Below are 41208 nucleotides of genomic sequence, written 5' to 3' on the forward strand. Positions count from 1 at the left end.
ATTTATATAATCTACATATTTAATTAGATTATTTTTATTAGTATCTTTTAAAATTGACAATATTAAATTATAATTATCATTATCATGAATTAAAGTTTTTGCATATGAAACAGGCAATAAACTATCATTGTTAAATTTATTTATTAATAAGTTACATAAAATAAGTAAATTTATTATAAGTAAAAAACAAAACAGATTTATAATTTTTTTCAAAATAATCCTCCCTACCTTTGTATAGGATTTATATTAAAATATATTCTGTTACACAAAAATAAATAACTTTAGGAGTATGGTATAAATGGAAAAAAATTTTACAACAAGAACTGGTCTTATAATAGGTGAAGATGGAGTTGATAAGCTTAAAAATTCAAATGTTATAGTATTTGGAGTTGGAGGCGTAGGTAGTTTTGCGGCTGAAGCCATAGCAAGGGCTGGAGTAGGCCATCTTACTATAGTAGATTTTGATGATGTAGATATAACTAATATAAATAGACAACTTCCAGCGCTACATTCTACTGTTGGAAGATATAAAGTAGATGTTATGAAGGACAGAATTTTAGATATTAATCCGAATATAAACATAAAAGCAGTAAAAGAAAAATATAATAAAGATACTAGTGAAAGTATCTTAGTAGAAGATTATGATTATGTAGTAGATGCTATAGATATGGTAACTTCAAAAATACATTTAATAGAAACTTGTAAGTCAAAAGGCTTAGAAATAGTAAGTTCTATGGGAATGGGAAACAAGCTTGATCCTACTAAAATAGTGGTTACAGATATACACAAAACTAGTATGTGTCCTTTAGCAAAAGTAATGAGAAAAGAACTAAAAGATAGAAGAATAAAAAAACTTAAGGTGGTTTACTCTACAGAGCAACCTCAAGAATTAAAGCAAAAAATTATGACTGGTAAAAAAATAACTCCAGGAAGTGTATCTTTTGTACCTTCTGTAGGAGGCCTTATAATAGCCTCAGTAGTAATAAATGATTTACTTAATAAATAATTAGTTATAGCAACTAGGTACAAATATAATTTGTACACTAGTTGCTTTTATAATTTTTATCAGTAAGTATTGTATTTCCATCACAATAAAATACAATATCACCAAGCAAATCTGTTCTATAGGTTAAAACCTTATTTCTAGATAAATTATCTATGACTTTTCTGTGAGGATGACCATATTGATTTTTATAGCCACAAGATATAGCTGCAACATCAGGAGTTGTAGCATTTAAAAAAGCTTCGCTAGTTGAAGAACTACTACCATGATGGCCTACTTTTAAAAAATCTATATCCTCTAAATCAAAAGAATTTATAATATCTGATTCATTAGGAATTTCAGCGTCACCAGTAAATAAAAAAGATTTGTTTATACAATCTAGCTTAAAGACAACTGAATTTAAATTACTATCTTCTTGAATATAAGATGGAGATAAAACTATTAAGCTTGTATTTTTATCAATTTCTAGAGAATCTCCTTTATATAAAAATTTTATAGGGATATTTTTGTTTTCGCAAGATGTAAGGAGATTTTCATAAGATTCACTATTTGAAGTATCCTCAGGAGTATATAAATATTTTACGTTGAAAGTATTGATAATATTGTCAAGGCTTCCAATATGATCAGAATCTAAGTGAGTAGCTATAATTAAATCGAGTGATTTGACTTTATGCTTTTTTAAATAACTTTTTATTATATGGAAGCTATCTTCGTTACCTCCATCCACTAAAATATTTTTTGAACTAGCTGTTTGTATCAGTATACTATCACCTTGTCCAACATCTATAATGTGGATAGATAATAGGTAGTTTTTGCCACAACCGGATAAAAATGATATTATAATAAGTATTAATGAAAATAGTTTTAATTTTTTCAAAATTTCACCTCTTTTATTAGATGTTTATATAAAATATAAGTTGGGTAATATAAGTTAATGAACTATATTATATTTTTGACAAGAAATTTAAACATAATTCAAAATAGAATATAAATTAATTAAAAAAGTGTTGTTAACGAATAGTTATGACGACACAGGAGGATTTTATGATTTTTAAGGATGTAAATATAAATTCAAAAAAAGAATTAGATAAATATTTTGACTTGGTAGATTATGAAGCGTGTGAATATTGTTTTGTAACTTTATATTTATGGCAACATGTATATAAAACTAAGTATTATATAGGAGATGATTTTGCAATAATAATGGCTGAATACGAAGGTAATAGTTTTTCTATACTACCATTAGCAAAAAAAGAAAAACTTCCTGAGGTTATAGATTTCACAATAGAGCACTTTAAAGAATCAAATAAAAAAATATACTTTAGAGGTATAACAAAAGAAGTCGCAGATTTATTACAAGAAGGATATCCTCAAAAATTTGATTACACAGAAGAGAGAGACTTGTTTGATTATATATATGATGGGGAAAGTTTAAGAACTTTAGGTGGTAAGAAAAATCAAAAGAAAAGAAATCACTTAAATTATTTTCTAAAAGAGTATGAAGGTAGATATGAATATAAATTATTAAATGAAGAAAACTTTGATGAATGTCTTAATTTAATGAAAAAATGGGCTGATACTAAAGAAGATAATGATGAATATGATGAAGGTATGGATGATGAGTTAGTTGGTATAAAAAAAATATTTGAAGATTACAAGAACTTGAAAGATAAATTAAAAGTAGCTGGAGTATATATTGATGGAGAGTTAGCTGCATTTACTATGGGTGAATATTTAAATTCCAATATGGCATTAGTTCATATAGAAAAAGCGGATGCTAGCATAAGAGGTTTATATCAGTATATAAATCAACAATTTATAGTTAATGAATTTGAAAATGTAGAATTTGTAAATCGTGAAGAAGACTTAGGAATACCTGGACTTAGAAAGGCTAAACTTTCTTATCACCCAATTAGATTTGTCGAAAAGTATACTGTTAGGGAGGCATAATAATGAAAATAAGATATGCTAAAGAAAATGAGACGGATAGTATAATTGAAATGTGGAATTATTGTTTTAATGATGGTCAATCTTTTGTTGATTATTACTTTAATAATAAGTACAAAAGGGGAAATACAGTTGTTTTAGATGAGGGAGATGAGATTGTATCATCTCTTCAACTGAACCAATATAAAATAAAGCTAAATAATAAAATATATGATACTTCTTATGTAGTTGGAGTTTCGACTTTTCCTCAAGTGAGAGGTAGAGGATATATGAAGAATATAATGAAGTTTTCATTAAAGGAACTATACAAAAAAGGTCAACTAGTATCAATACTTATGCCTATTGATTATAGACTTTATAGAAAATATGGATATGAACACTGCTATGACCAATTAGAATACAACTTAGACATAGAAGACCTTAGAAGATTTAAATTAAAAGGAAAGCTTCATAAAGTAGAAAAAAAACATATAGGCGACTTAGTTGAAATTAATAACTTATTTTTAAAGAATGTTAATGGAAATGTAATAAGGGATGATAGTTATTATGAAAATATAATCAAAGAAATAAAAAGCGAAGATGGACATATGTATATATATGAAGAAGATGGGTACCAAGGATATATAACTTATTTTTTAAATGGTGAGAATATGTTTGTAAGAGATTTGTTTTATAAAAATGTAGATGCTTTGAAATCTATGCTTAAATTCATATATAATCATAATACTCAATGTAAAAAAGTAACTATTTCTGCGCCTATAAATGATAAAATAAGATTTATATTAGATAATCCTAAAACTTGTGACATAAAAATAAAACCATTTATGATGGGAAGAGTTGTAAATTTAAAGGGATATTTAGAGTCTTTATACATAGAAAGTAATAAAAAAATTGATGCTAATCTATATATAGAAGATGAATTTATAAGTGAAAATAGCGGAGTATTTAATATAAGTTTAAAAAATAATAAAATAAAAGTTAATAAAGTAGAAGAAAATCATGATGTAATGTTTAATATAAATACTATTACTCAATTAGCATTCTCTTATATTGATACAGAGGAAGCTCTTATTTTAAATGATATTGATAAAACAAGTACAAAAGAAAATGTAATAGAATTATTTAAAACTATATTCATTAAAAAAGATAACTACATAAATGAATACATATAAAGATACCAACTGGTATCTTTATTTATTATTAAAAAAATCATATTTTAGTCATAACTGTTGATAACTGTTTATGAAATTAATACCGATAAAATTGTCAGCATAAATAATTCAATATACACGAACTATAAATAAAAAATATTGGAAAAAATACGAAAAAAAATATATAATGGTAGTATGGTCTATAAGTTTTTACAAACTCACCGAAGGTATTCTGGATAAGAAGTATTTTATCTGTTGTAAACTTAATGTTAAGCTAATCGCAATAGGGGGAATAATATGAAGCAATTATACATAAAGAATTGTTATTTAATAACAATGAATAAGGAAAGAGAAATATATGAAAATGGAAGTATATTAATAGAAGATAATATAATTAAAGCAGTAGGTAATGTAGATAAAAGTTTAGTGAATAATAATGCAGAGGTATATGATGCTTGTGGTAAAATACTTATGCCTGGTTTTGTAAATACTCATGTTCATCTATCGCAACAACTAGGTCGTGGAATGGCAGATGATGTAACTTTACTTACATGGTTAAGAGATAGAATATGGCCTTATGAAAGTAGTTTTGATTATAAGGATTCATTAATATCTTCTACGGCTTGCTGTGTAGAACTTATAAAATCAGGTGTAACAACATTTCTAGAATCAGGTGGGCAATATGTAGATGCTATGGTAGAAGCAGTGGACAAGACTGGTATAAGAGCTTGTTTAGCTAAATCAGTTATGGATAATGGAGAAGGTCTACCTGAAGCTTGGCAAAAAAGTTGTGAAGAAGAGTTAAATACACAAGTGGAGTTATTTGAGAAATTCAATAATACTTGCAATGAGAGAGTAAAGATATGGTTTGGACTTAGAACTATATTTAATAATTCTGATGAATTAATTGTTAAAACTAAAGAATTAGCAGATAAATATAATACAGGCATACACATGCATATAGCAGAAATTGCAGATGAAATAGATTTTGCTAAAACTCGTAAAGGATTTGGTACAGTTGAACATTTAAATGAATTAGGAGTTTTAGGGCCTAATTTATTGGCTGTTCATACTGTTTGGTTAACAAACAGAGAACTTGATTTATTTAGGTTAAATAATGTAAAAGTTTCTCATAATCCAGCTGCAGCAATGAAGGTTGTATTAGGGTTTGCATCTATACCAGAAATGCTTCACAAGGGAATACCTGTATCTATAGGTACTGATGGAGCACCTTCTAATAATAGAATGGATATGATGAGAGACATGTATTTGACATCCCTAATACACAAAGGAAGAACCTTAAATCCAGAAGTAGTTTATGCAGAGCAAATTTTAGAGATGGCAACTATAAATGGAGCTAAGTGTGCTTTAATGGAGAATGAAATAGGAAGCTTAGAAGTTGGTAAAAAGGCAGATGTGATAATTTTAAATGGAAATGACATACACTCTCTGCCAATGCACAATCCAATAGGGAATATAGTATATTCTATGTCTAGTCAAAATGTAGAATCTACTATATGTGATGGAAAGTGGTTAATGAAGGAGAGAGAAATATTATTTTTAGATGAAAAAGAACTATTAGAGAAGGTTAAGTATCAAGCGGATACAATAAGAGAGAAGGCTGATATAAAATTAACTTCTAAGTTTAAGATAATAAAATAATTTAAAAAAATTACACTAGTGCTACTAAATTTAGCTTACTATTAGTAAATTAATAAGGCTCAGATTACAAAGAAATGATTTTTCTATGTAATTTGAGTTTTTTTAGTTTAAAAAATGTACAATTGAAAATAATCAAAGTAAAAAGTGAATGTTTAGGAGGTAAAATGAGGAGGCCATTATTAGTGCTATTCATTTTTGTGTTATGCGTAGCTTTATTTTACACAAAAAAAGAAAATTTAGATAAAACTTATGATAATAAATCTGTTAAAATAAACGGTATTGTTAAAGAGAAAAGAATAAAAGCTAGATATGATGAATACAAAATAGGAGAATTTTTAGTTAAAGATTATTCTAGAAAAAAAGATTTTACTGTGGGACAAGAATTAAATATAGAAGGTAAATTTAAAAATTTAAATAATATGAAATATGAGGATTTTGATTACGGTACATATTTAAAAAGTAATGGATATAAAGGTCTTATATATATTAATAAGTATAAAAAAATAGGTGAAAATAAATTATATACTAATCTAGGGAAAAGTAAGAATTATATTAGTAATACAACTAGATATTTATATAAGAAAAACTCAGATTTTATAAACTCCTTATACTTAGGTCAGAAAGAAGATTTAAGTACAGATGAATTAGAAATGTTTAGCAGAACTGGAACTAGTCATATTATAGCTATATCAGGAATGAATACAACTATACTTTGTGTATTAATATCTTATATAATAGGAGGAATAAATAAAGTATCTAAATTAATAGTAGTATCTATTATAATGGTATTGTATTGTATGATGGTAGGTACATCTCCTTCTATTGTGAGAGCTATTGCTTTTACAATAATTTTATATTCTGCAATTTTTATTGATAAAAAAAGAGATGGAATATCTACTTTATCTCTAATTGGTATGTTTTTAGTAATAAATAATCCATATATTATATATAATATAAGTTTTCAATTGTCTTTTCTAGCTACATTGTCTATAATATATTTCTATGGTTGTATAAATAATAAATTAAAGGTAAGTTTAATATCATTGACATTAGCTTCAAATATATTAACTTTGCCTATAATATATTATAATTTTAAAGGTATTCCCGTAATATCTATTATTAGCAACATGGTAATTGTACCATTCATAGGGCTTATAATGTATTTAAGTATTATAAGTTTAATTTTATTTAAAATAAATATAGGAATAGCTAAATTAGTAGCTTATTTTAATAAAGGAATAATAAACGTAATATATTTTTTATTAGAAAAACTAAGCAATTTTAAATTTTCATATATTGAAATAGATAAACCGAGTATATATTTGGTGGTAATTTATTATGTTACAGTATTTTCGTATATGGTTTATAAAGAATTGAAGGTTATGAAGGAGCAGGCAAATGAATTACAAGGATATTATAAGTAATATTAAAAATAAAGACTTGAAAAATATGTATCTTTTTTATGGTAGAGAATACTATTTAATAGAAAATACTATAAAGGTATTTAAGTCAACATTAAATGAAGGTATGATAGATTTCAATTTAGATGTTATAGATGGTAAAGAAACTACAATAGATCAAGTTATAAGTTCTATAGAGACTGTACCTTTTATGGATGAAAAAAAGATAGTAATAATAAAAGATTTTGAATTATTAAAAGGAAAGAAAAAAAATCTTACTGATAGCGATGAAAAATATTTAACTGAACATTTAGACAATATACCAGATACTACAGTGTTAGTTTTTGCTGTATATGGAGACGTTGATAAAAGAAAAAGTTTAGTGAAAAAAATAGATAAAAAAGGAATAGTATTTAATTGTGATAAATTATCTGATATGGATTTGTTCAAATGGGTAAAAAAGAAATTTGATATTAATAAAGTTATAATAGATAACCCTCAAGTAATGTATTTTATAGATCAAGAAGGATATAGAGATAAGAGCAGTGAAAAAACATTATCGGATTTAGAAAATGAAATAAATAAAATAAGTTCTTTTGTAGGTAAAGAAAATAAAGTAACAAATAGTGTAATACAAAAATTATCGCAGAAAAAAGTTGAAAATGACATTTTTAAATTAATAGATTATTTGGGAGAAAGAAAATCTTCAAATGCTATGACTATCTTAAATGATATGATTCAAGAAGGAGAGTCTGTGTTAGGTATATTTGCAATGGTAGCTAGGCAGTTTAAAGTTGTTATGCAAGTTAGGCAGTTACAACAGGAAGGGTATACCTCTAAAGTTATATCAGAAAGACTAAAAATACATCCTTTTGTAGCAGGTAAAGCATTAAAACAGGCGAATAATTTTTCTGATGATATAATTATAGATATGTTGAATTATATATTAGAAAGTGATTATAAAATAAAAAACGGTCTTATTAGAGATACATTAGCAATAGAAATATTGATTAGTAAATATTGTAAAAATAAAATAAGTTAAAAATAAAAAAATCTTAGTAAAGTATAAAGAGTTATACTTTACTAAGATTTTTTTGAAAATAGATATGTTTAAAGTAAAAACCCCTTGATAAAATCAAAGGGTTATATCTATTAATATTATAAACGGATAATTAAGCGTTCATTCCGTTTAATTTTTGAGCTAATTTAGCTACTTTTCTAGCAGCAGCGTTCTTGTGTATAGTTCCTTTAGAAGCTACTTGGCATATTCTCTTTTGAGCATATTGGAATCTTGATACAGCTTCATCTCTATTACCTGCAGTAACAGCTTCTTCGAATCTTTTTATTGCAGTTTTAACTTGAGATTTTCTAGCTCTATTTAAAGCAGTTTTCTTTTCGATAACTTTTATTCTCTTTTTAGCTGATTTTATATTTGCCACCGTGTTCACCCCCTCGTGTGTTTTTTTATTATATTTATCGTCAACATATTAGATTTTAACAGAAATCAATCTAAAAATCAAGGATAATTATTTATAAGTTTTTATATAATATCTTTTCTTTTGACTTTTTAAATTATAACCCATATAAAAGTAATTTACAACATACAAATGAAATATTCAAGAATTTACAAAAATATATTTTTTTGTTATAAAATACTAAAATTTGTTAACAATTATTATTAGCATTTAAATTGTACTTGGAGGTTTAATATGATTACTAGAAGAACAGACTTGGCATTAGAAGCAAGGGAAATATATGAAGAAAGTGAACAAGCTTCAGAAATACCAGGTGTAAAGGTAGATACAAAGGAGCTAGAAAATTGTATAGTTACAAAGGTTGAAATTATAGATGAACAAGGTTCTCAAATAATGAATAAAGGAATAGGGAAATATGTAACACTAGAAAGTAATCTTATGAAGTTTGATGATGATGAATCAAGAGAAGAAGTAATAACATACTTAAAAGACGAATTGGTAGAAATACTAGGAGATGATAAGACAAAGAAGACGTTAGTTATAGGTCTTGGTAACTGGAACATAACATCAGATGCACTAGGTCCTAAATCAGTATCTAAAACATTAGTAACTAGACATATATTCAAGAATTATAATAAAGATTATGATGATGACTTTACAGAAGTTAGTGGTTTAAGTCCAGGAGTTATGGGGCTTACAGGAATAGAAACTAGTGAAATAGTAAAATCAATAGTGGATAAAATCAAACCAGATAGGGTAATAGCAATAGATGCTTTAGCTTCAAGAAAAATGGAAAGAGTGAATACTACGATACAAATTTCAACTGCTGGAATATCACCAGGAGGAGGAGTTGGTAACAAAAGAAAAGCATTAAATAAAGACTATTTAGGCGTAGATGTAATTGCTATAGGGGTACCTACAGTAGTAGATGCGGCAACACTTACTATAGATGTACTAGATATGGCTATTGATAATCTAATGTCTCAGTCTAAGGAGACTGAAGGTTTTTATAATATGTTAAAGCAACTTAAAGAAGAAGAGAAATATCATCTTATAAAAGATTCATTAGAACCATACGATAAAAACTTAATAGTAACACCGAAAGATATAGATGAAACGATTGAAAATTTATCGATAATAATAAGCGAAGGTTTAAATAGGTCTCTTCATCCAGGTAGGATCACCAAATAAGGAGGAGAAAAAATGTTAAAAAAACGCATTAAGGCAGTTTGTATAGCCTATGTGTTAGTTTGTATTTTACCAGTATCGTCCTATGCAATGGATAAAGATGATTTTCTTAAATATTTAATAAATTCATCATACCCAGAGTCAAGCACTACTGACAGCACACAAAGTAACAATAATGAGAATAAAAAGGATGTACCTGATCAAAATAAAGATTATATAAAAGTTCATATAGGGGAAGAAAATGTGCCAATTGTAAATAAAGATAATAAAACGGCTACAAGTGACACCCAATACAAAAATGACATAAGAGTTACTAAGGAAAATCCTAGAATATTAATATATCATACTCACTCTTGTGAAACTTATTCTAATTCACCGAGCGGAAACTATCATTCACAAGATAAACCAAACTCTGTAATGGCAGTAGGTAAAGAATTAACTGACCAACTTACTAATCTAGGTTGGGGAGTAGTTCATACTACTAAATATAATGATTATCCATCTTATAATGGAGCTTATGCAAGTAGTTTAAAGACTATAAACCAAATAATGCCACAATATCCTAGTGTAGATATTGCGATTGATTTACATAGAGAAGGAAAGGACTTAACAGATGAAAATACAAAGAAAAAAGAAGAAGCAAAATTTACAACCACTATAAATGGAGAAAAAGTAGCTAAATTCTTTTTAGTTGTAGGACAAAAAAACCCTAATGTAGATCATGTAAGAAAAGTAGCAGAAGGTATAACTTCATTAGCCCAAAAAAAATATCCAGGATTAGTACTTCCAGTAGTAGAAAAACCATATGGTAAATTTAATCAATACATAGCTAAAGACCATATGCTAATAGAAATAGGAAGTAATGCAACTAGCACAGAAGAAGCTAAAGCTACTGCAAAGTATGTAGCAAGTGTATTGGATGAATATTTCAAACAAAATAAATAGTAAAACTTTACTAGGTGATTAAAATGAGTAGGCGAGAAAATATTGAAACAAGAAATTTTAAAATGAGAAAGTTTAGCTTTATAAGTAAAATACTATTTATTTTAACTATGACTGCAAATTTAATTCTTTGTGCATATATAATAGATAGAAATGCTAAAATTATGCTAGGAGAAACGAGTGGAGGCTTAAACATAAACTCAGTAAAGGTACAAGCTATATTAAATGAAAAAATTAAAGAAATAAATGAAATTAGCGTAAATATAATAAAACAATTTAATAAATAATATTAAAATGAGACTTATAAAAATAAGTCTTATTTTAATATTTATAATTAAAGTTTTTTAATTTATGAAACAACAGTTATTTACATAGAAGAGGATATATTATAAAATAAAAGTTATGATAAATAATAAAGGAGGAAACAAGGTGGACAGTAAACAAAGTAGAACTAGAAATTTTAGTATAATAGCGCATATAGATCACGGTAAGTCTACCTTAGCTGATAGATTAATACAAAAGACAGGACTTGTTAGTGACAGAGACATGAAAGCTCAATTATTAGACAACATGGATCTTGAAAGAGAAAGAGGAATCACTATAAAGTTACAGAACATAAGATTAGTATATAAAGCTAAGGATGGAAATGAATATTATTTAAATCTTATAGATACACCAGGACATGTAGACTTTAGTTATGAGGTTTCAAGAAGTTTAGCAGCATGTGAGGGAGCATTATTAGTAGTAGATGCGGCTCAAGGTGTTGAAGCTCAAACTTTAGCTAATGTATATTTAGCATTAGATCAAGATTTAGAAATATTACCAGTTATAAATAAGATAGACTTACCAAGTGCTAGACCAGATGAAATAAAAACAGAAATAGAAGATATAATAGGTATTGACGCAAGTGAAGCTCCTCTTGTATCTGCTAAGAGTGGATTAAATATAGAAGATGTATTAGAAGCTATAGTTAAAAACATACCTGCTCCAGGTGGAGATAAAGAAGAGCCTTTAAAGGCTTTAATATTTGACTCTTATTATGATGCATACAAAGGTGTTGTAGCTTATGTTAGAGTATTTGAAGGTAGCGTTAAAAAAGGTACGATAATAAGAATGATGAATACTAACAAGAAGTTCGAGGTAACTGAAGTTGGAGTTATGGCTCCAGGTCAAACAGAACTTGATGAGCTTTGTGCTGGAGATGTTGGATATATTGCAGCAAGTATAAAAGATATAAGAAGTTGTCATGTAGGGGATACAATAACAGATGCAGATAACCCTACTGATGATCCTATGCCAGGATACAAGAAAGCTACTCCAATGGTTTACTGTGGTATATACCCAGGAGAAGGTGAAAAGTATGAAAATGTAAGAGATGCACTTGAAAAATTACAAGTAAATGATGCAGCTCTTGAGTTTGAAGCTGAAACATCAGCAGCTTTAGGGTTTGGTTTTAGATGTGGTTTCTTAGGGCTTTTACACATGGAAATAATTCAAGAAAGATTAGAAAGAGAATTTAATCTTGATATTATAACAACGGCACCATCTGTTATATATAGAGTAACAAAAACTGATGGAGAGCTTGTAATGATACAAAATCCTGCTAACTTACCAGAGGTATCTGAAATTAGAATGATAGAAGAACCTATAGTTAAAGGTGATATAATAGTTCCTAAGGACTATGTTGGTATAGTGATGGAACTTTGCCAAGAAAGACGTGGAAACATGATAAATATGGAGTACATAGATGAAAAAAGAGTTATGCTTCATTACGATTTACCACTTAACGAAGTTGTTTATGACTTCTTTGATGCTCTTAAATCAAGAACTAGAGGATATGGTTCTTTAGATTATGAAATAAAAGGATATGTTCCTTCTACTCTTGTTAAACTTGATATATTAATAAACAAAGAGCAAGTCGATGCACTTAGCTTTATAGTACATGAAACTAGAGCATACACTAGAGGTAAATCTATGTGTGAAAAGTTAAAAAATGAAATACCAAGACATCAATTCCCAGTGCCAATACAAGCGGCAGTTGGAAATAAAGTAGTAGCAAGAGAGACTATAAGTGCTCTTAGAAAAGACGTTCTTGCTAAGTGTTATGGTGGAGATATATCTCGTAAGAAGAAACTTCTAGAGAAACAAAAAGAAGGTAAGAAGCGTATGAGACAAGTAGGGTCTGTAGAAGTTCCACAAAAGGCATTCATGTCAGTACTAAAGTTAGATGAATAATAATTAAATTGAATATAAACTATAAAAAAATGGGAGATGCATATGCATTCTCCCATTTTTTTATATATAATTTAATTTTTAATAATTAAATAAATAATGGCAATAATAAATGTATAAAAAAGTCATCTTTAAAATTAAAAAGAAAGACTTTTTTTATACATACTCATGAAATAGTAAGGAGGAAAGTTGTGAGCAATGAACTTAAAAAAACATTAGGGTTGTCAGCGGCACTTTCGACAGTTGTAGGTATGGTTATAGGTTCGGGTGTATTCTTTAAACCTCAAGCGATATATACTTCAACAAATGGAGGGCCAGGATTAGGTATTATAGCATGGGTTTTAGGTGGAATCATAACAGTAACAGCAGGTTTAACAGCAGCAGAAATATCAGCAGCAATACCTAAAACTGGTGGTATGATGGTTTATATTGAAGAAATATATGGAGAAAAATTAGGGTTTTTAACAGGATGGATGCAAACTGTTTTATTTTTCCCAGGAACAGTAGCCGCATTAGCTGTTGTTTTTGCCCAACAAGTAGCTGAGTTAATGGGTTATTCTTCAACTCAAATGAGCATAGTTTTACCTGTAGCAATAGGAGTGATTCTATTAATAGCATTAATTAATACAGTAGGTTCATCTCTAGGAGGAACAATACAAACAATAGCTACAATATGTAAATTAGTTCCACTAATTTTAATAATTACATTTGGATTTATAAAAGGTAATGGAAATCCAATTATAGAGCCTTTAGTAGGTCCAGGTGTAAGTGTTGGGGGAGCGTTAGGTTCTGTATTAATAGCGACTCTATTTGCTTATGATGGATGGATAAATGTAGGAGCAATAGCTGGAGAAATGAAAGAGCCAGGTAAAGACTTACCAAGAGCTATTGTTGGTGGATTATCTATAGTTATGGCAGTCTACATTATTATAAACATAGCTTATTTATGGGTTGTACCAGCAGCAGAATTAAAAACAGCAACAGCACCAGCAGCACTAGTAGCAAATAGCATATTTGGACCAATTGGAGGCAAAATTATAACCGTAGGTATATTAATATCTGTGTTTGGAGCACTAAATGGATATTTATTAACTGGACCAAGAGTACCTTATGCATTAGCTACAATTGGAATACTGCCTGGTAGTAAAATTTTTGAAAAGTTGAATAAAGGTGGATCACCATCAAATTCAATTTGGTTGATAGCTATTTTAGCATCATTATACGCTCTATCAGGACAATTTAACTTATTAACAGACTTAACTGTATTTATAATATGGGTATTCTACGTTTTTACATTTATAGGAGTGATAAAACTTAGAAAAGACAAGCCAGAATTAGAAAGACCATATAAAGTTCCGTTATATCCAATTATACCGCTTATAGCTATAACAGGTGGATTATTTGTTATAGTAAATCAATTAATTACATCGACACTAATTGCAGTGGGTGGAATACTGATAACTTTAATTGGGCTACCAGTTTATTCAGTAACTAGTAAAAATAGAATAAATAAATAAAAATAACTACCCTTTATGAAAGTAGATAAAAAATAAAAATCTATTTTGTAAAGGGTTTTATTGACAAAAAATATATTTAAGATAAATTATAGAAAGAAATAGAGTAAAAATGTATAATTTAAGTTGGATATTATATAGAGAAAGGAAATATGAAATGTTTGGATTATATGTACATATTCCGTTTTGTATAAAAAAGTGCAACTATTGCGATTTTAATTCTTACAAATTGGATAAAGATTTAAAAAATAGATATATAGAAGATTTAACGATTGAAATGAGTTTATATAAAAAAGAATTAAAAAAGAATGATGAAGAAATAACTAGTGTTTTTATAGGAGGAGGAACTCCAAGCATATTAGATAGTTATGAAATAAAAACATTATTTGAGAGTATAAAACAAAATTTCAAAATAAAACAAGATGCAGAGATAACCATGGAGTGTAATCCGGGAACGTTAACATTAGAAAAACTAAAAGCAATGAAAGAATCTGGAATAAATAGGCTTAGTATAGGGTTACAAACAGTACAAGATAACCAATTAAAGGCTATAGGTAGAATACATACTTATGATGAATTTGAAAAAAACTATAAGGAAGCTTTAAAAATAGGCTTCAAAAATATAAATATAGATTTAATGTATGCTCTTCCTAATCAAAAAACTGACGATTGGAAAGAAACTTTAGCTAAAATAACCGAATTAAATCCGTCACATATTTCGGCATATTCTCTTATATTAGAAGAAGGTACAGAACTACACAAAATGTATGAAAATAATGAATTTAATTTAACTGATGAAGACACGGATATAGAAATGTACAACTATACAATAAATTATTTAAAATCAAAAGGATATAATCAATATGAAATATCTAATTATGCAAAAGATGGGCTTGAGTGTAATCATAATATATTATATTGGAAATGTAAGCATTATATAGGTTTAGGACCAGGAGCTTCGGGATATATAAATGATTATAGATACAAGAATGTAGAAAGTTTAGAAGAATACCATAACAAACTTTTAAAAAATGAAAAGCCTATAGAGAGTGTAGAAACTTTAAAAGCAGAAGACAGAATACAAGAAAAAATATTTATGGGACTTCGAATGAATGAAGGGATAAAATTTAAAGACTTTAAAAAAGAATTTTCTTTAGACTTTAAACAAAAGTATAGTAAAGAAATTGAAAAACTAATGGAAAAAGAACTTATAAAAGAAACTAGTGATGGGATAAAATTAACTCAAAAAGGAAGAGAGATATCAAATACGGTGTTTGTTGAATTTATGAATTGATTGAAATAGTGTTGACAAAATTTAAAAAAAATGATATATAATATATATAATCTTTTTAGCACTCAAAGTTAGCGAGTGCTAACAACGAGGAGATGAAATATGGAGCTTAACAATAGAAAACTAAATATCCTCAGAGCTATAGTTAAAGATTATATAGAGACGGCTGAGGCCGTAGGGTCTAGAACCATATCTAAAAAATATGATTTAGGAATTAGTGCAGCAACTATAAGAAACGAAATGGCTGATTTAGAAGAGTTAGGCTATCTTATTCAACCACATACTTCTGCAGGTAGAGTGCCATCAGAAAAAGGATATAAGTTGTATGTAGACTTGTTGATGGGGCAAAGTGAGTTAAGTAATGAAGAAAAAGTGCTAATTGAAAAATGTGTAATGGACAATGTAAGTCACATTAAAGATTTGATTCAAGAGACTTCTAAGTTATTATCTCAGCTTACGAACTATACTACAGTAGCTGTAGCTAACAGTTTAGCCAATCAAAGTGTTATAAAACACATACAACTAGTAAACTTAAGTGATAACAAGATTTTGTTAATAGTTGTAACTAACAAAGGTGATATAAAAAATGCTAATATTGCTACTAATGTTTACCTAGATCAGTCTAAGTTGAATATAATTTCTGATAGTATTACTAAAAAACTATCAGGTAAAAGTATAACTGATTTAGATGATAGATTAATAGCATTTATAAAATATGAAATAAGTGAGTACTCTTCGCTTATAGATCAACTTATAAGTGCGCTAAACTTTGATATGCCTGAAGAAGAACTTTTATTTTCTTTAAGTGGAGCTACGAATATATTTAGTTATCCAGAATTTAACGATATCTTAAAAGCGCAATCATTTTTAAAAATGATTGAAAAGAAAGAAACTATCGAAAGTATGATTAAGTCAAAAGGCATACAAAAGGATAATATAAATATAGTCATAGGTAGTGATAATGATTGCCAAATAGCTCAAGATTATAGTGTAGTAACTGCTACGTATAATATAGACAAAGACTTAGTGGGAAAAATAAGTTTTATAGGGCCTACAAGGATGGATTACTCGAGGATTTACGCAATAGTAAATTATATGAGTATGTTGTTTAATAAAAAACAATAAAATATTAAATTACTTAAAAATAAGCTAAGGGGTGTAGTATCTTGGAAGAAAAAAATATACAACAAGAAGAATTAGAAAAAGATACTTTAGCAAATCAAGAAGAAGAAGTGGAAGCTAAAGTTGAAAGCCAAGAGGACGAAATTATAGAAGATAATGTATCTGATATAAACTCTAAATTACAAGAAAAGAAGCTTCAAGAAGAATTTGATTCGTTAAACGATCAATATAAAAGACTTCAAGCAGATTATTCAAACCATAGAAGAAGAACTCAAGAAGAAAAAGAAAGCATCGGTATATTTGCTAATGAAAAAATACTTAATGATTTGATACCTGTTATAGACAACATGGAAAGAGCATTAGATGCATGTGAAGACAAAGAAAATAGCATGTTCCAAGGTATAGATTTAGTATACAAGCAACTTCAAAGTACATTATCAAAATTTGGAGTTGAAGAAATAGAAGCTAAGGGTTGTGAGTTTGATCCTAATTTACACATGGCAGTTATGCAAGATAGTGTAGATGGAGTAGAACCAAACCATGTAGTAGAAGTACTACAAAAAGGATACAAATTAGGAATTAAAGTATTAAGACCAAGTATGGTTAAAGTTTCGTGTTAATAAAGTTATAAACTCTTCATTGTATATGAAGTATAAGAAATATATGAAGGTTAAATATTAAAAAAATATTAATATTTATAATAAGTAGGAGGAAATCACAATGGGAAAAGTAATAGGAATAGATTTAGGAACAACTAATTCATGTGTTGCAGTATTAGAAGGTGGAGAACCACAAGTAATAACTAATGCAGAAGGTATGAGAACTACTCCATCTGTAGTAGCATTTACTAAAGATGGTGAAAGAATAGTAGGAGAACCAGCAAAAAGACAAGCAGTTACAAATGCTGATAAAACTATAATATCAATAAAAACTCATATGGGAACTGAACATAAAGTAAACATAGATGGTAAGGCTTATACGCCACAAGAAATATCTGCTATAACTTTACAAAAATTAAAAGCAGATGCAGAAGCTTACTTAGGTCAACCAGTTACGGAAGCTGTTATAACAGTTCCAGCATATTTTACAGACGCTCAAAGACAAGCAACTAAAGATGCAGGTAGAATCGCTGGATTAGATGTTAAGAGAATAATAAACGAACCAACTGCTGCAGCACTAGCTTATGGTATGGATAAATTAGATCAAGAAAAGAAAATATTAGTATTTGACTTAGGTGGAGGAACATTTGACGTTTCAATACTTGAAATTGGAGATGGAACATTTGAAGTTTTAGCTACTGCTGGTAACAACAGATTAGGTGGAGATGACTTTGATCAAATAGTAATAGATTATTTAGCTGATGAATTTAAAAAAGCTGAAGGTGTAGATTTAAGAAATGATAAAATGGCTCTTCAAAGATTAAAAGAAGCTGCTGAAAAGGCTAAAAAAGAGTTATCATCAACGATGTCAACTAACATTAACTTACCTTTTATAACAGCTACAGCTGAAGGACCAAAACACTTAACGATAGATATAACAAGAGCTAAATTTGATGAAATAACAGCTCACTTAGTAGAAAAAACTATGGAGCCAACAAGAAGAGCATTACAAGATGCTGGACTTTCAACTTCTGAAATAGATGACGTATTATTAGTTGGTGGTTCAACAAGAATACCAGCAGTTCAAGAAGCAGTTAAAAAATTCATAGGTAAAGAAGCTCACAAAGGAATAAACCCAGATGAATGTGTTGCAGTAGGTGCGGCTATACAAGCTGGTGTATTAACTGGTGAAGTTAATGACTTATTACTTCTAGATGTTACTCCATTATCTTTAGGTATAGAAACTATGGGTAACGTATTGACTAAGATAATAGAAAGAAACACTACAATACCAACTAAGAAGTCTCAAGTATTCTCAACTGCTGCAGACAATCAAACTGCTGTTGATATACACGTTCTTCAAGGTGAGAGAAGTATGTCTTATGATAATACTACTTTAGGTAGATTCCAATTAACAGATATACCACCAGCGCCAAGAGGAATACCTCAAATAGAAGTTACTTTTGATATAGATGCTAACGGTATAGTTCATGTTACTGCTAAAGATTTAGGAACAGGAAAAGAGCAAAAAGTAACTATAACTTCAGGAACTAACTTAAGTGAAGAGCAAATACAACAAAAAGTAAAAGAAGCTGAAATGAATGCTGAAGCAGACAAGCAAAAGAAAGATAAAATAGAAGCTGTAAACCACGCTGACTCTACTATATATCAAACAGAAAAAACTTTAAAAGAAGTTGAAGAAAAAGTAAGTGCAGAAGATAAGAGTGCTATAGAAGCTGCATTAACAGAATTAAAATCTATTAAAGACAAAGAAGATTCAAATGCAGAAGAAATAAACAAAGCTATAGAAGAAGTTATGAATAAATTCCATAAAGTATCTGAGCAAATGTACCAACAAGCAGGTGCTCAAGGTGCAGAGGCACAAGAAGAACCAACTCAAGGTGCAGCACAAGATGATAACGTAGTGGATGCAGATTTTACAGAAGTAAATGACGAAAAATAAGTTTTACAAATAAAGATATTTGTATATAATTAATATAGAGAAAAGAGTATCTTTTCATAAGCATGATATCATTAAAGAATGAAGAATAATGCTTAAAAAAATAATGATAATAGCTTGTAGTTATGATATTCTACAAGCTATTGTTTTTGTAATATAAAGGTGGTGACGATAATTGAGTACTAAAAGAGACTACTATGAGGTATTAGGTGTAGATAAGAATGCTGATGAGCAAACATTAAAAAAGGCTTACAGAAAATTAGCTATGCAATACCATCCAGATAGAAATCCTGATAACAAAGAAGCAGAAGACAAGTTTAAAGAAATAAACGAAGCTTATGAAGTGTTATCAGATAGTACAAAAAGGCAAACTTATGACCAATTTGGTCATGCAGGAGTAAATGGTCAAGGTGGATTTGGTGGCCAAGGCTTCGGAGGTCAAGGATTTGGCGGATTTGAAGACGTATTTGGAGATATATTCGGAGATATGTTTGGCGGAGGCTTCAGTGGCGGAAGACCTAGAAGAAGAGGTCCTGAGCGCGGAGCTGATATGAGGCAAAGTATAGATATAACTTTCGAAGAAGCTGCATTTGGTAAGAGTACATCGATAAAAGTAAATAGAAGTGAAGAATGTAATGAGTGTCATGGAACTGGTTCAAAAGCTGGAACATCAAAGAAAACTTGTCCAACATGTAATGGTGCAGGAGAAGTTAGAACAGTTCAAAGAACTCCATTTGGAAACATTGCAAGCTCTAGAACATGTTCTACATGTCAAGGAGAAGGTGAAGTTGTAGAATCACCATGTCCAAAATGTCAAGGAGCGGGAAGTACGAGAAAAGTTAAGACCATAGAAGTGGATATACCAGCAGGTATAGATGATGGTCAAATGATAAAACTTTCAGCTCAAGGAGAACTTGGAAGTAAAGGTGGACCAAGAGGAGATTTATATCTAGTTATAAACGTTAAGAATCACACGTTGTTCACAAGAGAAGGATATGATATTTACTTTGATATGCCAATAACATTTGCACAAGCTGCGCTTGGAGATGAAATCGAAGTACCTACTTTAGATGGTAAGGTTAAGTACACTATTCCAGAAGGAACTCAAACAGGTACTGTGTTTAGGTTAAGAGAAAAAGGAATACCTAAACTTAGAGGTAATTCAAGAGGTGATCAATATGTAAAAGTTATAGTTGATACGCCTAAAAAATTAAATGAAAAACAAAAAGAGTTACTAAGAGATTTTGCTAAAGAATGTGGAGAAGACGTTCACGAAAAGAAAAGTACATTTGGTCAAAAAATTGAAAATATGTTTAAAAAAAAGTAATAAGAAAACCCAGCAAATACATTTGTATAGCTGGGTTTTTTAGCAATGCGCAGAGCCATTGGCGATATGAAGTGTTTCGCCGACAGGTCGCTCAAGCGAAGTAGATTTTTACGAAGTTATCATAGATACTACCTTGATTTGATTAAAAATTGCCTGTGAAAAAGCATTCATAGCATCTTCATCTAATTCCATTTCTTTTAAGGCTAAGAAAGTAGCAAATGCATTAGCGGTTACTTTCTTATATAGGTATAAAAAATCAGATTGATTGTTTAAATAATCTTTATTTTCTATAGACTCATTTATAAGTATTAACTCATCAATAGTTGAAAATAGAACTGCTTTGGTAGTTGTAGATTCTATAGGTAGTTCCTTTAATAAGCGATATCTTTTACTAGAAAAAGTATTTAAAGAAATTATTGCATTTTCTATCCCTTGAGTATCTAAATCTTTAATATCCTCTTTAGTTTTATGAAAAATAAAGGTACATTTATTATTAATATCATCCATATTAGAATGATATTGGTTAAGTCTTGAATGAAGTTTTCTATTAGATTCTATTTCTTTAATATCATTTCTTAATTGTAGATTTGAGTATGTATCAGAAGTTAACAACAAGTCTTTGTATAGTTGTAGTGATTCTATATTGTTCATAAAAAAAATCTCCCCCACTTTTTTATTAAATATATATCTTATTGTATACTAATACCTAAGATGTTGCAAAGAAAAACTCGTAGAGTAATTTTATATACAATTCCATAGATATACCGATGTTAGCATATTAAGCAAAATGAATTTTCACATATCTATATCTAAAATAGACTAAAGAATTATGTAAAAGATAATAATAATTATGATATAATAAAATTTATGAAAAATAAGATAATTTTATAAGGAAGGTGTACCAAATAAATGAAATGGACTGAAATTACTATAAAAACTTCAACAGAAGCAGTTGAAGCTATAACTAATATATTATATGAACAAAATGTAGGTGGAGTATCTATAGAAGATCCTAAGGATTTTAAATTCCAAAAGAAAAATGACTACGATTGGGATTTTGTTGAAGAAGAAATATTCAATAGTGGATATGACGGCGTAATAATAAAAACTTACATAACAGAAGAAAGAGATGTAACAGAAGATATAAACATAATAAGAGAAAAAATACAAGGATTAAAAGAATTTGGAATAGATATAGGAGAAGCTATAGTTGAACTTTCTCAGGTAGATGAAGAAGATTGGGCAAATGAGTGGAAAAATTACTATAAACCAACAAAAATAGGAGAAAAAGTAGTTGTTAAACCAACTTGGGAAGAATATGAAAAGCAAGAAGGCGATTTAATAATAGAGTTAGACCCAGGTATGGCTTTTGGAACAGGTACACATGAAACAACTACAATGTGCATACAACAATTAGAAAAATATGTTAAAGAAGACACTAAAGTTTTTGATATTGGATGTGGAAGTGGAATACTTGCAATAGCAGCAGCAAAACTTGGTGCAAAAGATATACTAGCAGTAGATTTAGACGAAGTTGCAGTAAGAGTATCAAAAGAAAATATAGAATTAAACAATGTTTGTGATAAAATTGTTGCAATGCATGGGAACTTAATGGAAGTAGTGCATGATAAAGCTGATATAGTTATAGCTAATATAATAGCAGACATAATAAAATTATTAGCTAAAGATATAAAACATTTTATGAAAGACGATGCAGTATTTATATCTTCAGGTATAATACATGCTAAAGTAGATGAAGTTAAAGCAGCGCTAGAAGAAAATGGACTAGAAATAATAGAAGTTCAATCTTTAGGCGAATGGAATGCAATAGTTTCTAAGATTAAGTAGGTGAATTATGGATAGATTTTTTGTAGAAAAGAAAAATATTAATTTAGAAGATAATACTTGTATTATAGAAGGTGAAGATGTTAAACATATTTCAAAAGTACTTAGATGCAAAATTGGTGAAGAATTAGAAATATGTGACAATTATAATAATGAGTATATTTGTGAAATAACTAATATAGATAAAAGTATAGTAAGTCTTCATATATTAGAAAAAGTTGATGTAAAAAGAGAATCTAACTTAAAAATAAAATTATATCAAGGTTTACCTAAAGGACCTAAAATGGAAATGATACTACAAAAGCTTACAGAAGTTGGAGTAGATGAAATAATACTAGTTCAAACTAAAAGAAGTGTAGCTAAAGTAGATGACAAAAAAGAAGATAAAAAAATAGAGCGATGGGAAAGAATAATTTATGAAGCAGCAAAGCAAAGTAAAAGAGGTAGAATACCGAAGCTGCGTGGTGTTTTAAGTTTTAAAGAAGCCTTAGAAGAAATGAAAACTAATGACTTTAATATAGCACCGTATGAAAATGAAAGAACAAAATCAATAAAACAATCTATAAAAGGTTTAGACATAAATAATATGGGTATATTTGTAGGTCCAGAAGGTGGATTTGATGAAAGTGAAATAGAAGCCATAGAAAACATAAATGGACAATCTGTATCTCTAGGACCTAGGATATTAAGAACGGAGACAGCATCGGTTGTTGCCTCATCTATAGTCTTATATGAATTAAGCGACTTAGGAGGAAATGAATAAATGAAAAAGGTAGCTTTTTACACACTTGGTTGTAAAGTAAATCAATACGAAACAGAAGCTATGCTTGAGATGTTTGAAAAAGAAGGATACTCTCAAGTTGATAGTGAGGATTATTCCGATGTTTACGTTATAAATACATGTACAGTAACACATATGAGTGATAGAAAATCGCGTCAATATATAAGAAGAGTTAAAAAGAAGAATCCAGATGCAATAATAGCAGTTGTGGGATGCTATTCTCAAGTATCTCCAGAAGAAATACTTGAAATAGAAGAAGTAAATTTAGTAATGGGAACTAATGATAGAAGAAAAATAGTAGAAGAAATAAAGAAAATAGATTCTAGCCAAAAGTCTAGTACTGTTGATGACATAATGAAGGTTAAAGCCTTCGAAGAAATCGAAATTAGTCAAGCTAATGGAAAAACTAGAGCATTTATGAAGATTCAAGATGGATGTGATAGATTTTGTTCTTACTGCATAATTCCCTATGCAAGAGGAAGAGTAAGAAGTAGAGATTTAAATAGTATCATAGATGAAGTTAAAAAACTTGTTACCAATGGATACAAAGAAGTTGTATTAACAGGTATACACGTTGCTTCTTATGGAAAAGATTTAAAAAATGAAGAAGTTAATTTATTAAATGTAATAAAAACAATAAATAATATAGATGGAATAGAGAGAATAAGATTAAGTTCTGTTGAGCCTATATTATTCACTGAAGAATTTGTAAAAGAAGTATCTCAAATGGAAAAAGTTTGTACTCACTATCATTTATCACTACAAAGTGGATGTGATGAAACTCTAAAAAGAATGAACAGAAGATACACTACAGAAGAATATAAGGCTATAGTAGACAGATTAAGAGAAAATATACCTAATGTAGCAATAACTACTGATGTAATAGTAGGTTTTCCTGGAGAAACTAATGATGAGTTCAACAACACTTATGAATTTTTAAGGGACATAGAGCTTTCTCAAATGCATATATTTAAATATTCACCGAGAAAAGGTACTCCAGCAGCAACTATGGAAAATCAAATAGACCCTCAAATGAAACAATTTAGAAGCGATAAGCTTTTAAATTTAAGCAAAGAGAATTTCGATAAATTTGCTAATAAATTTATTGGACAAGAATTAGACGTGCTATTTGAGCAAAACATAGTAGAAGATAGGTATGAAGGATTAACACCTAACTATATAAGAGTAGTTGTAAAAAGTGATAAAGATATACAAGGCAAAATAATAAAAGTTAAGATTACTGACGTAAAAAATGAATATGTAGAAGGTATTTTGATGTAATACGTAGAAGTAAATTATAACTTTAATTATTTTGATATTAAAAAAACACTAATTTTATATAGAGGAGGTGTTATATATGAGCTGTATATTTTGTAAAATAGTAAATGGTGAAATTCCATCTAGTAAAGTTTATGAAGATGAAAAGGTAATTGCCTTTAATGATATAAATCCTGTTGCACCATATCATATACTCGTTATACCTAAAAAGCATTATGAAAGTATTGTAGATATAAATGATAAAGATATGGAAATTATTGCACACATTCATAGTGTTATTAATAAAATAGCTAAGGAAAAAGAATTTGACAAAACAGGATTCAGAATCATAAACAATTGTGGCGATGATGGAGGACAAGAAGTTAAGCATATTCATTACCATGTATTAGCGGGTAAAAAACTACCATTATATGAAGCTATGCAAAAATAAATATGTAGTTGAATAAAAATACTTGAAAATATTTATAAATTAGTTTATAATAAACAAAGTGTGAGGTTGTAATGCATATTTGCAGATATAATCGTAGTTACAGTCCCAACATAATTCACGCTATCGGAGGGAGGGAAAAAGAAATGTCAGAAGTAAGAATAAGAGAGAATGAAACATTAGACAGCGCTTTAAGAAGATTCAAGCGTTCATGTGCAATGTCTGGCATCATGTCTGAAGTTAGAAAAAGAGAGCACTATGATAAGCCAAGCGTTAGACGTAAGAAAAAAGCTGAAGCAGCAAGAAGAAAAAACGCTAAGAAATAGTAATAAAGAATAAAGAGGTGAAGGGAATGTCCCTTAAACAAAAGTTACAAGAGGATTTGAAATCTTCAATGAAAAACAAAGATACAGTTAAAAAGTCTGTGGTAACTTTAATAAGATCTTCTATAAAGCAATATGAAGTTGACAATAGAGTTGAACTTGCTGATGAAGATATTATTGATATAATATCTAAACAATTAAAGCAACGTAGAGATTCCTTAGTTGAATTTGAAAAAGCTGGAAGAGAAGATTTAGTAAGTGAAGCAAACGCTGAAATCAAAGTTTTAAAAGAGTACCTACCTCAACAGTTAAGCGAAGAAGAACTAAATGAGATTGTAAAAGCTACAATATCTGAAGTAGGAGCTACTTCTATGAAAGATATGAAGAGCATAATGTCAGCTATACAACCTAAAGTAAAAGGTAGAGCTGATGGAAAACTTATAAATAAGTTAGTTAAGATTAACTTACAATAGATTAAAAGCCTAGAGATATTCTCTAGGCTTTTTTACATTTAAGGATATTATATCACCTGAAAAATTGTGGATAAGTTGCTATATTTAAGCAACGTCAACATACGTAGTGAAAGTAAAAAAGCTTTATATTTTTATTTTTGTAATAATAATATAATCTTGGACATAATTATTAAATAAAAAAGAAATAGGAAGAGGGGGAGACTTTTGATTATATCTGTAAAAGAAGTTAAAAACTTTTTAATAAGTGTTTTTATACCATTAGCTATAGGTTATACAAGTAGCTTCTTATCACGTTTATTGGCAGGAGAGTCAACTACTACTTATTATTCTCAATTAATAAAACCAGGTTTTGCACCTCCGAGTTTTGTTTTTCCTTTAGTTTGGACAATACTATTTATATTAATGGGAATATCAGTGTACATAATAATGAAAAATGGATATGAAAAGCCTAAAGTAAGAGATGCTATGTTTTATTACTGGCTACAGTTAGGATTAGTTTTTTTATGGAGTATATTATTTTTTGGATTAGACTTAAGATTTACAGCGCTTATAGACTTAATTATTTTAATAATAGTAGTAGTAATGATGATACTTAAATTTATAAAAATAGATAAAAAAGCAGCATACTTAAATATTCCATATTTAATTTGGCTACTTTATGCTTTATTTTTAAACTATTTTATATGGGTTATAAATAAATAAAATTTATGTAATAATATATAATTCTCTACATATATTTAACTAATAAAAATTTATTAATATATAAATTCTTTATATGGTAAAACAAGCTAAAGATAAATTACAGGTCAATACCAACAATATAGTATAAACTATATCAACAAATTGATGAAATAATGGATTTAGTAGGCTTGGAGGGAGATGTTACCATGAGAATCAATATATGTAGTAAAAAGATAAAACTAACTGAGAATCTTGCTGAGTATATTGAAAATAACTTTAGTAAGTTAGAAAAGTACATTAATTCGCAATCTGAAATTAAAGTTGTTGTAACTGACAGCAAAGAGAGAAAAAAATTAGAGGTTACTATTATGCAGACAAATGGACCGATAGTAAGAGCAGAAGAAATAGAAGAAGATATATATATAGCTGTAGATAAGGTATATCAAAAGCTATATAAGCAATTAGAAAGATATAGTATTAGAAAAAAAGAAAAAATCCAAGTTAATGAATTAATAGAAGAAATAGAAGAAGAAACTATAGAAAATAAGATGTCTATTGAAAGAGTGAAAAGGTTTAATTTAAAACCAATGAGTATGGAAGAAGCTATACTTCAAATGGAATTAATAGGACATAGCTTTTATATGTTTAGGAATCAAGAAACCTTTGAAATTAATGTAGCTTATAAAAGGAAGAATGGTGGATATGGTATAATTGAGCAAGAATAAATTCAAATGCAAGAGGGTATCTAAAATTATAAATTTAGATACCCTCTTGCATTTAAACCCTAAAATAAGGCTATTTCTTGTACTGTGTTAAAATTTGTATCTACAGTTACATAAAGGCTCTTACTACTATTAAAATCCTTATAATTATATTTTAATTTATATGATTCAAGTTTATTCATGTAGTAAGAAGTATTAAGATAACTATTATCAAATAAAAGATTATAAAATGCATCTTTGAACTTTTCTTTTAAGTAAATATCAGTAAAATTTTTAGCTTCTTCTTTTGACAAAGAAGTACTAATAGTGTCTATAGAATTGCTAGTTGATTTGTATATATAAAAAACTAGACCATTCTTATTCAAAATTCTAATTTTAAAATAATTATCTAAGGACTTAAAAAAATATTGATAGAATTTATTTTCTGGACTATTAGGGAAAAATACTTCACAAAATTCATCGGAAATTTTATTAGCAGTAAGTGAGTAATTAAAAAAATAATTTATACTTTCAAGTGAGATATTCCTCAGCAAGTCATCAGTAATATTATCAAAAGCATCAATATTATATGAGGATGGAACTATATTAAAAAAATGTGAAAATCTTTTATCAAAAGCGGTTAAAGAGAGATGCCTAGATGCAGAAGGGGTAAAACAGTTAATTAAGGAGATAAAATTAAAATAGCTAGTTATTAGATTTTGAAAAATATTAAAATAAGTAATATTTATATAAATTCTCTTTAGATATTCTAGTTCGGTTATAATATTTAAATTAAGTTCTAGTAGAGTGGTTAGATTATTATGATTTTTATTTAAATTAAGGTGGCTTACATTTTCAAGTGACAATTCATAATCGTATATAGATTTGTATAAATGGCAAATAATTTTTAAATTTTTAAGGTTTTTATCTTTCATAGAATTTAGTAAACTAGTGTACTCATAATCAATTGATTCTATTAAAGAATTAAGTAAAAAATCTATACAGATACATTTCTGAATTATATTTGTAAAATTATTTTTCATATAACCATCCTTTCTGATTAATTTGGTGTATTAAAAAAATATACTTAAAACGATATATTTCTAAAAGGTCGTGAAATTTTATATTATTATATATTTTATTCTAAAGAAGTAATAAGTTTACACATATATATAAACAAAAGAATAGTATAAAAAATAGGGCATAAGTTAAACACTGAAAAAAGTAATTTAAGAAAATAATGAACATAAAATATACTAAGGGGGTGCAGGTATGTTGGAAGTATCAACTGATTTACAAGTAAATCAACCTACAGTAACTGTTGTTGGAAATAATTTTGTAAGTATAGAAAATTATTTATCTATAGTAATTTATGAATCAAACTTAATAAAAATAAAGACTAAACTAAAATCAATTAAAATTTTGGGAGATAAGCTTTCACTAAAATACATTACTGATGGAGAAATAGGTATAAAAGGAATTATATACGGTGTTGAGTATACTGATTAGGGGGAGATACAATTGATAAGTTATATAAGAGGATATTATGTAGTAACAGTAGAAGGTATAGGAATAGAGCGATTTTTAAATCATTTAATTAGGAATGGAATAAAGGTGTATAATGTAAATAGGATAAGCAGTACAAAGATAGAGCTTTCTATAGAAAGGTATGAAATGAAAGATTTCAAAAGGGTATATAGAGGAAGCAACTTTGATATAAAGATAAAACAAAAGACAGGTATTCCATTTTTACTAAAAAGAATATATAAGCATAAAGGCATGTGGATTTGTGCTGTTGTATCACTATCTCTTTTAATGCTTACATCTCAATTTGTAACAGATATATATATACAAGTACCTGAAGGAATAAAGAAAGACGAAATTAGGAAGGAATTGTATCAAGCTGGGCTTAAACCAGGTGTATATAAGAAAAGTATAGATAGAAAAGAAATTAGGGATTACATAATGCTAAAATTTGATCAAGTTGCATACTTATCAATAAATGTAAAAGGTACAAATATATTTGTAACGGTAACTAAAAAAGCAGAATCATTAAAATCTACAGAGCAATCAAATTATTGTAATATAATTGCCAAGAAAAATGGTATAATAGAAAAAGTAATACCAAGAAGTGGGAATAACATTGTTAATTGTGGAGATATAGTACAAAAAGGAGATGTACTATTAAATGGAGCAAATACAAAGTCAGTGCCAGAAGTATGGGCAAGTACTTTTTATGAAGTTAATAAAAGTGCAAACTATGAAGATACAGTAAAAGAGAAAACTGGGCAAGATAAAAAGGTGTACACTATAAAAATCTATGATAAAAAGTATACTATAAGGAGAAATATAGAGTTTAAGAATTATAGTATAAATAATAAAGAATATAAGCTTTCGTTAGGTGACTATACATTTCCAGCAAGGGTTAATGTAAGTACTTTTAATGAGACTAAGAATATAAAAGTTAAAAAAAATAAAGAAAAGCTAAAAGAAGAATTGTCTCGTAAAGCTTTGAAAGAATTAGAGTACATAATACCTGCTTCTGCAAGGATAGTTGATGCAAAACATAGCTATAAAGTAAATAAAAATATATTGGAATATTCAATAACTGTACAAACATCTGAAAACATAGCAGATGTGGATATACTTACTAAATCAGAAGCGGAACAAATAGTTAGAGAGCAAAATACACCTAAGGAAGGTGAAGTATTACCTTCAAATCCAGAGAAAAGACCTATAAATGATATAAGAAATGAATTTGAAAATAAAGATAATGACAACTCAAATGACAATGCACAATAAATAAGGAGGATAAACAGATTAAAAGTACAATAAAAATGGAAGAATATAAAAAAGAACAAATAGATAAAAAATAAAAAAATAAACAGCTTAAATTTAACGAAGGAAGAAGTAGGTGTAATTATGGAACTTATAATAGATGATAGACAAGATAAATTAAAAGTAAGCGAAGAGTTAGTAGAAAAGATAAAAGATATAATAGTAGAGTGCTTAGACTATGAAGGATATAATGATGATTATGAAGTGAGCTTATCTTTTGTAGACAATAAGGAAATACATGCTTTAAATAGGGACTATAGAGGTGTAGATAGACCTACAGATGTCTTATCATTTCCTATGCTAAGTGATGAATTTGATATAGAGTTAGAAGAAGAATCTTTGGGAGATATAGTTATATCTTTAGAAAAGGCATTTGAACAAAGTAAAGAATATAACCATAGCTTTGAAAGAGAAGTATGCTTTTTAGTTTGCCATAGCACATTCCATCTTTTGGGATATGACCATGATAATGAAGAAAACACAAAGCAAATGAGAGAAAAGGAAGAATATATTTTAAATAAGCTAAACATAACAAGGGATTAGTTTAATGAATATAAATAAAAAACGACAGAAAATATTTAAAGCATTTAAAGTGGCCGTAGAAGGAATAGTATATACCTTTAAATTTAGAAGCATTATGAGAATACATTATTTAGTAGCTATAATAATGATAATCGGTAGTTTTGTATTTGATTTATCAAAGATAGAAAATTTATTGTTAATATTTGCTTTAAGTCTAGTAGTTGTAGCAGAAATGGTTAATACAGCTGTAGAAAAGACTATAGATATGACAACAGATGAGAACAATGAATTTGCAAAAACAGCAAAAGATGTAGCTTCAGGAGGAGTAATAATTGCAACATTAAATGCTTTAATAGCAACATGTGTAATTTTTTACGATAAATTAATTAAGTAAAGTAGTACAAGGGAGTAAGTTTTATGAAACCAACAAAAACTCGTAAGGGTATAACAAAAGCTTTCAATGCAGCTATAGAAGGAATACTATATACTTTTAAATTTGAAAGAAATATGAAAATACATTATTTAGTAGCAGCTGTGGTTTTCATAGCTAGTTTATTTTTTGACTTATCTAAAATAGAAATGTTATTGTTAATATTTGCTATAAGCTTAGTTGTAATATCTGAAATGTTTAATACAGCGATAGAAAAAACTATAGATATGATAACTGATGAATATAATGTACTTGCTAAAATAGCAAAGGATGTGGCAGCTGGAGGAGTACTAATTGCAACTTTAAATTCAGTTGTAGTTGGATATATTTTATTTTATGATAAGTTGACTGAAATATCAGAGTCGTTATTATATACTATTAGAGAATCACAAATGCATGTAACTTTAATTTGTATAGTATTGGTTCTTATAGCAGTTGTAGTGGTCAAAACCTTAACATCTACGGGAACACCTTTAAAAGGTGGGATGCCGAGTGGTCATGCTGCATTAGCTTTTGCAATGGCTACAGCCATAACTTTTATGATGGAGCAAATAGTTACATCAACTTTAGCATACTTAATGGCAGTGTTAGTAGCTCAAAGTAGGATAGAAGGCAAAATACATACCTTTTGGGAAACTGTAGCAGGAGCGCTGCTAGGAACTCTTATAGCTATATTAGTGTTTCAAATCAGTATGTTCTACTAGTAAAAAATGCTTGACTATGTCTAAATTTATAGTACTAACATAAAAAGGGAGTCGTAAGGCTTCTTTTTTATGTTATAATGTAATATACTAAATAAAAGTGACAATAATTATGTAAAGTAAGAATATTTATTAACAAAAGTTTATAATATAAGCTTATAGATATTAACAAAAATAAAATAAGAAAAGGAGATATACAATGAATAATAAAGAATTGTTAAAACTAGCAGAAAAAGCAAGAGAAAATGCGTATGTTCCTTATTCTAAATTTAAAGTTGGTGCAGCACTATTAACAAAAGATAAAAAAGTTTATACAGGATGTAATATAGAATGTGCATCTTTAGGAGGTACTAATTGTGCTGAGAGAACAGCTATATTTAAAGCTTTATCAGAAGGTTCACAAGATATAGAAGCTATAGCTATAGCAAGTAGTAATTCAGAAAAAAATGAACCAACATATCCTTGTGGTATATGTAGACAGGTAATAATAGAATTCGGACCAGAAATTAGAATAATAACAGGATATTCAGAAGGTGAAATATATGAGTGTAAAATAAAAGATTTAATACCTCATTATTTCTCAGGTAGCGATTTTATAGACAATAAATAATTTAAAAAGACAATAAATAATTCAAAAGAAGATGATAGGAGAACAACCATATGTTTAAATCAGGATTTGTTAGTATAGTAGGTAGACCTAACGTAGGTAAATCTACTCTTATGAATAATGTAGTTGGAGAAAAAATAGCGATAATGAGTGATAAACCTCAGACTACTAGAAATACAATACAAGCAGTATATACAGATGAAAAGAGCCAAGTTGTATTTTTAGATACACCAGGTATACACAAGCCTAAGAATAAATTAGGGGAGTTCATGGTCAAATCAGCTACAGATGCATTTAGGAACGTAGATTTAGTGTTATTTGTAGTAGATGATTCTAAGAAAATAGGACCTGGAGACAGAAAAATAATAGAAGATTTAAGAAATATAAAAACACCAGTGGTATTAGTTTTAAATAAAATGGACCAAATAGAAGAAAAAGATTTATTTGATATGATGAAAATGTATCATGCTGAAGGATTATTTAAAGAAATAGTGCCAATATCAGCATTAAAAGGAAGAAATGTAAAAGAATTATTAAAAGTAATACAAAAGTATTTAGAAGAAGGACCGAAGTACTTCCCAGATTACATGATAACAGATCAACCAGAAAGAGTACTTGTATCAGAATTAATAAGAGAAAAAGTTCTTCACTATGTGCATGATGAAATACCTCATGGTGTAGCTGTAGAAATTGAAAAGATGAAGTCTAGAAACGACAAAGAAATAGTAGACATATCTGCAGTAATATATTGCGAAAGAGATTCGCATAAGGGTATAATAATAGGTAAAAATGGTAGAAAGCTAAAAGGTATAGGAAAATCAGCTAGAGAAGATATGGAGTTGCTTTTAGGATCTCAAATAAATCTTCAGTTATGGGTGAAAGTAAAAGAAAACTGGAGGAATTTACAAAATTATGTAAGTAATTTTGGATATACTGAAAAATAAAGGTGGGTTATATGGATAGGAAACAAGATGCTTCCCAGGACTTGTTAAGTGAAGTTAAAATACTAATTGAAAATAATAGAATACTAGAATTAAGAGAATTGCTTGAAGAGTATCACATAATAGATATATTTGATATTATGGAACATTTAGATGAGAAAATGAAAATAGAATTGTTTGAAGTACTTCCTTTAGACATGGCAGCATCTATACTAGAAGAAAGTGATGTAGAATTTTTTAGTGCTATATTATCGAAAATAGATATTGAACATAGAAAAAATATATTAGAACTAATGTCGCTAGATGATATGGCTGATATATTAAGCAAGTTGGAAGAAGAAGAAAGAGAAGAGGTAATGGAACTTTTAAGTCAAGAAGACGCAGATGACGTAAAAGAACTATTAATCTATGAAGAAGAATCCACTGGTGGTATAATGACTACTGGTTATATTGAAGTAAATAAAGATATGACAGCGGAAGAAGCAGTTAAGCATATGAGAGAAAATGCAGAAGATGCAGAAACTATTTATTATGTATACGTAGTGGACAATGAAGAAAGATTAGTAGGAGTGTTGTCTTTAAGGGAATTAATAATTGCCAGAGACTCTGTTATAGTAGAAGACTTGATGAGTGAAAATATTATATCTGTATATGTAGATGAAGATAGAGAAGAAGCTGTAAGATTAGTTTCTAAATATAACTTAATAGCTATACCAGTTGTAGATAGAGAACAAAAACTAAAAGGTATAATAACAGTAGACGATATAATCGATGTAATGGAAGAAGAAGCTACTGAAGATATGTATAAGTTTGCAGGAACATCTGAACAAGAAAGAGATGCTGTTGAAAAAGTAAATCCAAAGCCGAGAGAGCAAATAGTATCTTCAGTAAGAGGAAGAATCCCATGGCTTATAATTACCTTAATAGGAGGATTATTATCCACGCTAATGCTTTCAAAATTAGATTTTATAATGAATCCTACTTATGCATCTCTAGTATTTTTTATACCAGTAGTAATGGGTATGGGAGGTAATATAGGAACTCAATCCTCGGCTTTAACTGTTATGGCTTTATCTAATAAAGATTTAGAGTTTAGTAATGTAATAAGAGAAGGGATTGTAGGGCTTATTACAGGACTAATATGCAGTGTAATAATAGCTATTATTACTTTTATATTTATGAAAGATATAAATATAGTTTTAATTGTATCATTATCTTTGTTTATAAATATGATAGTTGGAGCTATGATAGGTGCATTTATGCCTGTATTACTAAAAAAATTAGATGTAGATCCGTCTATAATTTCAGCGCCAGTTATAGCTACAGCCCTTGATGTGACTGGTATAGCAATATATCTTGTAATAACAATGGGATTATTGTCAAAAATTGTTTAATAACTTAATGTATTATTTACCCTCTTCTTACTAAAAATATAAACATAACCGTAAGAAGGGGGTTTTTTAAAAATGAACAATTTATGTTGGGAAGTTTTTAAAAAGACGGGTAGTGTAGAAGCCTATCTATATTTGCGTGATTGTAAAAGCTTACATGAAGAAAATGATGAGTTGAGGGAGATCGAAAAAGATTATGATAATATTGAACACCCAGGGGATAGTACTTAAAGCAGTAAGATACAAAGAAAATGATGTAATATTAACTTTGTTTACTAGAAAATTAGGGAAGGTAGCTGCATTAGCAAAAGGAGCAAAGCGAAATAAAAGTGCATTGCTTTCCTCTTCGCAGCTTTTTTCTTATTCAAACTATACATTGAAAAAACAAGGCAGCATGTACAACGTAAGTCAAAGTGATATTATAAAAAGCTTTTATGATTTAGCTTATGATATAGAGGCATTTTCATATGCTACTTATGTTACAAAGTTAGTTGAAAATACTACCCTTGAAAACCAAACAAATAATAGATTATTTATACTACTTGCCCAGACATTATATTTATATACTCAACAGGATGTAGATAAAAAATTTATAACTCGTGCATTTGAATTGAAATTTTTAGATTATATGGGACTTAAGCCTGTAGTAAATAGATGCTCAAGTTGTAATAGTAAAGATTTAAACAATCTTACATTTAATGTACATGAAGGGGGAGTACTTTGTAGCCAATGTAGTCAAAATGCAGAAGAAAATTTAAAAGTAGATGTAACGACTATAAAACTTATGGAATATATATTAAGTAATGACATATTGCAGTGTAGCAAAGCTAAAGTATCTAAATATATAACCTATGAGTTAGAAAAAATATTGAAAAAATATTTAAGTGTTTATATTGACAATGTAAATTTTAAATCATTACACTTATTACAAAGTCTAGAAAATATTAAGGGAGTTGATAAGGGTGAGTAACATGGAAATGATTCAAAAAATTGATGAAATAAGAAAAAGAATTCCAAATGTAACGTATGCAGAGGCTAAACAAGCGCTTTTAGATAGTGAAGAAGATATTTTAGCGGCTATTATTTTATTAGAATCTAAGGAAGTATTAGGAAATAAAACAAAACAAGCTAAAAAAGTAGTAGAAGATGTTTTATCTAAAGATGGAGAAGAAATAAAAGAGTTTATAAAAAAATGTAATGTAGTAAGAGTAATAGTTGAAAAAAATGACAGAACTATAATGAATATACCTGTAACTGTAGGAGTTGTAGGTTTAGCATTAGGACCATTAGTTACATTAACTGGATTAGCGATAGCAGTTCTAGGAAAATGTCAAATAAAAATACAAAATGAAGAAGATGGAAGGGTACTTGATTTAGGCGAATTTAGTGAAGAAAAAATTAACATAATAAAACAAGCACTAAATAATACTGCAAAAGAAGCAAAAGAAAGAGTTAATCATTACAAAAAAGATGATAAAGATATAACTGATGAACTTATTAAAGAAGAGGACATCATAGACGACCAGAAATAGTCCTTTATATTGACAAAAATTGTTGTATTTGATATCCTAAAAGTTAGAAAAGAACTATTAAAGGGCCTTTCGTGTAGACGAAAGGCTTTGTTGTATTAGAAAATATTATACTTTTAATATTAAATGATAATCTAAGATATTATAGGAGGTATGCTTATGAATTTTCAAGATATGATACTTACATTGCAAAATTATTGGGCTAAGCAAGGGTGTATCATGATGCAACCTTATGATGTAGAAAAAGGTGCAGGAACAATGAATCCGAATACACTTTTAAGATCATTAGGACCAGAACCTTGGAAGGTTTGTTATGTAGAACCATCTAGGAGACCAGCAGATGGAAGATATGGAGAAAACCCAAATAGACTATATCAACATCATCAATTCCAAGTTATATTAAAACCATCACCAGATAATATACAAGAATTATACTTAGGAAGTTTAAAAGCAATAGGAATAAACCCTAATGAGCATGACATAAGATTTGTTGAAGATAATTGGGAGTCAACTGCAGTTGGAGCTTGGGGACTTGGATGGGAAGTATGGCTAGATGGTATGGAAGTAACTCAATTTACATATTTCCAACAAGTTGGAGGAATTGAGTGTGAGCTTGAAACAGGTGAAATTACATATGGATTAGAAAGACTAGCTATGTATATTCAAGAGGTTGAGAGTGTTTATGATTTAATGTGGAATGATGAATTAACATATGGTGATATATTTAGACAAGCTGAATACGAAAACTCTGTATATGCTTTTGATGAGTGTGATGCAGAGATGTTATTTAATTTATTCGATATATATGAAAAAGAAGCTATAAAACTTATAGAAAAAGGTCTTGTAGTTCCATCTTACGATTATGTATTAAAATGTTCACATACATTTAATACATTAGATGCTAGAGGAGCTATAGGTGTTAGTCAAAGAGCATCTTTTATAGGTAGAGTTAGAAATATGGCTAGAAGTGTATCGTTAGCTTATGTAAAACAAAGAGAAGAAATGGGATACCCTCTTTTAAAGGCAGGTGACAAATAATGAACAATTACCTTTTATTAGAAGTTGGTGTGGAAGAGCTACCATCAAGATTTGTTAGTAGCACTTTAGACCAAATAAAAAATAATTTAACTAAACTATTTAATGAAAATAGAATAGCTTTTGAAAATATAGATACTTATGGAACTCCAAGGAGATTAACATTTGTTGTTAAAGGAATAAATGAGAGACAAAGTGATTTAGAAGAAGAAGTTAAAGGACCATCTAAAAAAATAGCTTTAGATGAAAATGGTAACTTTACAAAACCTGCACTAGGATTTATGAAAAGTAAAGGTCTAAAAGAAGAAGATGTTGTGTTTAAAGTTGTTGGAAAAGATGAGTACATATTTGGAACTATAAGACAAGAAGGAAAAGAAACTAGTGAAGTTTTAAAACAATTACTTCCAGATGCAATAAAAATGGTTGTATTCCCTAAATCTATGCGTTGGGGCGGAAAAAACATGAGATTCGCTAGACCAATAAGATGGTTAGTAACATTATTAAATGATAATGTACTAGAAGTAGATTTAGAAGGAGTAGTATCTTCTAATATAACAAAGGGACATCGATTCTTAGGAAAAAGTGAAATAGAAGTTTCTTCATTAGAAGACTATTTTGCTAAATTAGAAGAAAACTATGTAATATTAGATCAAAACAAGAGAAAAGACCTTATTAAAAAGCAATGTAGAGAAGTTGCTAATTCATTAGGAGGAGAAGTTGAATTTGACGAGGATTTACTTGAAGAAGTAACTCACTTAGTTGAATATCCAACAGCTTTCTATGGAGAGTTTGATGAAAACTATGTAAAACTTCCTAAAGAAGTTATAACAACACCTATGAAGGAGCATCAAAGATACTTCCCAGTATTAAAAGATGGACAACTTTTACCAAACTTTATAGCAGTTAGAAATGGTAATGACTACAAGATAGAGAATGTAAAAAAAGGTAATGAAAAAGTTCTAGTTGCAAGACTTGAAGATGCTAGATTCTTCTACAATGAAGATACTAAGAGAAGTTTAGAAACGAATATAGAGAAATTAAAGAGTGTAGTGTTCCAAGCTAAGTTAGGTACAATATATGATAAAACATTAAGAATAGAAGCTTTAGGATTAAATATACTTGATGCATTAAAATTGGCCAATGAAAAAGAAGATGCTAAAAGAGCAGCTAAGCTTTGTAAAGCAGACTTAGTTACAGGTATGGTATTTGAGTTTACAGAACTTCAAGGTATCATGGGTAAAGAATACGCAAAAGTTGGTGGAGAAAATGAAGTTGTAAGTGAAGCTATATTCGAACACTACTTACCTAGATTTGCAGGAGATATACTTCCACAAACAAATGTAGGTATAGCTTTATCTATAGCAGACAAATTAGATTCTATAGCTGGATTCTTCGCAATAGGAATACAACCAACTGGATCACAAGATCCGTATGCCCTAAGACGTCAAGCATTAGGTATAATAAATATACTAATGGATAAAAAACTAGATGTAGATATAAAAACTTTAATAGAAGCTGCACTAAACAATTACAGTCATATTGAGTTTAATAGAGAAGATGTTATAAAACATATAATGGAATTCTTTAAAGAAAGAATTAAAAACTTATTTAGAGATTTAGAGATAAGATATGACGTAATCGAAGCTGTATTAAGTTCAGAAATAGATGATGTATCTGATATGCATGCAAGAGCGTTAGAACTTAATAATTGGTTACAAAAAGATGAGTTAGTAGAAATGTTAACTGCATTCAATAGAGTATCTACATTAGCGCAAAAAGCAACTACTACATGTATTAGTGAAGAATTATTAAAAGAAGAAGCAGAAATTAATTTATACAAAAAATTTAAAATAGCAAAAGAAGAAGTAGAAGAATTATTAAAAGACAAGAAATATAGTGAAGCATTAGATAAATTTGCTTCATTAAGACCTGCTATAGATGCTATGTTTGATAGTGTTATGGTAATGGATAAAGATGAAGCTATAAAAGAAAATAGATTAGGTTTACTTAAGCAGATCTATGACACAATGTTAAGCATATGTGACTTATCAAAAATAGTATACAAATAAAAATTAGGGGGAAGGATTGAACTGATCCTTCCTTTTAATTTTCAAAAATATTATATTACCCCCATTAATATAATAAATAGTGTGCAACAAATAATAAAAAATAAATAAAAAAGTTATATTTTATGGAAATAATCATATTTACAGAGTAGCACAAAAGGATATATAATATACTATATAGACTTGAAGAAATAAATAGTGTATCATAAATGAAGGAAGGTGACTATTATACAACTTAATCAAAGGCAATTAAAAATAATTGATATAGTAAAGGACAATGAGCCTATAACAAGTGAAAATATAGCAGCTAATTTAAATGTAACTAGAGCTACACTTAGATCAGACCTAGCTATACTAACTATGACAGGAATTTTAGATGCAAGACCTAAAGTTGGATATTTTTACTCTGGTATAAAACAAATTAACTTAGTAGGCGATAGATTAAAAGATAAAACAGTTAAAGACATAATGAGTATGCCTATAGTAGTTAAAAAAGATACAAGTATATACGATGTTATAGTGACTATGTTTTTATCTGATGTAGGAAGCATATTTATTATAGATGACGAAGAAAACTTATGTGGTATTGTTTCTAGAAAAGATTTATTAAAGGCAACTATAGGTGGAAGTGATATAAATAAAATGCCTATAGGTATGATAATGACTAGGACACCTAATGTTGTAACATCTTTAAAAGATGAAAGCATTGTATTAGCTGCAAGAAAAATAATAGAGCATGAAGTTGACTGTATACCAGTAGTAGAGCATAACGAAGAAAAACAAAACAATATAAAAGTTATTGGAAGAATTTCTAAAACTAACATAACAAAGTTATTTTTAGAGCTAGCTGACAATTAAAGGAGGAATGTATGGAGAATTTAATTATATATGTTATATCAGACTCAGTAGGGGAAACAGCTCAACATGTTACAAGGGCAGCTTTATCACAATTTAGTTTGCAAGATGACTGTGATATTAGAAGATTTCCTTATGTAATAGATGAGAAATTCTTAATTGAAATACTAGAGAGTGGTAAAAATGAAAATGCCATAATAGTTTTCACTCTTGTAGATGAAAAATTATCTATTAAAGCTAAGAAATACTGTGAAGATGAAAATTTAAGTCACATAGACTTAATGACTCCTTTACTAAAAGAGATTTTTAATAAGACAAATATAAAACCAAAAAGAGAACCTGGTATAATAAGAAAATTAGACGAAAGCTACTTCAAAAGAGTAGAAGCCATAGAATTTGCAGTAAAATATGACGATGGAAAAGACCCGAGAGGCATATTAAAATCGGACATAATATTACTTGGAATATCTAGAACATCTAAAACGCCTCTTAGTATGTATTTAGCTAATAAAAATATTAAAGTAGCAAATGTTCCGTTAGTTCCAGAAATACCAATACCAAAGGAAGTATTTGAAATAAATCCAAAGAAAATAATTGGACTTACTAATACTCCAGAAAAGCTTAATGTAATAAGACAAGAAAGACTAAAAGCATTAGGACTATCAAGTAGTGCAAGTTATGCAAAATTAGATAGAATACTTCAAGAATTAGATTACTCAGAAAAGGTAATGAAAAAGGTTGGATGTCCTGTAATAGATGTTTCCAATAAAGCAATTGAAGAAACTGCTGGAATAATATTAGATATAATGAAAGAAAATGGATTAAAAATATATAAAGGTGCGACTTGTTGTTAGACAAAGGTAAGCGTGGGTTTACTACAAAACTAGCCTAATAACTTTTAGTTATTAGAACTAATATTACGATAGGTAGAATGATGGGGTAACGCCTTGAGATGCCTGCCCAAAGGTACG

At 28.5% G+C, this 41208-nt stretch carries 44 protein-coding genes; 39 read left to right on the forward strand and 5 right to left on the reverse strand.

All coding sequences use genetic code 11. The annotated features are described in order from the left end of the window. On the reverse strand, nucleotides 1–213 hold a 213-nt coding region (locus ACRC03_RS10710), incomplete at its 3' end, for a hypothetical protein (RefSeq protein WP_438652558.1). A gap of 85 nt (nucleotides 214–298) precedes the next feature. Here ACRC03_RS10710 and ACRC03_RS10715 point away from each other — a divergent pair. After that, nucleotides 299–1006, forward strand: a complete 708-nt coding sequence (locus tag ACRC03_RS10715; protein ID WP_438652559.1) for a tRNA threonylcarbamoyladenosine dehydratase — start codon at nucleotides 299–301, stop codon at nucleotides 1004–1006. Nucleotides 1007–1043: 37 nt separating this feature from the next. Here ACRC03_RS10715 and ACRC03_RS10720 read toward each other — a convergent pair whose 3' ends face one another. Then, nucleotides 1044–1880 carry a ComEC/Rec2 family competence protein gene (locus ACRC03_RS10720; RefSeq protein ID WP_438652560.1) on the reverse strand — a complete coding sequence of 279 codons (837 nt, stop codon included), beginning with the start codon at nucleotides 1878–1880 and terminating at the stop codon, nucleotides 1044–1046. Nucleotides 1881–2047: 167 nt separating this feature from the next. Between ACRC03_RS10720 and ACRC03_RS10725 the strand changes: the two genes are divergently transcribed. The 5 genes from ACRC03_RS10725 to holA all read left to right on the forward strand — a co-directional run bounded on the left by ACRC03_RS10725 (nucleotide 2048) and on the right by holA (nucleotide 8205). Then, entirely contained in the window at nucleotides 2048–2953 is a 906-nt protein-coding gene (locus ACRC03_RS10725; protein ID WP_438652561.1) for a DUF2156 domain-containing protein, read from the forward strand. A gap of 2 nt (nucleotides 2954–2955) precedes the next feature. Next, complete coding sequence (locus tag ACRC03_RS10730; protein ID WP_438652562.1) at nucleotides 2956–4122, forward strand: GNAT family N-acetyltransferase; 1167 nt, start codon at nucleotides 2956–2958, stop codon at nucleotides 4120–4122. Between the two features lie 276 nt (nucleotides 4123–4398). Next, a complete protein-coding gene (locus ACRC03_RS10735) occupies nucleotides 4399–5763 on the forward strand; it encodes an amidohydrolase (RefSeq protein ID WP_438652563.1) in 1365 nt (454 codons plus the stop codon). Between the two features lie 164 nt (nucleotides 5764–5927). Beyond that, nucleotides 5928–7187 (forward strand): ComEC/Rec2 family competence protein, encoded by a 1260-nt coding sequence (locus tag ACRC03_RS10740; RefSeq protein WP_438652564.1) that lies wholly within the window; start codon nucleotides 5928–5930, stop codon nucleotides 7185–7187. Further along, nucleotides 7162–8205: a DNA polymerase III subunit delta gene (gene holA, locus ACRC03_RS10745; RefSeq protein ID WP_438652565.1), complete on the forward strand. Its 1044-nt coding sequence runs from the start codon at nucleotides 7162–7164 to the stop codon at nucleotides 8203–8205. The genes ACRC03_RS10740 and holA overlap by 26 nt, the downstream gene beginning before the upstream one ends. Nucleotides 8206–8335: 130 nt before the next feature. Here holA and rpsT read toward each other — a convergent pair whose 3' ends face one another. Then, entirely contained in the window at nucleotides 8336–8602 is a 267-nt protein-coding gene (gene rpsT / locus ACRC03_RS10750; protein ID WP_438652566.1) for a 30S ribosomal protein S20, read from the reverse strand. A 270-nt stretch (nucleotides 8603–8872) separates the two neighbouring features. On the opposite strand from rpsT, the gene gpr reads away from it, so the two are divergent. The 10 genes from gpr to dnaJ all read left to right on the forward strand — a co-directional run bounded on the left by gpr (nucleotide 8873) and on the right by dnaJ (nucleotide 20813). After that, on the forward strand, nucleotides 8873–9829 hold the full coding sequence (gene gpr / locus ACRC03_RS10755; RefSeq protein ID WP_438652567.1) for a GPR endopeptidase: 957 nt from the start codon (nucleotides 8873–8875) through the stop codon (nucleotides 9827–9829). Between the two features lie 12 nt (nucleotides 9830–9841). Next, the gene (spoIIP, locus tag ACRC03_RS10760; protein ID WP_438652568.1) at nucleotides 9842–10771 is read left to right on the forward strand and encodes a stage II sporulation protein P; all 930 of its coding nucleotides are present in this window, start codon (nucleotides 9842–9844) and stop codon (nucleotides 10769–10771) included. Nucleotides 10772–10794: 23 nt separating this feature from the next. Beyond that, complete coding sequence (locus tag ACRC03_RS10765) at nucleotides 10795–11055, forward strand: hypothetical protein (protein ID WP_438652569.1); 261 nt, start codon at nucleotides 10795–10797, stop codon at nucleotides 11053–11055. Between the two features lie 142 nt (nucleotides 11056–11197). Beyond that, nucleotides 11198–13003 (forward strand): translation elongation factor 4, encoded by a 1806-nt coding sequence (lepA, locus tag ACRC03_RS10770; RefSeq protein WP_438652570.1) that lies wholly within the window; start codon nucleotides 11198–11200, stop codon nucleotides 13001–13003. Between the two features lie 188 nt (nucleotides 13004–13191). Continuing rightward, on the forward strand, nucleotides 13192–14517 hold the full coding sequence (locus tag ACRC03_RS10775) for an APC family permease (RefSeq protein ID WP_438652571.1): 1326 nt from the start codon (nucleotides 13192–13194) through the stop codon (nucleotides 14515–14517). 154 nt (nucleotides 14518–14671) lie between these two features. Beyond that, entirely contained in the window at nucleotides 14672–15808 is a 1137-nt protein-coding gene (hemW, locus tag ACRC03_RS10780; protein WP_438652600.1) for a radical SAM family heme chaperone HemW, read from the forward strand. Nucleotides 15809–15907: 99 nt separating this feature from the next. Further along, nucleotides 15908–16930 (forward strand): heat-inducible transcriptional repressor HrcA, encoded by a 1023-nt coding sequence (gene hrcA / locus ACRC03_RS10785; RefSeq protein WP_438652572.1) that lies wholly within the window; start codon nucleotides 15908–15910, stop codon nucleotides 16928–16930. A gap of 41 nt (nucleotides 16931–16971) precedes the next feature. Further along, complete coding sequence (gene grpE / locus ACRC03_RS10790; protein WP_438652573.1) at nucleotides 16972–17547, forward strand: nucleotide exchange factor GrpE; 576 nt, start codon at nucleotides 16972–16974, stop codon at nucleotides 17545–17547. 100 nt (nucleotides 17548–17647) lie between these two features. Next, a complete protein-coding gene (gene dnaK, locus ACRC03_RS10795; RefSeq protein WP_438652574.1) occupies nucleotides 17648–19489 on the forward strand; it encodes a molecular chaperone DnaK in 1842 nt (613 codons plus the stop codon). Between the two features lie 172 nt (nucleotides 19490–19661). Continuing rightward, nucleotides 19662–20813: a molecular chaperone DnaJ gene (gene dnaJ, locus ACRC03_RS10800; protein ID WP_438652575.1), complete on the forward strand. Its 1152-nt coding sequence runs from the start codon at nucleotides 19662–19664 to the stop codon at nucleotides 20811–20813. 108 nt (nucleotides 20814–20921) lie between these two features. On the opposite strand, the gene ACRC03_RS10805 is transcribed toward dnaJ, so the two are convergent. Next, nucleotides 20922–21464 (reverse strand): hypothetical protein, encoded by a 543-nt coding sequence (locus ACRC03_RS10805; RefSeq protein ID WP_438652576.1) that lies wholly within the window; start codon nucleotides 21462–21464, stop codon nucleotides 20922–20924. Between the two features lie 258 nt (nucleotides 21465–21722). Between ACRC03_RS10805 and prmA the strand changes: the two genes are divergently transcribed. The 8 genes from prmA (at nucleotide 21723) to hpf (ending at nucleotide 27346) form a co-directional block, all read left to right on the forward strand. Beyond that, nucleotides 21723–22661 carry a 50S ribosomal protein L11 methyltransferase gene (gene prmA, locus ACRC03_RS10810; RefSeq protein ID WP_438652577.1) on the forward strand — a complete coding sequence of 313 codons (939 nt, stop codon included), beginning with the start codon at nucleotides 21723–21725 and terminating at the stop codon, nucleotides 22659–22661. Nucleotides 22662–22668: 7 nt separating this feature from the next. Continuing rightward, nucleotides 22669–23421 carry an RsmE family RNA methyltransferase gene (locus ACRC03_RS10815; protein ID WP_438652578.1) on the forward strand — a complete coding sequence of 251 codons (753 nt, stop codon included), beginning with the start codon at nucleotides 22669–22671 and terminating at the stop codon, nucleotides 23419–23421. Next, on the forward strand, nucleotides 23422–24720 hold the full coding sequence (gene mtaB / locus ACRC03_RS10820; protein ID WP_438652579.1) for a tRNA (N(6)-L-threonylcarbamoyladenosine(37)-C(2))-methylthiotransferase MtaB: 1299 nt from the start codon (nucleotides 23422–23424) through the stop codon (nucleotides 24718–24720). A 76-nt stretch (nucleotides 24721–24796) separates the two neighbouring features. Beyond that, nucleotides 24797–25147: a histidine triad nucleotide-binding protein gene (locus ACRC03_RS10825; protein ID WP_438652580.1), complete on the forward strand. Its 351-nt coding sequence runs from the start codon at nucleotides 24797–24799 to the stop codon at nucleotides 25145–25147. A 143-nt stretch (nucleotides 25148–25290) separates the two neighbouring features. Continuing rightward, nucleotides 25291–25470 carry a 30S ribosomal protein S21 gene (gene rpsU / locus ACRC03_RS10830; protein WP_325276114.1) on the forward strand — a complete coding sequence of 60 codons (180 nt, stop codon included), beginning with the start codon at nucleotides 25291–25293 and terminating at the stop codon, nucleotides 25468–25470. 26 nt (nucleotides 25471–25496) lie between these two features. Then, nucleotides 25497–25940 (forward strand): GatB/YqeY domain-containing protein, encoded by a 444-nt coding sequence (locus ACRC03_RS10835; protein ID WP_438652581.1) that lies wholly within the window; start codon nucleotides 25497–25499, stop codon nucleotides 25938–25940. A gap of 204 nt (nucleotides 25941–26144) precedes the next feature. Next, a complete protein-coding gene (locus tag ACRC03_RS10840; RefSeq protein ID WP_438652582.1) occupies nucleotides 26145–26642 on the forward strand; it encodes a TspO/MBR family protein in 498 nt (165 codons plus the stop codon). A 185-nt stretch (nucleotides 26643–26827) separates the two neighbouring features. Further along, complete coding sequence (gene hpf, locus ACRC03_RS10845; protein WP_438652583.1) at nucleotides 26828–27346, forward strand: ribosome hibernation-promoting factor, HPF/YfiA family; 519 nt, start codon at nucleotides 26828–26830, stop codon at nucleotides 27344–27346. Nucleotides 27347–27405: 59 nt separating this feature from the next. Here the strand turns inward: hpf and ACRC03_RS10850 are convergent, their stop codons facing one another. Beyond that, on the reverse strand, nucleotides 27406–28257 hold the full coding sequence (locus ACRC03_RS10850; protein ID WP_438652584.1) for a hypothetical protein: 852 nt from the start codon (nucleotides 28255–28257) through the stop codon (nucleotides 27406–27408). 337 nt (nucleotides 28258–28594) lie between these two features. Between ACRC03_RS10850 and ACRC03_RS10855 the strand changes: the two genes are divergently transcribed. The 15 genes from ACRC03_RS10855 (at nucleotide 28595) to ACRC03_RS10925 (ending at nucleotide 41091) form a co-directional block, all read left to right on the forward strand. Further along, entirely contained in the window at nucleotides 28595–28831 is a 237-nt protein-coding gene (locus tag ACRC03_RS10855; protein WP_438652585.1) for a YabP/YqfC family sporulation protein, read from the forward strand. Between the two features lie 12 nt (nucleotides 28832–28843). Further along, on the forward strand, nucleotides 28844–30124 hold the full coding sequence (gene yqfD / locus ACRC03_RS10860) for a sporulation protein YqfD (protein ID WP_438652586.1): 1281 nt from the start codon (nucleotides 28844–28846) through the stop codon (nucleotides 30122–30124). Nucleotides 30125–30244: 120 nt separating this feature from the next. Beyond that, complete coding sequence (ybeY, locus tag ACRC03_RS10865) at nucleotides 30245–30703, forward strand: rRNA maturation RNase YbeY (RefSeq protein WP_438652587.1); 459 nt, start codon at nucleotides 30245–30247, stop codon at nucleotides 30701–30703. Nucleotides 30704–30707: 4 nt separating this feature from the next. Next, entirely contained in the window at nucleotides 30708–31076 is a 369-nt protein-coding gene (locus ACRC03_RS10870; RefSeq protein WP_438652588.1) for a diacylglycerol kinase, read from the forward strand. Between the two features lie 23 nt (nucleotides 31077–31099). Beyond that, complete coding sequence (locus ACRC03_RS10875) at nucleotides 31100–31816, forward strand: diacylglycerol kinase (RefSeq protein WP_438652589.1); 717 nt, start codon at nucleotides 31100–31102, stop codon at nucleotides 31814–31816. Nucleotides 31817–32012: 196 nt separating this feature from the next. Next, nucleotides 32013–32423: a cytidine deaminase gene (locus ACRC03_RS10880; protein ID WP_438652590.1), complete on the forward strand. Its 411-nt coding sequence runs from the start codon at nucleotides 32013–32015 to the stop codon at nucleotides 32421–32423. A 50-nt stretch (nucleotides 32424–32473) separates the two neighbouring features. Continuing rightward, nucleotides 32474–33364: a GTPase Era gene (gene era / locus ACRC03_RS10885; protein WP_438652591.1), complete on the forward strand. Its 891-nt coding sequence runs from the start codon at nucleotides 32474–32476 to the stop codon at nucleotides 33362–33364. A gap of 11 nt (nucleotides 33365–33375) precedes the next feature. Then, nucleotides 33376–34755 carry a magnesium transporter gene (gene mgtE / locus ACRC03_RS10890; RefSeq protein WP_438652592.1) on the forward strand — a complete coding sequence of 460 codons (1380 nt, stop codon included), beginning with the start codon at nucleotides 33376–33378 and terminating at the stop codon, nucleotides 34753–34755. Between the two features lie 72 nt (nucleotides 34756–34827). Further along, on the forward strand, nucleotides 34828–34983 hold the full coding sequence (locus ACRC03_RS10895; RefSeq protein ID WP_438652593.1) for a YqzL family protein: 156 nt from the start codon (nucleotides 34828–34830) through the stop codon (nucleotides 34981–34983). After that, complete coding sequence (recO, locus tag ACRC03_RS10900; RefSeq protein ID WP_438652594.1) at nucleotides 34949–35722, forward strand: DNA repair protein RecO; 774 nt, start codon at nucleotides 34949–34951, stop codon at nucleotides 35720–35722. The genes ACRC03_RS10895 and recO overlap by 35 nt, the downstream gene beginning before the upstream one ends. A 1-nt stretch (nucleotide 35723) precedes the next feature. Further along, nucleotides 35724–36284 (forward strand): DUF4342 domain-containing protein, encoded by a 561-nt coding sequence (locus ACRC03_RS10905; protein WP_438652595.1) that lies wholly within the window; start codon nucleotides 35724–35726, stop codon nucleotides 36282–36284. A 156-nt stretch (nucleotides 36285–36440) separates the two neighbouring features. Continuing rightward, nucleotides 36441–37319, forward strand: coding sequence for a glycine--tRNA ligase subunit alpha (gene glyQ, locus ACRC03_RS10910; protein ID WP_438652596.1), 879 nt, complete (start codon nucleotides 36441–36443; stop codon nucleotides 37317–37319). Next, complete coding sequence (gene glyS, locus ACRC03_RS10915; RefSeq protein WP_438652597.1) at nucleotides 37319–39385, forward strand: glycine--tRNA ligase subunit beta; 2067 nt, start codon at nucleotides 37319–37321, stop codon at nucleotides 39383–39385. The genes glyQ and glyS overlap by 1 nt, the downstream gene beginning before the upstream one ends. Nucleotides 39386–39601: 216 nt before the next feature. Beyond that, nucleotides 39602–40240: a helix-turn-helix transcriptional regulator gene (locus ACRC03_RS10920; protein ID WP_438652598.1), complete on the forward strand. Its 639-nt coding sequence runs from the start codon at nucleotides 39602–39604 to the stop codon at nucleotides 40238–40240. An 11-nt stretch (nucleotides 40241–40251) separates the two neighbouring features. Beyond that, the gene (locus ACRC03_RS10925; RefSeq protein WP_438652599.1) at nucleotides 40252–41091 is read left to right on the forward strand and encodes a pyruvate, water dikinase regulatory protein; all 840 of its coding nucleotides are present in this window, start codon (nucleotides 40252–40254) and stop codon (nucleotides 41089–41091) included. Nucleotides 41092–41208: the final 117 nt, after the last annotated feature.

The sequence above is a fragment of the Romboutsia sp. genome (assembly GCF_051659545.1).
Taxonomy (GTDB): Bacteria; Bacillota; Clostridia; order Peptostreptococcales; family Peptostreptococcaceae; genus JBOFOR01.

Bases quoted from the DNA above. Each gene is read 5' to 3' on its own strand.
- ACRC03_RS10715 (WP_438652559.1), top strand. From the start codon at position 299: ATGGAAAAAAATTTTACAACAAGAACTGGTCTTATAATAGGTGAAGAT.
- ACRC03_RS10725 (WP_438652561.1), top strand. From the start codon at position 2,048: ATGATTTTTAAGGATGTAAATATAAATTCAAAAAAAGAATTAGATAAA.
- ACRC03_RS10730 (WP_438652562.1), top strand. From the start codon at position 2,956: ATGAAAATAAGATATGCTAAAGAAAATGAGACGGATAGTATAATTGAA.
- ACRC03_RS10735 (WP_438652563.1), top strand. From the start codon at position 4,399: ATGAAGCAATTATACATAAAGAATTGTTATTTAATAACAATGAATAAG.
- ACRC03_RS10740 (WP_438652564.1), top strand. From the start codon at position 5,928: ATGAGGAGGCCATTATTAGTGCTATTCATTTTTGTGTTATGCGTAGCT.
- holA (WP_438652565.1), top strand. From the start codon at position 7,162: ATGAATTACAAGGATATTATAAGTAATATTAAAAATAAAGACTTGAAA.
- gpr (WP_438652567.1), top strand. From the start codon at position 8,873: ATGATTACTAGAAGAACAGACTTGGCATTAGAAGCAAGGGAAATATAT.
- spoIIP (WP_438652568.1), top strand. From the start codon at position 9,842: ATGTTAAAAAAACGCATTAAGGCAGTTTGTATAGCCTATGTGTTAGTT.
- ACRC03_RS10765 (WP_438652569.1), top strand. From the start codon at position 10,795: ATGAGTAGGCGAGAAAATATTGAAACAAGAAATTTTAAAATGAGAAAG.
- hemW (WP_438652600.1), top strand. From the start codon at position 14,672: ATGTTTGGATTATATGTACATATTCCGTTTTGTATAAAAAAGTGCAAC.
- hrcA (WP_438652572.1), top strand. From the start codon at position 15,908: ATGGAGCTTAACAATAGAAAACTAAATATCCTCAGAGCTATAGTTAAA.
- dnaK (WP_438652574.1), top strand. From the start codon at position 17,648: ATGGGAAAAGTAATAGGAATAGATTTAGGAACAACTAATTCATGTGTT.
- ACRC03_RS10805 (WP_438652576.1), bottom strand. From the start codon at position 21,464: ATGAACAATATAGAATCACTACAACTATACAAAGACTTGTTGTTAACT.
- prmA (WP_438652577.1), top strand. From the start codon at position 21,723: ATGAAATGGACTGAAATTACTATAAAAACTTCAACAGAAGCAGTTGAA.
- ACRC03_RS10815 (WP_438652578.1), top strand. From the start codon at position 22,669: ATGGATAGATTTTTTGTAGAAAAGAAAAATATTAATTTAGAAGATAAT.
- mtaB (WP_438652579.1), top strand. From the start codon at position 23,422: ATGAAAAAGGTAGCTTTTTACACACTTGGTTGTAAAGTAAATCAATAC.
- ACRC03_RS10825 (WP_438652580.1), top strand. From the start codon at position 24,797: ATGAGCTGTATATTTTGTAAAATAGTAAATGGTGAAATTCCATCTAGT.
- rpsU (WP_325276114.1), top strand. From the start codon at position 25,291: ATGTCAGAAGTAAGAATAAGAGAGAATGAAACATTAGACAGCGCTTTA.
- ACRC03_RS10835 (WP_438652581.1), top strand. From the start codon at position 25,497: ATGTCCCTTAAACAAAAGTTACAAGAGGATTTGAAATCTTCAATGAAA.
- hpf (WP_438652583.1), top strand. From the start codon at position 26,828: ATGAGAATCAATATATGTAGTAAAAAGATAAAACTAACTGAGAATCTT.
- ACRC03_RS10850 (WP_438652584.1), bottom strand. From the start codon at position 28,257: ATGAAAGATAAAAACCTTAAAAATTTAAAAATTATTTGCCATTTATAC.
- ACRC03_RS10855 (WP_438652585.1), top strand. From the start codon at position 28,595: ATGTTGGAAGTATCAACTGATTTACAAGTAAATCAACCTACAGTAACT.
- ybeY (WP_438652587.1), top strand. From the start codon at position 30,245: ATGGAACTTATAATAGATGATAGACAAGATAAATTAAAAGTAAGCGAA.
- ACRC03_RS10870 (WP_438652588.1), top strand. From the start codon at position 30,708: ATGAATATAAATAAAAAACGACAGAAAATATTTAAAGCATTTAAAGTG.
- ACRC03_RS10875 (WP_438652589.1), top strand. From the start codon at position 31,100: ATGAAACCAACAAAAACTCGTAAGGGTATAACAAAAGCTTTCAATGCA.
- ACRC03_RS10880 (WP_438652590.1), top strand. From the start codon at position 32,013: ATGAATAATAAAGAATTGTTAAAACTAGCAGAAAAAGCAAGAGAAAAT.
- era (WP_438652591.1), top strand. From the start codon at position 32,474: ATGTTTAAATCAGGATTTGTTAGTATAGTAGGTAGACCTAACGTAGGT.
- mgtE (WP_438652592.1), top strand. From the start codon at position 33,376: ATGGATAGGAAACAAGATGCTTCCCAGGACTTGTTAAGTGAAGTTAAA.
- ACRC03_RS10895 (WP_438652593.1), top strand. From the start codon at position 34,828: ATGAACAATTTATGTTGGGAAGTTTTTAAAAAGACGGGTAGTGTAGAA.
- recO (WP_438652594.1), top strand. From the start codon at position 34,949: ATGATAATATTGAACACCCAGGGGATAGTACTTAAAGCAGTAAGATAC.
- ACRC03_RS10905 (WP_438652595.1), top strand. From the start codon at position 35,724: ATGGAAATGATTCAAAAAATTGATGAAATAAGAAAAAGAATTCCAAAT.
- glyQ (WP_438652596.1), top strand. From the start codon at position 36,441: ATGAATTTTCAAGATATGATACTTACATTGCAAAATTATTGGGCTAAG.
- glyS (WP_438652597.1), top strand. From the start codon at position 37,319: ATGAACAATTACCTTTTATTAGAAGTTGGTGTGGAAGAGCTACCATCA.
- ACRC03_RS10925 (WP_438652599.1), top strand. From the start codon at position 40,252: ATGGAGAATTTAATTATATATGTTATATCAGACTCAGTAGGGGAAACA.